Here is a 57,671-nt window from a genome sequence, read left to right as displayed (position 1 = left end):
TCTTTCACAAGGAGAACTTGCAAGTCTTACCCATGTATCAAGATATAGTATCAACCGCTTTGAGAACGGAAAAGCCAACGCCAGCAAGGAAACACAAAATATTATCCTGCGTTGTCTGAATTACTATATCTGCGATAAGCCTTTTTATCTGCTCGTTGATTATCTGTCTGTCCGTTTTCCAACGACTGACGCATTGGAAATTATCCGAAAGGTGCTTGGCATGAAAGCAGATTATTTTATCCATTATGACTATGGATATTATGGCTATAAAGAGCATTACGCCTACGGAGAAATCAAGGTTATGGCTTCTGATGATGAACACATGGGCGTATTTTTGGAATTAAAAGGGGCAGGCTCACGCAATATGGAATATGTTTTACAGGCACAGAACAGGGATTGGTATTCATTCTTGAACCGCTGTCTTGACTGTGGCGGTGTTATCCGACGTTTTGACTTGGCAATCAACGATATGTGCGGTCTGCTGGATATTCCCGTTTTATCTGAAAAATACAAAAATGGCGGTGCGGATTGTCGCTGTAAAAACTATGAAAATGTGCAAGGCGGTAAACTAAGCGGAAAAAACCGCAATTTAGCAAGCACCCTTTATATCGGCTCAAAAGCAAGCACAAAATATTTCTGCCTGTATGAAAAACAAAAGGAACAGGCAACTAAAAAGAAACATACGGATATTATCAACCGTTTTGAAATTCGTCTGCGTGACAAAAAGGCAGTACAGGCAGTTGAGGAACTGTTATTGACGTATAACCCTCATGGGCTGGTGTTTTACCTTATTACTGATTTTGTGCAATTTCCCGACTATCCGCTGTGGGAGATATTCATTTCCCATGATAGTTTACCTTTTGAAATGAACCCCGTACCTGTCAATATGGAACGCACTCTGCAATGGCTGGAAAGACAGGTCATGCCGTCAATCGTGATGATAGAGGAAATCGACAGGCTGACAGGCTCAAACTACATGAAAATGATTGATGAATGTACCCACCTTTCTGAAAAACAGGAAATGCTTGTGGAACAAATGTGTACGGACATAGCAGACGTAATTGAAAGTGAGGGGGTGTTTTATGAGTAATGCACAGGATATTCCCGTATGGGAAAAATACACCCTTACCATTGAAGAAGCGTCAAAGTATTTCCGTATCGGAGAAAACAAGTTAAGACGCTTGGCAGAGGAAAACAAGGACGCTGGCTGGCTCATTATGAATGGCAACCGCATACAGATTAAACGACGACAGTTTGAACAGGTTATTGATAAATTGGACGCAATCTAATGCAAATGAGCCTTGTATGTGTTATGATGAACACAAGTCATATCAAGGCTCTTTCCAACAAGGAAAGGAGCAGACACCATGAAAGAAAAAAGACGGGATAACAAAGGACGTATCCTGCATACTGGAGAGAGCCAACGAACAGACGGAAAATACTTGTATAAATATGTAGACGCATTTGGAAATACAAAATATGTGTATGCTTGGAGATTGACACCCACAGACCCGACACCAAAGGGAAAACGGGAAAAAACCTCACTTCGTGAACTGGAACAGCAGATAAGACGGGATATTGAGGACGGTATCGACAGCACAGGCAAGAAAATGACGCTTTGCCAACTCTACGCCAAACAGAACGAACAGAGGGCAAACGTGAAGAAAAGCACAATGAAACAACGGGAACAGCTCATGCGGTTATTGAAAGAGGACAAGTTGGGTGCTAGGAGCATTGATACGATAAAACCCTCTGACGCTAAGGAATGGGCGTTACGCATGAAAGAGAAAGGCTTTTCCTACAATACTATTAACAACCATAAACGCTCGTTAAAAGCGTCATTCTATATCGCCATACAAGACGATTGTGTAAGGAAGAACCCTTTTGATTTCAAGTTAAGTGAAGTCCTAGAAAATGATACCAAAGAGAAAGTGGCATTGACAGAGGAACAAGAACAAGCCCTACTGTCATTTATTAAGACGGACAACGTGTATCATAAGTATTATGATGATGTGCTGATACTGTTAAAGACTGGACTTCGTATCTCGGAACTGTGCGGACTGACAGTAGCCGATATTGATTTCAAGAATGAAGTTGTGATTATCGACCACCAGTTATTAAAGAGCAAGGAACAGGGCTATTATATTGAAACGCCTAAAACAAAGAACGGAACAAGGCAAGTGCCATTAAGCAGAGAAACAATACAGGCATTTCAACGGGTTATGAAAAAACGCCCAAAGGCAGAACCATTTGTGATAGACGGACGGAGCAATTTTCTGTTTGTCAATCATAAAGGCAAGCCCAAAGTTGCGATTGATTACAATGCCTTATTTGTCCGTATGGTAAAGAAATACAACAAGCAACACAAGGACAATCCCTTGCCACATATCACACCGCATACGCTACGCCATACGTTCTGCACAAGGCTGGCAAGCAAGAACATGAACCCGAAAGATTTACAGTATATCATGGGACATTCAAACATCAGTATCACAATGAACTGGTATGCTCATGCGTCCATAGATACCGCAAAATCAGAGGTTCAGCGTCTAATCGCATAGAAGTATTTACCACGATTTTAACCACGTTTGATAGCGAAAATATAAAAAGATAGACCTAGATATGTGAGGTTTACCACAAAAGCAAAATGCCCGTAGAGCCGATAAAATAAGGCTTTGCGGACATTTGAGAAGATATAAAAAGATAGTCAAAAAGGCATATATAATTTTTCATAATGAATTAATGAAAGAATTACTATTTTTATTTTTATTAGCAATTATATATGCCAACTTGATCCTAGAAAACGAAAAAAGCATATCTCAAATTTTGAGGTACACTTTTATTTGTTCTTTTCTTTGCGTTTATAAGAGCTTGGAATATTCAAGATCTTCCTATATTTAGTAACAGTTCTTCTGGAAATCATATAGCCTTCTTTTTTTAATAAAAGATATAATGTGTAATCACTATAAGGAAATGCCTTTTCCTCTTGGGCAATAAAATCTTTGATTCTACTAATGATCTCATCATTTTTCTCTACCAGATCTTTTTGTTTTAGCAATGCTCTTACTGGATAAACTCTATCGTTATATAAATAATATTTATCTTTTATACAGCGACTTACTGTTGATATATTGGACCCTATATTTTGAGCGATCTCTTTCATAGTGCAAGAAGCGATTTCATCTCCATATAAAAAATGATTCTTTTGTCGTTTTATAATTTCATTCATTATTAACATTATTGTTTTGTTTCGTTTTGTAATATCTTCAATTAAAATATTTGCTTGCTGGAAATATTCTTTTAAAAGATCATCGGAATTGATTTGGCTTGTATAATCTTCAAATATATCTTTGATTGGATCAATTGCGTGTACAATAACTTTTTCATTTTCCACTTTTATTTCAACATCTGGAATGATAGCTTCTTCTAACGATGTATTGGAACCATATTGAGTAGCTGGGAAAGGTGTCTGCTCTTTTATCACATTAACAGCATCCATGATTTCATCAACAGTACATTGATAAATTGTTGCCAAAGATGAATAATCTTTTTCAATTAATTCTTTTGAATGATTTGTGAATATATCCAATGCGAAATATTGCTCATCTTGTTGTAACTGAATCTTTATGCTATCGATAGAGTTTTTCGCAAAAATTCCTATTGGCTCCATTTTTTGAAGTTCATTTAATATTCTAGTGAACTCATTTTGATCTATTTTTAAATGAGAACAATATTCTTCATCCGACATTGTTAAAAAGCCATTGTCATCTAAAGAATCTATAATAAAATAAGCATATTTATCCTCAATATTTAAAGAACTTAATCTATACTGAAAACGCAATTCACTTTGTAACGAGTTATCAATCTTATACCATTCATGTTCTTCATATTCATTCTTGATGTATGCTTTAATCCTTGCTTTTTTGCCAAACAAAACACTTCTCAAACGATATAGTAATTCTGTATTATTCATCTTTAAGATCAGCAATGAATTATCTTTCTCATAATTAAACTGAATTTTTTGTTTTATCGTTGGTATTAGATTCTGTTTTATTGATATATCACTGTTCTTTTCCATGAACTAATTATAACATTTTGACTCCATATATCATATTTAGTATTAAATTATCAAGGATATATATAATAAATATCCACCAGCCTAGCTAGTGGTTTTTCAGTTTCGGGCATAGCCCTGCTCTCAAAGCTGCACTTTACAGCGCTTATGTGGTCTGCGACGAGCATTATCTCTTATTTCCCGTAAACAGGTGCAGGACTGGAAACAAATGGGACTCGAACTCAGTCGTACCACGATGGCGAACTGGGTGATACAGGCATCACGAACATGGTTGAAGCCATTGATCGAACATATGCATGATGAGCTTTTGAAAGAACACTATATCCATGGCGACGAGACCAGAGTACAGGTACTGAAGGAACCGGAAAAGAAAGCGACACCACAGTCCTATATGTGGGTCTATTCCAATATCAGCGGATCCCCACATCCGATAACGCTCTTCGACTACCGGCCAAACAGAAGCAGTGATAATCCAAAGGAATATCTAAAAGGATTCAGCGGTTATCTGATCACCGATGCCTATGCCGGATACAATCATCTGGAAGGAGTGACCAACGTCTACTGCTGGGCCCACGCAAGAAGGAAGTTCGTAGAAGCTCTGCCAAAAGACAGAAAAGGGATCGAAGATTCCCTGAGCTGTAGAGCTATAGAAAAGATCGGAAAACTTTTCGCCATCGAGAAGAAGATCGCAGATATGGACTGTGAAGAAAAGAAACGAATACGACAGAATGAAGCCGTTCCTTTATTGAAGGATTTTTTCACATGGTGTTTTGAAAACAGAGACAAGACACTGAAGAGATCCAAGGTCAATAAAGCCTTTTCCTATGCCCTGGACCACCAGGAAGGATTGTGCCGTTATATCGAGGACGGACATCTTCCGATGATCAATTCACTGGATGAACGAGTGATACGACCATTCACGACGGGAAGAAAGAATTGGCTGTTCAGCGACAGCGTAAAGGGGGCCGAATCTAGCGGCTATGTCTACAGTATCATAGAGACGGCAAAGGCCAACCAGATAGATCCTTATAAATATCTGTGCTTCGTATTCAAGAACATGCCGGGTAGCGACTACATAAGAAACAGAGAAGTCATTGAAAACTTGATGCCATGGAGTAGACAAGCTCAGGAAATATGTAAGTAAAGAAGACCGTGATCACAGCAGCTTTTGTGCAGATCACGATCTTTTTTTATTGATTTTACAACACCCTTTTACTTAGCGCTTACGTTTAATTCTAATGAAAAGGCATTAAAAAAGAGCCTATGCATACAATACAGAAGCTTATTTTTAGTTAAATTTTTCCCTCTTATAATGATGGCACAGATGCAGTAAGCACAATGACGAGTTCAGCGATCGCAATAATGATTACAAATGCTACAAAGGCAATACCAATGACTTTAAGTACCTTCATAATGGCATTAACGACGATCTCAGTATCGCTAACTTTTTTGACGATAATATTTTGGATATCGTTGTTTAAAAGATCATCGGCACTGACATTAAAGGCTTTTGACAAGAGTTTTAATTGTTCGGGATTAGGAGCTGTTTCTTCTAGCTCCCAATTGGAGATTGTCTGTCTTGTAACGCCAATGATATCACCTAGTGCTTCTTGTGATAGATTTGCTTCCTTTCTAAGTCTTAAGATATTTTCACCTAACATAATGTTATCCTTGTCATCACTATAGCTGATCCCCTATTTTAACTTCTAGCGAAGACTTTTGGAATCGTGTCAAAGTTATTTAACATCTTTCAATATATCTTCTAATTCCGGGCTATCTTTCAAAAAAGATGCTTCTTCATCTCCTGATATAGACTTTAGAATGTTCTTTTGTAACTTTTTGCCAAAATCTTCGTCCACCTCTTTTGTTTGTATATGTTGATAAAGTAGCGATTTATTGACATCCCATTTCTTGGTCAAAGATTTGATCATAGGAACAAATGTTTTCAAAAGTTTTGTACGATCTTTAAGGGCCAAATATAACTGAAAATGTGCTAAATATCTGTTATATTCCCACAGATCGAATATTTTTGTTGCTTGTTCATCAACATTTGCGATATATCCAGCATCATCATATCGCTTATCCTTTATAGCGATATCCATTAAACTCAAAAGAGTTTCGTGAACTTCTGTATTTAGCAAGAGCAATTTTTCTTCAACTGTTTTAGCTGCTTTTGATAACTCTCCTTGTTCAATATACATTTTTGCTTGTATCTGTTTTTTATCTACTGGACTTGGATCTGAAATAATATCTAAAAGGGCTTGTGCTTCTGTGTAGTTTTTTCTTTGAATTGCATTAGAAATCAAGTGTGAAAGAGCTTGTTCTTTGATCTGGATATTATCACTTCTAGCTGCACGTTTATATAAAGACATAATCTCTGTTCGATATTCTTCTAAGCGATCGTCTTTTGATGCTTTCAGTATTAAAGCTCCATCCAAAAGCATCGCTACCCCACACACTAATTGATCACAAGTAGGATATTCTTTTAGTTTTGCTATAGCCATGTCATATCCAGCTGTAAAGCCTTCTTTATCGATAGTTTCACTGACTTGATTTAAAAATATTGCTACTTCTTTATCAGTAAGATCATCTTGAAATGATAATAAAGTATTTAGGTCTGTATCTAGTAGTCTAGCAAGCGCTGGCAATAGTGAGATATCTGGATACGAAATTCCTTTTTCCCACTTATTTACAGCTGGTGTGGTAACACCTAAATATTTGGCAACTTGCTCTTGAGTAAAATTAAGAGCAAGGCGGCGTTCTTTAATAATCTTATGCATCTTCATAATACATTTTCCTTTCGTAACGTATATTTCATCATTATTTTAACAATGAAAAAGGTCATTATCTATTGAATGGTTGTTAACTTTCAATGAAGATTATTAACTGCTGATTAATTGGCTGAATCTTATTATGAAGATTGAATACTTAAAAAGGGATATCCGAAGACATCCCTCTAAATGCAATTTTAGCATCTTTAACTTGCTAGCCAATGGGAACAATTGCAACTGTTGCAAAAGTGATTTTGAGACAAATCGTTGCAAAAATCCTCTTGGGAATAATAGTCACGTGGCTAGCACCGATAAATAAAGGCTTTTTGACGACATCCAAGCCGAATACTACTATTCGAACTCGATTTTGTATACTTTTAAATCCATACAACATATACATTATATGGTCATTTACACAATTACTTCCTGTATTATTTTATACTCCAAACCTTTTCCGTATATTTTGTACTCATTTTGGAGTCACTGTGAGTACATATTGAGTTCAAGCTATTCCTAAACACTTAAGATTTTGCTTCACTCAATCGCTAGAATTTGATTCATCAATTGTTTTATTATTTCTAAATTTGTAGAAAACTCAATATGACTTGCATATTTTTATTAAAATTCTGTTTTATCAATCAAATACAAATTTTAACCATTTTATAAACATATATTAAATAAGCAGTAAATTGAAATGCTATATTGTGATATAACATCTTATATTTACTGCTTTTGCATCATCAATTTGTAATTTTTCTTGTTTAAAGTTCTTATTTAATTACTTTTAAAGCTTTATCATGGGCTAGTAAGAATGGTCTTAAATAAGCAACTGTAGAGCACATAGGCATCACATCTTCAGATAGATTAATACCTAAAACATTAATTAAGTAATTTCTTCTTTCAATCATTCTGTTATACATATCTGGATATTCTTTTTTGATTTGATTACGTAAAGATCCATTTGCTAAAAGAATTGTACTTTCAGCAGAAGAACCTGTATAACCAGAAACAGATGGAATAATGTCGATTTGTAATAACATTCCAGATTGTAATACTTCAGTTGAGTTTTCATAAATAGGAGAAGACATCCATTCTTCTTCAGCCGTTAAATGACCTGGACATAATGACCAACCATATTTTTCTCGTGGTAATTCACTTTCAATTAAATCAAATATTTCATGACCTTGTAATCCACATTTAATGTTTTCAAGCCATGCAACATAGGCGTTGAAGTATGGAATTGCTACTCTTTCTAAATAATCTTTTTGACCTTCAGGAAGTTGTGTTTCATTTTCGACAGCAAATCCGCATCTTGAACTTAAGCCACCACGGTATCCTACCGTTAAAGAAATAGGATCACCTAATTTAACAGTATTATCACGTGGAAACATATTTGCTTTAATAAATCTAGGACCACTAGAAGCTATTGTAACAATAGAAGTATGTTGTCCATTTCTAACAAGTTTATCACCTAGTTCTAGTTCATTTATGCCAAGATTTAAATCATTCATGGCATCTAAAATACAATCACTAGCTAATGCTGCACCATATTCATAATGAGCTATTTCATTTGGATTATTTGTACATCTGACGCCATTTTCACCAATAAATATTGAACATTCATTACTTAATAAGTATTCATCGCCAATAATATCAACAATATTTTTAACAATATAATATGGAACATCATATGTGTGTTTGTTATCCTCTAAAATAGAAGTGAAATTTTTCCATCCAACTAAACCAATTCTTTGTCCTTTATCTAAGCCGGCAGAAATAAGTAAATCTTTAAATGATATATCTGTACGATTTGGCTGATTAGGAAGTGAAAATAAAGACACATGTATAGTTTTACTGATTTTTACTCTAGATTTTCCAGCTTTACCTAAATTTTCATTACCTAGAACAATATTTATTTCACCGCTTTTATCTATAATTAATAATGCTTCCTCAAAACGAGTAAAAAATCCAACTAAATATTCAAAATTAGAACCATGCTCAACATCACCATAAATAACTAATTTATCAAGATGAAGTTTACGCATTCTGGTAAGTATTTTTTGTTTTCTTTCTTCTATTGTTTCATCTGTTAAAAATACAGGACTGCCATTACAATCTTTTTTTGGTTCAGAAACTGTTGTTAAAATGATATTTCTCATTTTTCCTCCTCATAAATACACAAAATTTGATAATTTTTTTAAATTGTCAGCAATTATTGATTACAAATATAACTGACCATGCAACTTATGTTTATTTGCTAATTCATATTTGATGATCAGTTATAATTTTTTATTCGAGTATTTTTATCGCATTTTTATAATCAGAAATGATATTATCTGCTTTTTCGCAAGGTATCATTTTATTTTTATTTATTGCTACTACTTTATAAACTCCAGCATTCTTTGCTGCAATAATCCCTGATATAGAATCTTCGAATACTATACATTCATCTTTTTTTAAATTAAGATTTTGAATACATTTCTCATAAATTTCAGGTGAAGGTTTTCCTTTGAAACTATAGTCGTTATAAATAATATTATTCCAATCAAACCATTTATATAATTTTAAATTTTCATAATGAAACCTAATATTATCTAGTCCCGATGCTGTTGCAATAGCACATACATAATTTTTCATTTTTAAATCATCTAAAAATTCTGGCAGGCCGTCAACCAACTTATAATTTTCTTTGTCTGCCTTGCAAAAATCTCTGTATATTTTTTCTTTCTCTAGCTTTAATGTATTGATATTTTCTACATCATCACCTAAAAAATAATGTATACTCTCTTCTATATTTCTTCCATGAATGTAGTTGGAGAATTCTTCATCAGTTGGTTTTCTATGTATTAAATTTTTTAAAAATAATGTCCATGATTTTTCTAAAATTTCTTGATCAAAAATCATAGTACCATTAAAATCAAATATAATTGCTTTTATCATAATATCTTTTAAATTTAAATCAAGCACTCCATTATAAATTCTATCTATCAAATTTCAAATAGTATTTATAAGCTAAACGAATCACTTCTGCCTCTTTACCAAATCGAGGAATTCCGTGGCCAGCCAATGCAAGATCCGGTTCTTCTTTTAATTTATATAATTTTTCAAAGGATTCGCCTAATTTTTTAGAGTTATAAGACAAGTCTCCTTTCCATCCAGTTCTTGTTTCTTCTCCCCATTTTCCATCTGTATAAAACATATCTCCACTAAACATAACATTTTCATTATCAATTCGAACAAAATATAATAATGTTCCATCTGTATGTCCTGGCAAGCATAATATCTCAAATTCTAAGTCACCAATCTGTAATATTTCATCTTTATCAATCAAAATATCAGCTTTACAAGCTGGCATAACATGATTTGTACAAGGACTATATTCTCCTAAATGACCATCTTCTAGCATTTTAGCATCTTCTTTTCCTATTACAATTTTTGCACCACATTTCTGAAAATAATGTGCACATCCAGTATGATCGTCGTGGGCATGAGTTATTAATACATGTGTAATTTTGTTCTCATCAATATTCCAATATTTTAAATTTTTAACAATTACATCTAGTGCTTCTGGGCTTCCTGTATCAACTAACACATAACCATTTGAATGTTTAATAGCGTATGCATTACCTAAATATCCCCAAGGTCCTCCAGAAATCCAATAAATTCTATCATTAATTTTCATATAATCACCTATTTGCCTAAATCTTTCTTATCATCAAAACCAAAAAACCAAGTTAATACAAACGTTACAGTAAATACTAATACTATTCCAATTATAGCAAGCATAAAGTTGTTTCCACCTGCTGGATCCAAGAACTGAGGCAAACTTAAAAGAGAAACATTAATCATTTGGAATACTTTAACTTTAAAGATTCCAAAGAATAATCCGCCTACAGCGCATCCAATAAAAGAAGGGATAATTGGTCTTTTGTATTTTAATGTTAAACCATATGCACAAGGTTCAGAAATACCTGCGGTTGCAATAGAAAATGCAGCAGAACCAGCGATTTGTTTTAAATCTTTATCTTTTGTTTTCAACATAATTACAGTTGATACAGCTAACTGTGAAAAGTTCCATGCAGTAAATCCAAGCCATAAGAATGGATCAAATCCTAAATTTGTCATATTTGATAATGCTACTGGCATAAAAACCCAATGACTTCCTGTCCAAATAAATAATGGCATCAAGAAACAAATTGCAAATACACCCAATACTGCATATTTGTTATAAATTACTAACATTGCATTTGCAATCAATTCTCCGACAATTGAACCAAATGGACCTGTTACAACCAGTGTTAGTGGAGCCATAATTAAAAACGTTGGGAATAAAGATAGCATTCCTAATTTAGTGAAAAATGTCTTACTTACTAGTTTTTCAAGCTTTGACTGAACCCAAACAGTAAACAATACAGGCAATAATGAAGAACTATAAGAGATAGCATGAACAGGTAACCCAAACAAACTAATACTTTCTCCACTATTTACTAAATCTATGAAATTCGGATGAAGCAAAATACCAGCTAGCATTAAACTTAATACCGTATTACATTTGAAATATTTTGATGCACTATATGCAACTAATACAGGCATAAAATAGAAGAACGAATCACCCATTAAATTTAGCAAAATATAAGTTTGACTGTCTGTACTTACAATATTTGTCAAAGTTAAAATAGTTAATATTGCTTTAAATAATCCAGCAACTACCATCCCCATTAAAATTGGACTGATAGTTTGTGAAATTGCATTTAAAATTTGACCACCATAATATTTAATTCCTTTAGGTGTTTTTTCTTTTTTTGTTTCTACTGGTTCTTCTAATTTGGAAAGATCTATACTTGTTCCTTCCAAACATTTTTCTACAGCTTTATAAACTTCATCTATTTCATTTCCTACAACAACTTGAATCTGACCCATTGTTTTCATAACTCGAACTATGCAAGGTATTTTTTCTAGCATTTCCACATTTACTTTCGAGTTATCTTTCACTTTAAATCTCAATCTAGTAAAACAATGCTTAACTTCTTCAATATTTTTACTGCCACCTAAATATGTAATAATATCTTCTGCATTTTTAGAATAATTTGACATTTATTTTTCTCCCTTCACAATTTAAAAATTCATTAATGTCGTATACTTTACAATTTTCAATTAATATGTGCTTTTAGCTAAAGTATTAAATTTGATTCATAAAATAAGTTATCAACAATATCTTTTTTCTGATACCAACCTCCTATAAATATGTGTTAAATGCCATTAAAAGGCGCCTATTTTAATTTCATTTAACAAAAAAAACCTAAAACATAATCAAAAATAATTTGATTTGTGTTCTAGGTTAAGCCCTACTGGTAACAATCCTCTCGTGAACATAATCGATTTATATGTATAATCAAGTATAGTTTTTCTTCAATTGACAATTCCCATTTGAAAAGTTGCAATAAATACTCAGATATTGAATCTACGCAATCTGAAGTATCTGGAAATGATTTTTTCATTGTTATATACAACTCTTTATTTTCACTTTTTATTTCCTCTTTACTTTCAATGCGTCTTAATAAGTATTGAATATGTGAAACAAATCTTGAATAATTCGCTCCATCTTTGTTAATACTTATATTGAATTTATTTTCTATCAGTTTTGTAATTTTATTAATAATCACTTTATTTTCTGCATAGCCATCTATTTCACCTGCTTTTCTAGCTTCTGCATTTATAATGTGTAAACTAATAAAACTAGCCTCTTCTAACGGTAATTTTATATTTAGTTTTTTTTCTATCAAAAATAACGCATATGTGCCTATAGCATATTCCTTTTCATACAAGAATTTTATATCTTGAACAATAGGAAGGGTTATATTTAATTTTTCTTTGCACCTTACTATAGAAAAATTGATATGGTCAGCTAATGTAAAGATAATATTAGGACTAAAGATATAATCCAGTTCATATTCTGCGTATTTTATAATTTCTTCAGAAAGTAACAAAATTTCTTCAGGAATTTCATTTATCATATGAACATAATTTTCATCAATACCATAATATGTCTTTTGAATAACTGCTACATCAATTTCGAAAGGCGGCTTTTTAAACCCTATTCCTTTTCCGAAAGCAACCAATTCATTATTATCATCATCAAGGCATATAGCTACGTTATTATTAATGCATTTGACAACTTTCATCTTTTATCACCTATTTATCATCATTACAACATCTTTTATAGTTACTTCCTCTTTATTTGTAAATTCTATATTCAATCCTTTACTTGTCACAACAACAGGTGTTGTCAAATCGGTATGATGTGTTTCAAAAAAAACTCTATCAATTTTTAATAATGGCTGCCCTATTGTTACTTTATCATTTTGATTAACTAACAATTCAAATCCATTACCATTAAACTCAGCAGTTTCTAATCCAACATGTATCAAGATTTCAATACCATCTTCTGTTTCTATACCTAATGCGTGCTTCGTACTTGCCACTGCAACAATTTTACCTTTACACGGAGAATATATAGTATTTCCATTGTATTTGAATGCAACTCCTTCTCCCATAATTTTATCTGCAAACATTTGATCATTTACATCTTTTAAATCTACACACTTCCCATTAACTGGAGAATATATTTGAAAAAATTTTTTCACTTTGAATATATTTTTTAACATACCATCAACTCCTTATATATACAAAAAACTCTTCGAAACTTCACAAACATGCAATCTAAAACACATGCAGGTAAAGCCTCAAAGAGTAACAATCCTGTATTCGCTTACATTATAATCCTGATAATAAATAATGTCAATCCCGTCTTTAGAATATTTCTATAGTATAAAAATCGGGTGCCGACTTTTATATTCGCTACTTTTACTCTTTATATAAAGGCAAGATTGAATACACACGCTGGAAATGTTTTGTGGTTTAATTATTTATAAAGCCCCTATATATAAAGCATTTTTACGAGATTCAAAGCAGATATAGTTCCTTTAGCACCCGTTTTTTAGACTATAGAGTTAGAATATAGCACCATGAATTTTTAGGGTTAAGCAAGAAAAAAACTTGATTATTTTCGAAACTTTTCATAATTTTTGCAAAGAAAAGAAGTAGCCTATATTTACGACAATTATTCTTCCATAAATTCTGCAATGTTGAATCTTCTCTTATTGAGCATAATATTTCTTCATAATGCTCTAATACAGAAAGTGTCTCTCTTTTTCTACATGTTTTATCAAATGCCAATGATAAATCATTATAGTTTATTGAATCGTTATAACGATCAAATAAAGTCGTTACATCATAAAAATCACGCATACGTGTATTCAACAATCCTCTAGAAAGAATTGTTTGAATTTTTTCTGCAAGTATTGTCTCTAAATTATATGACCAGAGTTGTATTGATTTGTCTTCTAACAACAACGGATATTCATATCTTATTTCTCTAGGTGTAATCACATCACCTGTTGATATATCTATTTTGATTGGCACTATTAAATTTTCTAATTTTGCATCCATATGAATTCTTATTCCTGGATACTCCATATTGTCCATGATATCAGATACATCATTTAAGATAAATTCAATGTGATCATCAAGAGAAATATCTTTAATTTCATTTACAATCCTTGTGGTTTCTTCTTTAGTTAAATCAAAATTACGTATTGTTGTATCAATATCCATAGTCGATCGCATCGATATACCAATCATAGAAGTAACCAAGATTCCACCCTTAACAATGAAATCGTCTTTATATTTAGAATACGTCATTCTTTCAAGAAAACGCTCCATCATATAAACAAAGTTATAGGATCCGATCCATTTTGTTTGGCGACATTTTTAATTCTACCTTTTATTTGTGCTGGAGTTAGATACATTACAATAAAACCTCCATATATTGTCTAATTATCTTTTCAATTCGAAATGCTTTTGCATACACCATTAAACAATTCAGATCTTTATCACTTCTTTGTAAATAAGTTTTAATCGCCATATTAAAATCCTGAATTTCTAAATTACGTCCACTTCTCACTAAATCACAAATTGTTCTTTCCAAATCATACATTGGGATTTCATGACCAAATTGATTTGTGATTGTAGTCTTTCCTAGATCCAAAAGCTCTTTTTTACAGTATAAACCTTGTAACCTGAGTTTGTTAAAGCAGAAGGATTATATCCACTATAAATTGTAATACAATGCACAAAAGGTTCTCGATCAACCAGACCATAATAATATAAGGCATCATCATGAGAAATAACTCCTTTTGGACAACGCTGTGACAAAACATAAGCTTCATCTTCCAACACATCTTTTGAAATATAAATACCTGGGCCAACTTTTTTCCATACAATTCCTTTTTATAAAATTATAAATAGACTGTCTCGATACATTCACATTCTTTAATTTTTTAACATTCAAAACCTCAATTTTTTTTTAGAATCCATTACTCCTTCCACACTCTCACCGTCTTTTACATTCTTGCTAACATTATGCTTTATATTAGTAAGAATGTAAGTCTTAAAAAGCATGAACTAAAGAAATACTTCTCTTAAACTCATGCTTTTTTTATACTTAATATCATTTATTCTTCATAATATTTTTCAGGAATCAGTGCAACTGGAGCAATATCTGGAATATCATCTCCATCTTCATGTAAAGCATAACTTCCATCAACTCTTAGTACAAATACATCTCCTTCTTCAATCTGATGAGGAAGTTTAATATCATCAGCATATACACTATCTAAACATAGGCAAAGACTCTCATCATTAGAATAAAATGAATCCTTTTCTTGAGGAGCGAATATGATTTTATCAGAATCTACTTGTTCAACAATCATTTTCATATCAATATATCCGTCATACTCTATACTACGCATCACATCTTGATTTTGGCTTAATTCCCAATCTTCTTGAGTTATTGTAAATTCTTCATATGGAAATAAACCTTTTGAAAGTATATGTCCACTATCTGCATTTTTATAAGTTACATTAACTGTTGTATCACAATCTTGATTCATCAAAGCACAATTTGTTTGCAAAATGTAGTTGATCCAGAAAGTATGACTCATATTTTCTAAAGCTTCTGCCGCATTATCTGAAAACAAGCCTTCATCATCCACATTAAAAGTTACAGAAGAATAATCTTCACTCCATTCAACTGTATAATTATCCTTTATAGCTTCAAATTCTTGAGCTATTTCCTCCATGATTTTTTGATTATTTTCAATAAGATTTTTGATTTGTGAATCGCTAGCTTCTAGAACCAAACAATCCTCTTCTAATGTAACTTCATTTGCATATGTAGAATCCAAGCTAAACGAATCTGTATCATGTTCTTTTACACTTTCATAAGATTCTTTACCTAGAAAATACTGTGCTTCTATAGGAAGAATATACTTACTTGTTGGTTCTTTTTGACACCCACTTAAAACAAATAATAAGATAGCAAAAATACTAAATAGTCTACGTTTCATAATGATCTCTCCTAGTTTTATTCTAAATGGATTTATCTGTTTTTGCATTAAGAATTTATCTTCTCTTAGTTAATAATTGAATAAATCTAAAATTATTAACTCTATTTTATTTCATTAAGTTGAATTTATTAGATATTAAAATAATTTATTCTCTGTCATAAATTCAATTATATTAATATGTTCAATACCATTTCTCTTTTTCAAAATATAGTCTGTCGTCGCAACATATTTTGGGTAATTGTCTTTAATTTTTTCTAATGGTCTATACTCTCTATCCTCTGTATCTTTACTTAAAGCTATAGTATACGACACTTGGATATAACTGTAGTTCAGCTTTGAGTCTCTCAAAATAAAATCACACTCTAGTTTGCCAATTCTTCCAACGCTTACTGAGTAATTATGACTCTTTGTGTATAGATAAACAATATTCTCTAAACTCGGTCCATAATTAAATTGATTGTCTGTATTTAATGCATAATAAAAACTAAGATCTGATAAATAATATTTCTTTTCTCCCTTTATCATCTTTTTTGATTTCATATCAAATTTTGTACATTCATAAATTATTTTTGCATCTAATAGAGCTTGGATGTATCTAGATACTGTAGCTTTACTTATTGAATTTCCATGTTTTTTTAAATTATCTACTATTCCATTAATACTTATTAGTGATCCGTAATTATTAATAATGAAATTTCTAACTATTTCAAATGCATCTCTATCTCTTATCTTTAATCGTCTTCTTATGTCTTTTTCAAAGATTTCTTTTATAACTCCTAGAGTATAACTCCTTTTATCTTCTAAATCATCAAACTGAACAGCCCTAGGAAAACCACCTTCCAGAATAAAAGAATTCAACTCCTGCAAAGGATTAGTATTTATGGGTTTTCCAAAGAACTTCTTCATATTTTGATATTCTTCAAAATTTAAAGTAAAAATCTCAAATTCAACATATCTCCCTGTTAATTTAGTAGATAATTCACCGCTGAGCAAATAAGAATTTGATCCTGTAATAAAAATTGAATACTCTTCTTCCATTCTAAATCCATTTAAAACTAATTCAAAATTTCTAACATTTTGAACTTCATCGATAAATAAGTATTTTATACCTTCTATGCCTTTGGACTTTTCTTCAATTAACCGCTCAAGTTGGTCAACATCAGTAACTTTTCTATATTCTCTTCTATCTAAATCAAGATAGATAATATTCTCAGCAGAAACTCCTTTTGCAATCAATTCATCTACAATAGTCAGCATCAATGATGATTTTCCACATCGACGAACCCCGGTTAAAACCTTTATTATATCTGTAGCATCATAAAATCCACGAATTCTTTTTAAATAATTTTCTCGTTTATAAAGTTTCATATGAATGTCCTCTGATGACATTATATCACATAAGATAACAAAAAAAGTCATTTAACGTTACCGATTTTATCATTTTTTCGATTTTGGCAACGTTAAACGACTTTTCTTATATACTATTCGAACTCCTTATTTGTATTATCATTTCTCATATATATTATCTAAATGATGGCTATTTTGACTTGTTTCTTCTATATTATCTATATCTTATTTTGCCTATCAAATTTTTTGTTGCAAAAATTGTTGCAACTGTTCATTTGGAATAGTTCCTGATGGCTAGCAGCTTCCATTAGGGTACTAAATAATTCTTTCTTGAAAGTACTGTTTAACCGTAACTTAGTCGAAAACCAGAAAATCAATGTGATTTTATAATGTCATATAACTCTTTTGCATAACGATCAGCCTGGTTAATAGAAAATTCACCGTGATACATAGACGGGAGTATGTGTAAATCACAATTTTTGATCACTTCTCTGATCTTTTTTGCAGAAAATAAGATACGTTTATTTTCCCGCTCTCCAACAAACAGATGAACCTTCGCTGTACACTCACCAAGAGTTTTTTTCATAGAATACATAGAACTTTCTTGTAAGAAAGCAATCATATTTTGCTTTGTGATACCACAAGTGTCTTGATAATAGTCATCGAACAGTTCTGGTTTTATTCGAAGCGAACGAAATTGTAATTTAGAAAACCACTTTTGTTTGATCAGTCCATAACACGTTCCAAATGTTGGTCGTATCAGAGAATAAGTTAGTTTAGACGGAATAACTGATGCGCTTTCTACAATTGCATAACGACAGATGTTTTTTCGCTGAGATAACATTTCAACTAGTATTTGCCCACCAAGAGATAGCCCGCCAATCAATAATACCGAGCCACCAAAATTCCTATCAATGAAAGAAATGATTTCGTCGGCATTGTCTTTAATTGAAGTAAAATCTTTATCGCTGCCTGTGTGTCCGTCTAGTATTGGGATAATTATCTGTAAATCATTTTGAAGTAATTCAGAGATTTCTCGATAATTCCACCACGATAAGCCTCCACCGTGCAGAAGAACAATCACATCTTGGTTTTGTTTTCCATATACCTTATATTGCAAGTCGGCCTCCCTCACATAAATAAATTAATCGCTCCACATTTTAAACTAATTATAGCAAACAACAAAATACCTTTAAAGTTTGTAGCCAAATGGCAATTCTATAAATCCAAATAGCAATCCTATAAAGGTTTACTCACTTTCAATATGATTTTCTGGATTATAAAGCCCATTAGCTACTGTCAATATAAGCGAGAGATTCTCCATTAATTCATCATCAATATCATCTGATGACTCTAGTCTTTTTAATTCATCGAGAACTTCACCAAGCCGATCAAATACAGCTCTATGAACTTTACAATTAGCTTGTACATTGATCGTTCTATCCAATAGTTTACTGGTAATAAAATCTTGTTTAGATAATCCTGTTAAAGACACAGCAATATTTATTTGTTCATCTTCTTCAGGTGATACTCTAAACGCAATTGTTTTTGAGCGAAATCTATTGTGATTGTCTGGATCTGTTCAAGCAATACCATTGACGGTTTCTTTAAGCCAAATTCCTTACCTAATATTATGTGCGACGGTAAGTATCTTTTCTTTAATACTGTAGTAAGCGAAGCAACGATAATAGTTGGAGCGTTGGTATTAAACTCATTATCTTGGACAACCAATACCGGACGCACTCCAGATTGAATCGATCCTTCTCTTTCTCCAAAATCGTAATAGAACAAATCGCCACGTGAAATCTTCTTTTTTATTTCCATTCCTCATTTCAATTTGTCGCTTTTATTTCTTTAGGAAAAAAATTTAGCATAAAACCAAAAATAAATCTACTTCTTTTCAATCCACCTTCACGATCCGCCCCGTATGTTTATAGTACTCGACCCTTACGGTTTGACCCTGTTGCAGCCTGCCATAGTCTTCGCCCGAAATCTCTAATCGAAGAATTTCATCCTCATTATCAGAACCAGTCAGATAATAATGGTGCGAAAAAATTCCCGTATGTGCCAAAGATTCGCTGACTTGTATATCCTTTAATTCAACCGTTTGCGAACCTGACGACAAATCAAGCACCAGATCCTTAGAAAACCAGAGCGCTAAAGCAAAACACACGATAACAACGCCTGCTCCCAGAGCCTTTCTGGAAGCCGACAGCAAAGTCCTGTTTCGCACCACCCGGATGACCAGATAAGCACAAACGATCCATATAACTGATAGATCACAAAATTCATCCAGCAGTACCAGTTCTCCTGTTTTGGGCAGAAGCAGACCAGCGGCTATGACTGCCAATACAAGAACAAAAAAAATGATTTCCTGTTTTTTTAACCTTTTCATATTTAGAATATATTGTTCCCTTCCAACAAATGGATCAAATCATTTCTCCATGAAAATTCTTCAGCATAATCAAGGCAAGTTTTGCCAAAGTTATCTTTTTCACAAATATTTGATCCTCGATCCATCAAATATTGATATACCGGCATGATTGTCTTCGTCGGCAGTTTCACAGCGGTAATCGCATACTGCAGCGGTATCGCGCCATATTTATCTTTTTTATTGATATCCACTCCAGCCGCAATCAGAAGCTGCGTTATTTTTAACATGTACTGAGGCTCAGGTCTTAAAACAGAAAAATAAAATATATGCAGCGCATTTCTTTGATCTTTTGGACTCAGAAAGTTAACATCCGCTCCCTCAGAAATCAAAAAACGAAGGATCTTTATTTTTTCATCTGGATAACGGTCATTGACAACAGACAATTGAAGCAGACTCATCCCTGCATACTTATTGAACAAATTCGGATTTCCAGAATAAAAATCCATAAAGTCAAAGTAAGTTCCATCTCTTACGGCATCAAAAATGTTTGTGATCCTCATAAATCTTCCTCCTCAAATCACTAATCTTGCTCAATAACTTTATCGTCCTTTTTCTTCAGATACCTTTCTGAATCAAAGTGTGCTTCAATGATATTTTTTAGGAATTCAGTTTCTACAACTCTGTCATCCTCGTACAGTACAATTTCCGCCCCTTTTTTCTGGAGCTGGTCAATGAGCTCGTTCATACGCTGCAGTCCATCTATGTTTTCCAGGCTGCATATATCGATTTAGCCATTATTACGTAAGCATTCTCTTATTTCAACGTGTTCGACCAGCTCTTCCTGCTCTTCTTTTGTAAGCCGCCTGTTCAAAGCGGGCATACTATGGCATGTTTTTCTGCAATATCTGATCAGGCGCGGCAATGTTAGGCCTGCAACCGCCAAGGCAAGGACACACGCCACCAGCGATGGAATATTCTCCGGGTGCGACAATATTCCGGCAAAGCCTGCGAGCAACATCAATACCCACGCACACAGAGCCAGGTTTTTCTTAATGAGATATCCTTTTTGGCATTCTGTTTTTCTCAACTGCTTCATTATTTTTCCTTTGACAGCTTCGCAATTTTATCGATCTCAAAGAGGACCGGATTTTGATAATCCGTAGTTTCATCGACAAAACAGCGCACCATGCCTGCCCAGTCAACATCAGGAAGTTCATCGCAAGATAGGATTTGCAACATAACATCATATATTTTTTTGATGCTTCCCGGATATTGTAACTGCGCAGGATAATCCAAGCGAAGCATCTGGATCACCTTCTCACAATGTTGTTTTATCTCTTCCATTGCGCACCTCGTCTAACCACTTCAAAAAAATCTCACTGGAATCGATCCCTGTCTTTGCAGAACAGATACTGTTATATTGATATTTTGTGTCTATTTGACCGGTTTTACAGTCATATATCATTTTTAATTCTGTAGGAACAGGTTTTCCATAGTGGATGCATATTTCTTTTATCTTCTCAAGATCTGATTCCCCTAAATCCAGAAAATCCCATATTGTGTCTGTATCGGTTACTACATTATTGGTCGTTTTGATTTGGCCGCCAATGTTGAAAAATGCATTAAAAGAAATACTGTTTTCTTCAATGGAACCATAGGCATAAACCTTATCGGCCTTGTTATCCGCGAATTCGACACACAATGCAATGATTCGTGACTGTACATCCAGAAAATCATCTTCAAATACTTTGTTCACGTTGTTTTTCTCCTTAGATATTTCTCTAGCTTTTGTTGTATTCTCCTGACAAAAGCATTTCTCTTACTTCCTTATACGCCCCTGGCAGCACCTGAGAGAGTAAACCCGATGCTTCTATACGGAACACGGTTCCGTCTGCATATTCTATTGCCAGTACCATGGATTGAGGATCTGTGATTTCTTCTTCATCCGTTTTGGATTCCCAAGTGAAAACTTTGTACTTATCCAGTCCCTGCAAAATTTGTTGTCCATTACTATAATATCCTGCCTGTGTCTGATACAGATTGTCAAAGAGATACGCATCGGATGTTTGATATCGTCTATCCTGTAACAAATCATAATAGACACATTCTGTACTTGTATTCTTGTTTTCCATGAAAGCGATCGCAATTGCATCACGAGTAAAATCCGATGTACGGCTTTCTATATCGTCTTCAAGAAGATAACTCACATCGATCACTCGGCCCTTGTAATCTGGTTCGTATTCTTTCAGAAGCAAAGGTATATTGAGTGTATTCACATCTTCTTTCGTCACAGAGAAATCTTCAATAAACTGTTCGAGATCAACGCCGCTATACTGTTCTTTTGTAAGATCTGCTGCCTGGATCAGTTCTTCGGGAGTGATCTGCTTCTGTCTTGAGAGATTCTCTTCTCCCTCTTCAGTCACATAGATTCCTGGTCGCTGGTCCAAACTCCAGAGAAAATCCTCCTTGTCAAAGTTTTCTTCCGTAGTGATCTCTATTGCGGTAAGTCCTTCTTTATCCGGTTCTTCTCTATGAAAAGGAATATAAGTATAGGCTATTTCATACTGCGCTTCATCCGTGATGATTGAATAATGCCCTCTCAGTTTTCGCCAGATCGTTTTTCCGTGTTCACTTTTTTCCTGAGAACTTGCATTTCCTTTCCAGCTTTCACATTCGCCTTGAAAAAAATCTATGAAGTCTTCTTCCTGTTCCGCTAAATTTAATGTACTATCCTTGGCATATGGCGAAAATAATTCTGTCAGACCCTCTGCATCTTCCTTTTCTACGCAAGCAATAATTTTTTCTATCATTTCATCAGCCAATTCTTCATCTGAACGAAATTCATTGGATGATCCGCTCCCGAAGAAAGTGCATCCATTCAGGCCACACACTAAAGTGCAACATACCATAAACAATAGAATCTTCCTCATAACATTTTCCCCTTGACTAATTCACTGTCACTTTCCCGCTGCCGGAGATCGCACACTCTGCTTCTTTGGTATAGATATCTTCCCGAAGCTTATCTTCATAATTCGATCTGTCGATCTGCTTCCAATCTTCAGAATTTGCCATCCGTACATAGATCCCGGCCGGCACACCCTGGCAGTTCTCTGTAAGCCAATCCGGCACTGCCTTTAGAAATGCTTCGTACTGTTGAAAACACAAGTCTTCATTCATAAAAATATATGTCGTAGCCGAAACAGTATTCAAAATAGAACCTTCTTTAGGCACATTGCTTGTACCACCCTTTACTTCTGTATAGATCTTTATTCCTTCTAAAGGCAAGTACTCTTTTGCGAATGTAAGAATCTGTTCTTCATACGAAGGCCGTACCAAAATGGATCCGTAATCGTCTTCATACTGGTAACGTCCGTTTTCATAAGTGCGATACACGGTTACAACATCCGATTCATCCCCCTGTTCCGGATAGACTTTCAGATGCTCCTGCTCAAGTGCATCGCCTGGCACATAGGATATGTAATGGAATTTTTGTCCATATTTTCCTTCGATCCAATCCATCATCTGCCCAACAGAGGTGACGACTCCTTTCTGGGTATCCGTCAATTCCTCATAAGCCGTGCCGCCAAGACCTGTCATAGCCATAACTTCTTCTTGTTTTGTTTTGAGCCATGCGCCGTTATCGTAACTGGCCTTCCATTCATCCGGTCCAAAAGTAATGCTCCCCTGCGGAAATGTGGTTTCCCCGACAGCCAGTCCGGTATGACAATTCACGATCCTGGCCTGTACATTCCAGTTTGGATCTTTAGTCTCTAAGATTCCAATCAAAACGTCCGAAGTCGTAATTGTCAACAGCATTCTCGCCTGCAGAACATTATCAATTTTTTCATCGTAATGATATACGAACCGGCTGTGATCCTTATCGGTCTCCACATAGTATCCTGGTTCTTCTTCTGTCATTGTTTCAAGCACATCGTCAATGGAAGCAGCATACATTTCTATAAGTTCTTCTTTTTGCGGCGGCGTAACTCCAAGGATCAGATCGTTTCCATCCCGCTCTACGCTATAACAATAATCACTGAACTCTTCAAAATTATCCTCGATATCAGAATTTGCGAACTCAAATATCGAAGCAGGTATAGTAATTTTTTCTAGCGTTTCCGGCTGATCCCCTTCTACCGCAGGATCTGCAACCGGCATACTTGCACATGCACTGCAGGCAAGTACCGTGGAAACCACCACTGCATCTAATAGATATTTATACAATTTCTTCATGATCACACCTTATAATAATTATACCTGCTTTTTATCGAATATTGAAAGGATCAGGAACAAAAATAGATCCAAAACTGCATTTTTCCATCTAAAAAAAAAGATCCTGCTTTCGCAAGATCAAATGTGTTTATGATAAGCATCATACAGCTCATTTTTAGAACCATTCATTTCCTGGGCTACCCGTTTGATGGCTTCTTTGGTTTTCATTCCTCCATCAATGAGCTTTTGTTTCCGATACCTTTAGCACCTTTATTGACCCATCTTCCAAAACGATTGTTCCATTTCTCGATTTCTAAAACAGCAATAGCATCTGGCCTTTGAGCATAGATAAGTATCTGTTCATCAAAACGAAGGCGAAAATTTCTTCCTGCCGTTTTTAAGAAGGATTTCCAGCTATCAGCATTTTCACTTACTTCGTTAATCGTTTGATAATAAAGATCGGTGATAAATTCATATTTCCTAGCCATTATTTAAAGGCTTTTTGATGATAGCGGGTTTACTCGAACTCAATGGTTCCAGGAGGTTTACTTGTAAGGTCATACATTACACGGTTAACCCCTCGAACCTCATTAATGATTCTTGACATTGTCTTATTTAAGACTTCGTAAGGAATTTCTGCGGCTTCTGCTGTCATGAAGTCGATTGTATTTACAGCTCTTAGCGCAATTGCGTAATCATAAGTTCTTTCATCACCCATGACACCAACTGAACGCATATTTGTAAGTGCCGCAAAATATTGTCCAATGCTTCTATCTAAACCAGCTTTGGCAACTTCTTCACGATAGATCGCATCTGCATCCTGTACGATACGCACTTTTTCAGCTGTTACTTCACCAATGATACGGATACCTAATCCAGGTCCTGGGAAAGGTTGTCTGAATACTAAGTTTTCTGGAATTCCTAATTCAAGACCTGCTTTACGAACCTCATCTTTAAATAGGTCGCGTAATGGCTCGATAATTTCTTTAAAATCTACATGATCAGGAAGACCTCCAACATTATGATGAGACTTGATCACAGCACTTTCTCCACCTAGACCACTCTCTACAACATCTGGATAAATCGTTCCCTGAACAAGGAAATCAACAGCTCCAATTTTCTTAGCTTCTTCTTCAAAGACACGGATAAATTCTTCACCGATGATCTTACGTTTAGCTTCCGGTTCTTCTACACCAGCAAGTTTTTTATAATATCTTTCCTGTGCGTTTACACGAATGAAGTTTAGCTCATATGGTCCTTCTGGTCCAAATACAGCTTCTACTTCATCGCCTTCATCTTTTCTCAATAAACCATGATCTACAAACACACAAGTCAACTGGTTACCAATTGCTTTGGATAAAAGTACAGCCGCAACAGAGGAATCAACTCCACCGCTAAGTGCGCATAATACTTTACCATCTCCAACTTTTTCGCGAATTGCTTTTATTTGTTCATCCACGAATGAATCCATTCTCCAATCACCAGAACATCCACAAACACCACGAACAAAGTTATACAACATTTTTGTTCCTTCATTTGTATGCAATACTTCTGGATGGAATTGGATCGCATACAATCCAGCTTCTGTATTTTCACAAGAAGCACAAGGACAATTGTTTGTATGAGATGTAATTTCAAAACCAGGTGCAACTTTAGAAATATAGTCAAAATGAGACATCCAACAAATTGTCTTTTCAGATACACCTTCAAAAATTCTAGATTCTTTTTTATCAACGATTACTTCCGTTTTTCCATATTCGCGAGCATCTGCTTTTTCAACAGTACCGCCTAGAACATGCATCATTAACTGTGCTCCATAGCACAAACCTAATACCGGAATTCCTAATTCAAACAATTCTTTTGAATATGTTGGAGCTCCTTCTTCATAACAGCTGTTAGGTCCACCTGTTAAGATGATTCCTTTCGGATTCATGGCCTTGATTTTTTCAAGGTCGGTTTTATAAGAATAAATCTCGCAATAAACATTGCACTCGCGAACACGTCGTGCAACTAACTGATTATACTGCCCACCAAAATCAAGAACGATTACCAATTCTTTTTTCATGTTAGTCCTCCTAAAAGCACCTTAATTATAAAATAGCTTGTCTTTATTTACAACGAAAACCACTATAGTATTTACGCTCTTTCTAAATAATCAATTACTTCACTCAAATCATTTCGACTCTCTTGAATATACTGCTTCATTTCTTCATCTGGAGCGATTTGATCTTGAATAAAGATTGATTTCATTCCAGCCTTGTAAGCAGCTGTAATTCCATGCTTGCTATCTTCTAGAACTAAACATTCTTCAGGTTTATATCCCATTCTTTTGGCAGTAGCTAAAAAGATATCTGGTGCCGGTTTAGAAGGAAAGCCTTCTTTTCCACTCACAATTTGTTTTGGATGCAACTCAAATCCAGCATAATTGATAAACTTTAAGATATCTTCTTTTGCTGAACTGGATGCAATCGCATAATCCATTGGCTTCTTTTCTAAATATTGAATCAATTCATATAGACCTGGCATATTGGCATCACCTGGATTTTTAAAAAATTCAAAGAAAAAATTCACACGTGTTTTCTGACAATATGACATTACATCACTAATTCCAGGATATGTATTTTCAAATTCTATGATTTCCCTGGAATCACACCCGATCATTCTCTCAATCACGCTATCTGGACAATGTATATCCGCCTTATCTAAAGCTTGTCTAAACTGTTTTTTAAACATGATTTCTGTATTAAACATCAAACCATCCATATCAAAAATAACCGCTTTGATCATAGTCATCCTCCCTTATCTTTTCGCATGATTATTATAATCTAGATACTGTTTTTGTTTCTATATTAAATTATCTAAATTCAAAAAAAGTTGATGACAAGATATGCATATAAAATGTATATCCTATCACCAACAATGTTTTAATAAAATACTTTATGATACAGCGTTTATTCTTCTTCCTTATTCAATAGATTAAACTTATCAAATAAATAGAACAACAAAGACATTAACATTGCTGTAATACACGCAAGTACCATACCTGTTAATGAAGTTGTACCAACCTGAACAACAACACCACTCAATCCTGTTACAAACACAACAGAAGTTAAGATCAAGTTAACGCTCTTACCATAATCAACACTTTTATCAACCAAAATTCTTAATCCACTTGTTCCAATCATTCCATATAACAAGAAACTGATTCCACCAATTACAGGATTTGGAATCGTCTGGATCAAAGCTGCAAGAGGACCAATAAATGAACAAATGATAGAAAGAATAGCTGCACCTGCAATTACCTGTACAGAATAAACACCCGTAATTGCCATAACACCAATGTTTTCACCATAAGTCGTTGTAGGAACAGAACCAATGAAACCAGATAACATCGTTGAGAAGTTGTCCGCAAACAAAGAACGATGAAGACCTGGATCTTTGATCAAATCACGACCAACAACTTCACCTGTAACAATCTGATGCCCAATATGCTCTGATGCGATAACTAAGATAACCGGCAAGATCATCAAGATCGCATTGATATCAAATTTAGGGAATGCGAAGTTAGGAAGCGCAAAGAAACTAGCCTCCATAACTGGTGTAAAATCGATCATTCCACAAAATACAGCAGCGACATAACCACAGATAACCGCAATCAAAATAGGAATAACGCTCAAGAACTTCTTGAAACATACACTGCCAATGATCGCAACACCTAAAGTTACTCCAAACACAATTACATTGTTTGGATCTACAACTTCATCCAACAATCCAGCTGTACTTGCTGCACTGCTTGAAAGCTCCAAACCAATCAAGGCAACAACTGGCCCCATAGCAGCCGGTGGAAGAACAACGTCGATCCACTTTGTACCAAATTTCTTGATCAAAACGGCTAACAAGCATCCACAGAAACCAACTACGACAAAGCCACCAAGAGCATATTCATACCCAAACTGTGCAATTACGATATTTGCCGGAGCAATAAAGGCAAAACTACTTCCTAAATAAGCAGGAGCCTTTCCTTTCGTAATTAAAATAAACAACAAAGTTCCGATACCGTTCATCAACAAAACGATAGCTGGATTAATTCCAAACAAGAATGGAACCAATACAGAAGCCCCAAACATCGCAAACATATGCTGGATACTTAAAGGCAACATCAACTTAAAAGGAACTTTTTCTTCGACTTGTATAATTCTTTTAGCCATAATCTTCTCCTTTTCTATAAAACCCATTTATTTATACCATAATATTTGATTTTAGGGTATAATGAATTGGTATGAGTGCCCGTAGCTCAATTGGATAGAGTACTTGATTCCGATTCAAGCGGTTGCAGGTTCAAGTCCTGTCGGGTGCGCCAGTATGGCCTCTTAGTGAAATGGATATCACGAGATCCTCCTAAGATTTAATTGTAGGTTCGATTCCTACAGAGGCCGCCATATAAAAATAAGCTGTTAAACAAAGATTGTTTATCAGCTTTTTTTATCTTTCATTGATAGATATGAATGACAGCAATCAAACCAATTCATTTTTAGCCAATTAGCAAATGATATAATAGAAAAATTAAAGGTGAAATATATCAAAACCTAGACGAGCATTCAACCAAAATCGAGTCGTAATTCTATCGTTAACTGTCGTATAAAAGTTAAACTTTATTTTTTTAAAAAAGCCGCATCTATGAAAGATATTTAGCATCTCTATAATTATAGATTTCAAAATGATAGCTTCTAAACCTTTTTACATCATCTAATAAATCTTTCATTCTATCTTTTAAAACAATATAATCCCAGAAAAATATAAATACTTTTCGTCATAGTTTTCATAATCGATCTTCATCAAAACTGAAAATATTTGATATATTTCAGTTGTTGCAACCACGGCAAGGCAAGTTCTGGTAGTTTTTTAAGCGTATCATAGGATATAATAAATGTATCAGATAAATACAAAACATGACCTATTCAAATAAAACCGATGAAATGTAATACTTCCGTAATATTCATTATGATATTTTAAAATTAACATAAAAAGGTGTGCGATCATGATGAAACATAGATTTCGATATTACTCCAAAAATAGAAAACTAATTATTAAATTTACATATATTTTAGGTTCTTCTTTATTAGTGATCCTATTTTCTCTATTTATGCAAAATCATCTATTTGAAACCAAAAAGATGCAAAACGAAAATCTATATGGTTCGTGGCATGGAGCTGTGTACGATGGTAACGAATCTGAGATATCAAAACTTTTTGACAATAGAATGATCTCTCAGATCGGATTTACTTATGCTCTTGGAGATGTACAGTTTAATAATGTCCATCAAGGATCTATTGGATATGTTGATGATACTTTTCTTGAGTTATCCAACATTGATCTTATGAAAGGATCTATGCCAAATGATAAAGACGAAATTGCCATTGAAAAAATGAAATTAGATCAAATGGGATTAGATTATACATTGGATCAAACCATTTCTATTCAACTAATCCACAATGATAAGACCATTTCAAAAGAATATAAACTTTGCGGTATCATAAATAATTATTCAGCTACATGGCTTTCCCGCGGAAGACTTTTAAGCTTCTTTATTATCGAAGATAAAATGATAGACCCCATTGAAGAATCTGTTTTCTTTACAGTAGATAATGATTATCTGGAAACCCTCAATGATATAAGTCAAAAGCTGATCCAAAATCTAGTGATCAACACAAACGTTGAATTTACATATGATCCGCTTTCTTCCCAGAATTTGCCTTATACACTCCTCTTTGGATTTGCAATCATCTATACTCTTTTATTATTGTTATACACCTTTCAACAATGGACACGCGCTCATGGTCGTGAGATACAAACATTAAAAGCTCTAGGAGCAAGTATGTCATCTTTTCTTCAAGACTTTATAGAATCAATAGGAAGAGCTTTACGGATCCCTCTTGTTTTGAGCATCCTATGTGTCTTTATTTTCTCTATTCCTATACTCATCTTTATTTTGGGATTGACGATATATCTGCTAAGTTTAAGCATGATATTGATCAGTTTCTATATCACTATTTCAAAAGTTCCTGTCAACATCAATTCTTTTACAGAAGATACTACAATCATCAAGAAGACCTTTAAAATAAAATATAAAACACTGACCCCTTTTAGACTTATGATCCGTTCATTTCGTTTTCATTTAAAACAAGAATTATTACAGATAATTATTTGTGTTGCGATGATGATCACAGCCTATACATCCTTGACCCATACCATTCAAAATAGCTATCATTTAAAACAAATTGAAAAGAAACCCGATATTTCAATAACGATCAACCCAAAACATTACTATACGATTGAAACCAAACAGGCCATACATACTTTTAATTATTATCCTGATATCTCAGAAGAAAAACTGAATCAGTATATCCAGAACAACGCGATCACGTCTTATCGAACTTATTATATCGACACAAGATATTATGCCAAGTGGAACAATATCGAGCAATCGCCTGCATGGGATGACAAATTTACCAAAACGCTACCTCTTGCCAGCTGGGTTAGAGAAGATTGGAATAATATAAAAAGGCTATTTCCAAATGTATATAGTTCTACCAATACTCAATACTATGATTTTTTATCAAGCCATATTGATAAGGGAGAATGGAATCAAAAAGACTTTGAACAAGGTGATACAGTGTATATATATTTACCTGCATATACAGGTGAATATATAGAAGAAAAAGCTGTTCCTGACTATAGTTCTGATCCGCAAACATTCTATGATCCTGATCTTGTTTATCAAGATCAAACCCTGAAAGTTGGAGATACAATTACATTACAAGCTAAAGATCAAAAACCAAAAACATGCAAAGTAGGAGGTATCATCTCTCAGTATTACGACATGAGCGAAACAGGAATCCCCAATAATCTATATCAGATTTTTGTATCATCTGCTTTTTATGATGGACATTATCCTACCAGCAACATCGATTTGTATCTTCCTCAAGATGAAACAAGTGAAAATCTAGAATCGCATTTTTCCAGTTTAGCCGTCAAAGACGGATTTCATTTCTATAATTTAGCTCAAGAAAAAAGAAGAGAAAAAGAAATCGTACAAAATGATTTGGTCTTATTTACCGTATTGCTTCTAGGAATCCTATGTATATTGACCTTCAGCCAAGTTTTGTTTATTTCACAAAAACGCAAAGAGTTGAAATATCAGTATAAAGTTTTTTATCAGCTAGGTATTCCCACATCTATTTTTAATCAGATGCAAATTATAGAAATGTGCATCAAGATCCCTATGATACTGATTATGGCTTTTGGATCTTTTGCATGCATACAATACGTATCTTACTTGCCTGAACAACGCTTGATGTATCCATTTTCATCCCGTTTTTCACAAGAATACTGGTCATGGCCTATTTTCGTGATCATGAACATCAGTTTTGTCTTGATGGTAATGCTATGCTCATTCTTGATATACAATAGGCAACAAAACAAAAGGAGTAAAGTTTATGAAACCCATCATCATACTCGATCAAGTCAATAAAACTTATCACAATATTACATCACCAAACCATGCCTTACAAAATTGCACTTTGTCCATTATGCCTAAAACATTTACTTGCATCGTAGGAAAAAGCGGATGCGGGAAATCCACTCTGTTGAACAGTATCGGCGGACTCATTGAAGTTGATTCTGGCACCATTATTGTCCAAGGAAGAAACTTAACTTCAATGAAAGAAAAAGAATTAGCCGCCTTTCGAAGACAAAGCATCGGTTTTATCTTCCAGTTCTTTAATCTGCTTCAAGAACAAACTATTATCGAAAATCTCATGATTCCTTTTGACTTGAATCATGAAAGAGTTGATAAAGCTTTTTTCGAAGAAGTTATAAACGATCTGGAATTAACAAATCTAGTCAATAAATTCCCCCATGAGTTATCTGGCGGCGAACAACAAAGGGTTTCCATTGCCCGAGCACTTATTCGTAAACCTGCCATTATTTTGGCTGATGAACCTACTGGAAACCTGGATCGTGAAAACACAAAACAAGTAATCAAATTGATTCGACACTGTCAAAAACGTTTTGATCAAACGATTTTGATGGTAACTCACGATATTGAATTGGCCAAAGGAGCTGATGCCTTGATCTATATGGAAGATGGCCGCATTACTCACTATGAAAAAAACGACTTAAATCTTTCCTATGACAACAAGGATAAGGAGATGATCTCATGCGCATCTTACTAGTAGAAGATGATAAAGTTCTAGCCAACACACTTGCGGAAATATTAGAAAAGAAAGGATATGAAACCACGATCTGTTATAACTATATGCAGGCCTATCATGAAATCGAACATGCTTTTGATTGTTTTTTGCTGGATCAAATACTGCCTGATGGAAATGGCTTAGATCTCTGTCGTTTGATTCGTGAAAAAAGTGCATCGCCAATCTTGATCATCTCCAGTGATACCGCTGAATTCAGCATCTTAAAAGGTTTTGCTTTAGAAGCAGATGACTATATTGAAAAACCTTTTCGCTTAAATGTATTTTTAGCTAAGATAGAATCCGTGCTTCGACGATCTGGTAAACTCGACAAAGAAATAACCATAGGTGATTTTCGATTGTCCACAGAACTAAAAATACTATCTGCACCGAACCAGGATATTTCTTTGACTGTGACAGAAAGTGCTATTTTAGAAACCATTTTTCGCTTTTTTCCACACATCGCATCCAGGCAACAAATCACACGCAATATTTTTGATAGAACCAATAAGATCACATCGGCACAAACTTTAAATGTCCGACTTTCGGAACTCAGAAAAAAACTAGGGATCCACTCCTCTCATTTAGAAGCTATCCCTAATAGCGGATTAAGGTGGAAAGAATGAAACGAATCGGAATATGCTTGATCATCTTATGTTGTCTATCATCTATCTTTTCTTTTCTATTATGGGTAGATCATTATCAAGACACCCTAATCGTGTTGGTTGATAGTGAAGATCCAATCGATATCGTATTCGATGGATTTGATAAAACCAATGTCAATAAAGCCAAAGATGACTTGTTAGAAAAAGGATATGGTAAAGGATTGCGCCATTTTATCTATGATCAAACTTTAACAAACCCCTATACTCTTGGAATGATCATTTCATTTATCATATCCATCATGACCCTCATTGTATTTTTCTCTTATTACAGACATAGAGAAAAGAAAAGAGAAGATGAAGTCCTCAACGCTTTAAAAGATGGTCAGGTAATCGAAGATAATGTCATCTTAGAAACCATGGAAACCATACGTAACAATTATCAGTCAAAACTTAAAGATATGGCATTAGACCATGATAGCCAAAATCAAGAATTGGAAAACTTAGCTCATCAAATGAAATCAACATTATCTACTATTTTACTGCATGTAGATCAGATCTCGGATAAAGAAAATGTGCATCATAAAGAACTCATCATCAATCAAATAGATCGTTGCAACGAAACATTGAACCGATTCTTAAAAGGGTATGATGTTCGTTCTAATTTGACAAATTATCATTATGAAATCAAAAATGTTGCCGATTGTATTCAAACTGCTATCCAACACGTAAACACCATGACTACACATAAGAAATTGAGCATCGAAAGTCATTTAGTAAACTGTACGATGGCACTAGATAGTTTTTGGATCCAAGAAGCCATTGAAACCGTTCTGATGAATGCCATTGAATCTGCTGACCCAAATTCAACGATCTACGTAAACATGGAAAAGCATTCTAACGAATTACAAATTTCCATAATAAATGAAGGCGATTGTCCAAAAGATATTCATGCCATGTTTACAAGATACAACTCTTCCCGCCAAAATCAAGAACACTATGGTATTGGTTTACACATGGTCCAAACTGTTTGTAAAAACCATATGGGAAACATTTTAGCTTCATATCAAAACAATAAAATGAGTATCCAGATCATTTTACCCCTTCACCAATTAGAAAGCATTCAATATTGAAAAAGAAGATTGAGCACCTTCAAATTCCTATCATAAATATACTTATATAAAAACAGTGAAAACTATATTTTTTCAAAGAATCTTGTTATGAAATTTAATTACTGTAATCTTTCTGTAACACACCATACTTTAAAATATAAATAAGAATAAAATAGAATGGAGGTGAAGACATGAAAAAAATTAGAAATGTCATGGTTGCTATTATAACTTGCTCTGTACTTATTCCTGTTCTACCTGTTTTTGGTCAGGAATCAACAAGCAATCAAGTCATGCAACAAGAAATCACACCTAAGCACTTAATGAAATGGCAAGGAAGTGGTACATATCATTGTGGTAACTCATATGTGACAATTTTAGCTACAGTAACAAGAACCCCGAGTGGGACAACTTCAACAAAAGTAGAAGTTACTTCTGGAAACGGATATATTGTTTCATATAGTTTAAGTTGGGACACTTTTCGTGTATCAGGTTATGCATATGCTAATGCAAGTGGTCAATTTTATTATAATATTGCGTTATCCCCTGTAACCTAATTATAAAGACTATCTAAATAAAGCGAACCTTAAAGTTTTGGACAAACTAAGAAGGTTCGCTTAATATTATCAACTTTTTTATAAGGAAATTTATAGTTTTTTGTTTATTTTGATTTCCTCATTTACCAGCATTAATCTTTTAATAACCAATCTATCGCATTAACGACTTCAATTCCATCATAATTTCCTTGTGTAAACTTATCCAATGTCAAAACTATTTTCTTATAATTATCTTTAATGGATCTCAACGGAGCCAGTTCTCTTTCAAATGTTGTCTGATCAACCATACTTGCTGTTACTTGATAATAGATGATTTCATTATTTTTTTGTACAACAAAATCAATCTCGGATGATTCTGTTTTTCCTATATTAACTCTGTAACCTCTGCGAAGCAATTCAAAATAAATTGTATTTTCTAAAGAAAAACCTAAATCATACGTTTCTTTTGGCAACATATGATCTCTTAACGCAAGGTCAACAATATACCATTTATTTAGTGTTTTTAGAATCTTTTTGCCTGAAATATCAAAACGTTCTACTGGATAAAAGATAAAAGATTCTCGTAAAGCTTCCATATAATCATCCACCGTTGATGAGGATACTTTTCTTCCCGTTGAGGTTAGGTATCCGGTTACATTCTTAACAGAAATTATACTGCCTATAGCACTTGCCAAATATTTCGCAATAGATTTTAAAAGAACGATATTAGTAATCTTTCTTTTATTTGAATCAAGATGTTTTCTATTTTCTCGCTCTTCTATATCCTTTATGATAACCGTATTATATATTCCTTCCAAATACATATTTATTTGTTCAACATCCAATGGCATGTTCATTAAATAAGGAAAGCCTCCGTATTTTAAATATTGGTTGAAAACTTCTTCTTTGTCCCCTCCTTTTTCTTCATAAACCTCTTTAAAAGATAGGGGAAGCACAGATATTTCAACATAACGTCCCGACAAAAGTGTCGATAAATCGGACGAAAGCATATATGCATTCGACCCTGTAATATAAACATCCACATTTTCCTTAATATATAAACTATCCACTGTCTTCTCAAAACCAGAGACTTTTTGAATCTCATCTAAAAATATATACATTTTTTTACCTGGAAGAATTTTGCTTTCTACGTATTCATATAAAGATCTGTAATCTAATAAAGCTTCAAATTTCAAATCCTCAAAATTAATTGAGATAATTTGTTCATCCATCACTCCATTATCTCTTAAATAATCTTGAAACTGCATCAACAGTGTTGACTTACCGCATCTTCTGATTCCGGTTATAACCTTAATAATATCATGATCCTTCCACAAGATAAGTTTATCTAAATAATTTTTACGTATCACCATAACTACTCACCTCATCTAAAATATATCAAAACCTAGACAAGTATTCAACAAAAATCCCGATTTCGGGATTTTCATCTGATTTTTCAGAATTTGTCCCGATTTCGGGATTTTTAATTTTTGAAAATACATTAGCCTGGATTCATCTTTGTTTCTCTTTTTTCTGTTCTTTTGTGGAATATTTAATTGCTGTAATACGCCTTGTAACTATTAGAACTAGCTCTGCACTTGTTTTCTTTCTATCTGTTTTTGATTAAGAATTAACAAGGAATCACACTTAAGCACTTAATGAAGTGGTACCTATCATTGTGGTAACTCATTGGTCAAAAAAACCTATCTAAGCATCAAAATGTGTTTAGATAGGTTCTTTATTTATTCAGCGTTGCTGGCAACAACTTTAACACGTGACCATAAATCGGCAATGATTGCACGAGTATTTTCATCATATTTAAATACTTCGTCATTATCATTTCCAGAGCGAGGAATATAAGCATTGATTCCTTCATAATCTCCGCCTTCGCCACTTAATTCATCCATAACTTCTTTATTTGGAGAAGTATATCCTACATAACTTGAATTATCCATTGAAGCCTCATATGTACATACATAATCAATAAATGCATATGCTAATTCAGGATTCTCGGCATTTTTTGGAATTACCATTGCATCTGACCAAATATTCGTACCAGTTTCAGGCATATAGAATCCCATATCTTCATTTTCTGACATTACATAAGCAGCATCCCCAGAATAAATCAAACCAAGAGCTTTTCTTCCCTGTGCCATATTATCAATAATTTCATCCGTTACGATTTCAGGTTCCATTGTTTCAACAGCTTGAACTAACCATTCATAAGCTTCTTGTAACTCCTGTTCATTTGTCGTATTCATAGAATACCCCAATGCTTTTAAAGCCATCATGAAAGAATCACGTTCAGAATCATATAGATAGATATCCCCTTTATACTTTGTGTCTAAAAAGATATTGTATCCTTCTTTTTCAAGATCTTCTTCACTCACTTTATTCTTATCATATACTATTCCTACAGTCCCCCAAAAATAAGGAATAGAATACTCATTTTCAGGGTCATAATCTAATCCCATTACATCTTCAGAAAGTAAATCCAGATTATTCAATTTTTCTTTATCAAGCGGCTGTAGTAAATCTTCCTTTATCAATCTTTCAATCATATAATCACTAGGGACCAAAACATCAAAAGATTCTCCATTGGCAACCTTGATATACATTTGTTCATTTGACTCAAAATAATCTACATTTACTGTTGCCCCTGTTTGATCTTCAAAATCGGAAATAAGGTTTTCTCCCATATATTCACCCCAATTATAGAGATGAAGTTCCTGACCCTCAAATTCACGTTCTTGTGTGTTTGAACCGCATCCGGCAAGTGTCAATGCTAATGCACCGATCAATGTACTAGTTAATAATTTTTTCATGTTTCTTTTCCTTTCTCTCCCTAATTATAGGTATAACATTGATAATCACCAGGACTATCGTTATCAATACTACAACAAGTGTAGATATTGCATTAATACTTGGATTTATGCGCTTGCTCATAGTATAGACCATGATACTTAGATTCTTAACGCCTCCTCCGGTTACAAAATACGAAATGATAAAATCATCAAATGACATCGTAAAGGCAATCAAAGCTCCCGAAAAGATGCCCGGCATAATTTGCGGTACCAAAACCTTGGTCAATGCCTGCCATGGGGTAGCACCAAGGTCCATCGCTGCATCTGCTAAATTTGGATCTAAAGAGCGAATTTTAGGCATTATGCTTAAAATAACATATGGTGTACAAAAAGCAATATGTGCCAATAACATCGTCATAAATCCTCGCTCTATATGAAATGTAATGAACAATAACATAAATCCAATTGCAGTAACAATTTCCGGATTCATAATTGGAAAATCATTTAACTGTAAAACAAAGCTCTTTAAAAATTTTCGACTTTTTGATAATCCGATTGCGCTTATAGTACCTAATAAAGTAGCAACAAGCGTCGCAATTAAAGCTATAGTTATTGTGGTATAAAGCGATTCCATCATATCTCGGTTTTTGAACATATGTTCATACCATGTCAAACTAAAGCCTTCAAAATTTGTTAATGATCTTCCCGAATTAAACGAAAATACGATCATATATAAAATTGGTATATAGAAAAACAATAAGGAAAGAATCATCAGCGCTTTACCAAAAATACGTTTTTCTTTTTTCATGACGACTTCCTCCCACCGCTATTATGCTCATCAACACGACGAATCAAATACATGCAAAGCATCATAATAACAGCCATGATCATAGAAATTGCAGAACCAAAATTCCATTCACCTACTGTAATAAACTGATTTTCTATCACATTACCAATCAAGAAGAACTGTCCTCCTCCCAATAACTTAGGAATGAAGAAAGAACTGACTGCCGGTAAGAATACCAAGGCAATTCCACTGATAACACCGGATAAAGACAGAGGGAAAACCACGCGCAAGAATGTCTGAACCTTATTGGCACCTAGATCTGCACTAGCTTCCAGTAAGGAATGATCCATTTTACATAGCGAGGTATTAATTTGCAATATCATAAAAGGAATAAAGTTATAAACCATTCCTAACAACACTGCCCCCTCAGTATACAGCAAGTCTGTACCTTGTAATCCAAACAAAGTTTGAATGATACCACCTTCGGATAACAATCCGATCCAAGAATACGTACGTACCAACATATTGATCCATGTCGGTAATGTCACTGCCAATACTAATGTATTTCGAACTCGATCAGGACTGCGAGCAATAAAATAAGCTATTGGATACCCTAATAATACACAAATTATGGTCGTTTTAAAGGCTATTACCAAAGAACGCCATAAAATCATCAAAAAATCATGGTCGGTAAAAAAACGAATGTAGTTATTTAAAGTGAACGTAAAATTTACAATCTCATTACCTTGTGTTGTCAAAGAGTAAAATAAAATCAAAAGCATCGGTAATAAGATCATTAATACAACCCATACTACATACGGAAATGCTAGCTGACTAAATTTTTTCATTAGAATTCCATCTTCTCCATTACATGAATATCCTCAGGGAAGAAAGATAATCCGACCTCTTTACCTTCCTCTACATAATCAGTTGTATGGATCTTAAATTCTCGTCCTGTTGTCCAGAATGTAACCTTATAGATACCTTCTGTTATTTTTTCTGGATCGAAATCATAATCTACACTTAAATCTACACCTTCATCTTCATTATTCAATTTCCATCCTTGTGCATTTGCCCAAGTTTTTAAATCAGTATCTAAAGCATGAGATTCCATAATTTCATCTTTAGATTTGAAGAAGTTAAAAGCACTAACCGCTTCATTTGCTTTTTTATTTTCAACAACTCTTTGATCTACCACCCAGATTTTACGAATGATTTGAAGTCCTGAATTAGTTGAAAACTTAACATTATATTCACCTATTTCTTCTTTTAAATCTGTTTCTACCTTGATTGATAAATATTCATCTGTTTCCGGATTCCATGCTTGCGCATCTGCTCGGGCTACAATTTCTTTATCATCGATGTCTTTCATATCTTCCAAATCTAGATAAAAATCATTTGCACTGATTGCTTCTTTTCTATCATCACTCAAAATATTCTGATTATTTCTTACATGCATGTTAACCGTAACATGAGTGCCCGGAACCGTTTCGACCATAACTTCATAGTGAACCCCTTTAAAAAGTACACTTTCAACAGTTCCTGTCATTTTCCCTTGATCTACAGGTACAATATCAATGTCTTCTGGTCGAATTACCACATCTACAGGCTCATTTTCTTTAAAACCTACATCTACACAATCAAAAGTAATATCATCAAAACACACTTTCTTGTCTTCTAACATTCGTCCTGAAACAATATTGCTTTCTCCTATAAAGTTTGCTACATAACGATTGACAGGTTCATTATAAATATCCTGCGGAGTTCCAGCTTGTTGTATTTCGCCATCTTTCATAACAACAATTTTATCCGACATTGTTAATGCTTCCTCTTGATCATGTGTAACATAAATAAAAGTAATTCCTACTTCCTGTTGGATACGTTTTAGTTCATACTGCATTTCTTTACGTAGTTTAAGATCCAACGCTCCCAATGGTTCATCCAGCAACAATACTGAAGGCTCGTTTACCAAAGCTCTAGCTATCGCAACACGTTGCTGCTGACCTCCCGAGAGAACCGTTACATTTTTCTTTTCATATCCCTCTAAATTAATTAATTTCAACATCTTCATTACTTTTTGTTCAATAATGTCTTTATTCATTTTTTTTATTTTTAACCCGAATGCAATATTATCATATACATTCATATGAGGAAATAATGCGTATTTTTGGAAAACTGTATTCAATTCTCTTTTATGAGGAGGTAGCTTTAAGATATCTTGTCCGTCAAAAATTACATGTCCTTCTGTTGGTTCGATAAAACCACCTAATATTCTTAATAAAGTCGTTTTTCCACAACCACTAGGTCCTAACAATGTAACAAATTCATTTTCATAAATATCCAGATCGATTCCCTTTAAAACGATCTGTCCATCAAAATCTTTAACGATATTCTTAAACTGAATAATTTTCTTTTTTTCCATCTCCATAATCGTGTCCCTTTCTAACGTCTAAAATCTTGGTGGTGTTGAAACCCATAATACCTTAGCTGGTGTATTGGATGGATTGTACAAATAGTGTGAATTCCTTCCTGAAATATAGAATGTTTCCTTAGCTTTGACCTTATAGCGCTTTTTGCCCATAACAAGTTCGATCTTTCCTTTTAAGACATAGCCAAACTCTTCGCCTTCATGGCTTTTTATCGTTCGCGATTTCTTTAGCGGATTTATCGTCAACAAAATGGGTTCCATCGCATTTTTTTGTGCATTGGGAATGATCCATTCGATCGTATGATCTTCGCCTTCATCAATAAAGAAATCTCCTTGATGAAACACGATCTGTTCTTCCGGTTCTGCAGCAAAAAATTCCGATAGATTTGTGCCTAAAGCCTCTAGGATATCTTCCAAAGTTGAAATACTTGGGCTCGTTAGATCTCTTTCTAACTGTGATAAAAAACCTTTGGTCAATTCAGACCTTGACGCCAATTCTTCCAGTGTTAGATCATTGGCAATTCTCAATGCTTTTATCTTTGCTCCTATCTGCACGGCATCCCCTCCCTCATTTGTTTACTTTTACTAAACTTTAAATTTATTTAAGAAAACACAAGACAATTATACATAAAACGCATCAAGATGCAATACACAATTATAAAAACATTAAAAAATTTTACACTTAGCGCCATATATGTTATATTTTTGAACGTGTAAAGGAGAGAATAAACATGATAAAATCGATTCTTCAAGGTATGGTTGTCGGCATCGCAAATATCATTCCTGGTGTCAGCGGTGGAACCATGATGGTCGCAATGGGTTTATATGATAAATTAATTCATTCCATCACTCACATTAAATCTGAATTGAAAGAAAGCTTAAAGCTTTTATTCCCTATCTTTTTAGGAGCTGGATTAGCAATCGTAATTCTTTCAAGATTGTTTGAATATCTATTAGAAGTACATCCAATTCCAACAAATTTTGCCTTTTGTGGTTTAATTGCCGGAAGCCTGCCTTTCATACTAAAGAAAGTAAAAGGATCCAATCCTACAAAAGCTTCCAATATGATTCCTTTGATCATATTCTTCGCAATCGTTGTATTAATGGCAGTAATGGGAGAAGCTAAAGGTGTCGCATCGACGATTGATCTTAACTTCATTGAAATTGTAAAACTATTAGTTGTTGGTATCATTGCAGCTGCAACCATGGTCATCCCTGGTGTCAGTGGAAGCATGATGTTAATGTTGTTAGGTTATTATGAAACGATCTTAGCTTATATCAACCGCACTGTAGATGCTTTGACATCGTTCAATATAGGCGATTTAATAAGTTGTATTCTAGTGCTGCTGCCTTTTGGTATTGGAGTGATCCTAGGTATCTTCTTAATTGCCAAATTAATTGAGTGGATCTTCTCTAAATGGGAAACACAAGCTTATTACGCTATTATCGGATTGATCGTTGCAAGTCCGATCGCTATTCTATTAAAAACAAATTGGGCTAGTTTCTCTTTAATTACAATTCTTATTAGTATTGTAACATTTGTATTAGGTTGGGTCGTTGCAAGTAAACTTGGTGGAGAGTAAATTCTCCACTTTTTTTATTAAGATTTGATTTGTGATTTCTATGCATAAAAAAACAGGAACATCATCTTCCTGCTTTCTGTATCCATTCTTTTGTCTTCATTAAATCTTTAGGGAAGTTTTTAAAATCTTTTAACTTCCATGTCCAATTCAATTCATCTTCCTCATTAGGTTTATTTAATCTTGCCTCTTCTTTATAACCACATATATCCCATATAGGCAGAATACATATATCAGCTGCAGAATCTAAGGCAAAGTGACAAATCATATCATTGAAATTACGTTCTGTATAACCTTGTTTTTTCAAAAAACGCCTCAAGCTTATACGATGATTATTATCATATCCATAATAAGCCTGATTGATGGTTTCATGATTTTGCGTACTTGTATACAGCACCGAATCTTTTCTTACGCTCTTTTTAAGTTCCTTTACTTTCATCCTGTCTAAAAGTACATCGACATTTGTCATTCCAAGTTCAAAATCATCACATATCTTCTCCAATCCTTCAACAATTAAATGAAAACCTGGAAATTCATGTTTGATCATGATCAATAATGAGTGAATCAAATCTTTGAATTCTTCATAATCTACCATTTCATCAATTTTTAAATAATCATTGATAATCGTATAATAATCGATCTTGGCTACATCAAAACACCGACTAAGCCAACGAATTCGTTTTTTCCAAAAACTAAAGCCATCAATCAATTGCCTTTTAAAATCATGTATTGGCATATGATATGTACAATTGTTGAGCGCCTTAGGATTACCGTTTTCATCTAAAAGAAAATCAAAACGATTGGTCCATACATCCGCACTGTCATAATTCACAAATGCTACATCCGAGATTAGAGTAATTTCTCTGGCATGTGCATACATTACGATGTCATCAAATTGTTTATAAAATATAAACTGTAGAAACTTGGTATAGAAAAGTTCATCTTCATATTCAGAGAGATCCACTTCTTTATATAATGGATAATTGCGGTATTCTTCATCCCATTCAATCCAAGGCCTTTCACTATTCAATGATCTAAACAGCTGATAAATTGCCCAATCTTCCAACCAGAAAGCTGTCTTTTCAAAATATTCAAAGTCTTCTTTAAATGAGTCATAGTTTTTCTTAAATGCTTTAAAAGCTCGTCTAAAGTATTCATTCTTAAATACTCTAACCGTTTCATAGTCCACTCTATCTTTAAATTTATTACAATTCGTTATCGAGCTTTGCGTCAATAATCCCATCTCACAAAGTCTATCTAAATTAATATAAACTGGATCACCGGCAAAACTAGAGAGCGCATGGTAGGGAGAATGAGATCTTCCTTTTGCCTGTAAAGGCAATATCTGCCAAACATGATAACCTGAATCCGCAATACAATCGATCATTCTTACCGTTTTTTGTCCTAAATCTCCTATCCCCTGATTCGCTGGAACTGAAAACATAGGGCATAACACACCCGCGCATCTTTCCATATTTTTTAACCCTTTATGTAACCCCTTTCACTTTACTTGGATTTTAGCACATATGGACCTATTTGGGTATATAAAATTAAAAAATATACGATTTATTCTATAACATATATAGTACTTCTTTATTAAATATCAAAGATATTTAAACTAATTCAAGCCATTATTTTTATAACCTAGATGTCATTGAAACATCAATTAAATTTTCATTAAAAAAAGATCCCTAAGGATCTTTTAATTATTTCATCATGTCTTCGATTAAATCATATGTTTTAACTGGATCTTCACTCTTAGTGATAGAACGTCCTACAACAATATAGTCGCATCCTTGTTCATTAGCATAATCTGGTGTCGCAACACGTTTTTGATCATCTTTTGAATCAGATGCCAAACGAATACCCGGAGTGACTGTTAAGAAATCATCTCCACATGCTTCATGGATTGCCTTTGCCTCATGAACAGAACATACAACACCATCTAAACCAGCTGCTTTAGCATTCTTAGCGTATTTGATAACACTATCCATTACTTCGCCTGGAATTCCCAATTCCTCATTCATCATTTCTTTAGATGTAGATGTTAACTGGGTTACCCCAATGCACAATGGACGTTTGTTTCCATTTGCACCAATTTCAAGACCTTCAACAGCTGCTTTCATCATCGCAATTCCACCAGCACAATGAACATTCACGATATCAACTCCTAAATTTGCAAGGTTTTTCATTCCACCTTTTACTGTATTTGGAATATCATGCAATTTTAGATCCAAGAAAATATGATGTCCCATTGCCTTTACAGTCTGAATGATATCCAACCCGCAGGCATATGTTAATTCCATACCGATTTTTACATAAATTGGCTTGTCAAATTTATTTAAGAAGTTCACTACTTCTTCTTTGCTGGAAAAATCCAGCGCTACGATTGTACGTGACATTATTTAAAACTCCTTCCTACAGCTTCACTAACACTATTATATCCATATTTCTTTAATACTTTTGGTAAATCTTCAATAATTTTAGGGCAAACATATGGATCCACAAAATTCTGAGCTCCAACTTCGACTGCACTAGCTCCTGCATTCAAGAATTCAAGTACATCTTCAGCACTAGTGATACCACCAACACCAATGATTGGAATATTAACAGCCTGTGCTACTTGATAAACCATACGAATCGCAACTGGTTTAATGGCTGGTCCAGAAAGTCCTCCTGTAATATTGGCAAGTAATGGTTTTCCTGTTTTTAGGTCAATACGCATTCCCATCAAAGTGTTGATCAAGACCAAACCATCCGCTCCAGCTTCTTCTACTGCCTTGGCAATCTCAACAATATCTGTAACATTTGGTGAAAGTTTTACATATACCGGTTTCTTAGCTGCAGCTTTGGCAAGCTTTGTCACGTGAGCTGCAAGTTCCGGTTTTGTACCTAAGCCAATACCCCCATGTTTAACATTTGGACAGGAAATATTTAACTCATAAGCTTTGATCACTTCACTATCATTTAAAGCTTCAATAACTTTAACATAGTCTTCTTCTGTAGCTCCGGCTACATTGGCAATAATTTCAGTATCAAATTGTGCTAAAAATGGCAATTCTTTCTCTTTGATTACTTCAACACCTTTATTCTGTAATCCAATTGCATTTAACATACCGCTTGGTGTTTCGGCAATTCGTGGTGTTGGATTTCCAAAGCGCTCCTGTGGTGTTGCACTTTTTATCGCAATTCCACCTAAAAGGCTAAGATCATATAATTCTGCATATTCACGACCAAACCCAAAACATCCACTGGCAGGAATGATAGGATTTTTTAAATTTAAACCAGGTAATTTAACTGAAATATCCATCATAGTGCCACCTTTCCAACTTCAAAGACAGGACCATCTTTACATACACGTAAAGAATTTCCTTCTTTATCTTTTACTACACATCCCATACATGCACCTAAACCACAGGCCATACGCGCTTCTAAAGAAATATATCCTTTTGTATATGTAGCATCCAATGCCTTCAACATCATCAATGGTCCACAGGCACTGATGAAATCCGTATCGATATTTTTTGCCTGGATCGCATCAAGAACTGTACCTTTGGTACCAACGCTTCCATCCATTGTCGCGATCTCTACATTACATCCAAGCTGTTCAAATTCTTCTTTATAGAAAACAGATTCTTCGTCATTAAAACCAAGTACAACATCTACTTTTGATCCTTTTAGACGATATTGTTTGGCTGTTTCATATAGAGGCGGTACACCTACACCACCTCCAACTAGAAGAATTTTATCCTGATCTTCAATCGGGAAACCATTTCCCAATGGTCCAAATATATCTAATAGATCATTAGATGTCAGCTCTGTCATTTTTTCAGTACCCTGCCCTAAGATCTTATAAATAATGATAAGGCTCTCATCTTTTATTTCACAAATTGAAATTGGTCTACGAAGATAAAATCCTGGAACACTAATTTCAATAAATTGACCAGGTCTTGCCTTTTTGGCAAGATTGGTCTTTATTTCCATACGCCAAATATCTTTGGCGATTTCTGTATTCGATAAAATAACTGCGTTTTCCTGCATATTATTATTTCCCCATTTCATTCATACTGATCGCAGAGAAGCTCAGGGATTCAAGCACCTTGATCAGGGCGTTGGCCGTATCCAGGCTCGTCATGCAGGAGATGTTGTTCTCCGCCGATACCCTTCGGATCAAGAAGCCGTCCGCTCTGGTATTCTCCTTGCTGGACATAGTGTTGATCACGAAGTTCACCCTTCCGTTGCGGATGATGTCCACCACGTTGTTCTTCTCGCCCTCTTCGATCTTGCTGGCTCTATGTACATACAGTCCTTCCTTCTCGAACAGGTCCGCCGTCCCTTTAGTCGCATAGATGCCGTAGCCGATGTTCGCAAAGCGTTTTGCCAGCTGCAGCGCCTCCTGCTTGTCCTCGTTGGCGATCGTCATCAGCACGTTGCCGTGCATCGGGATCTGGATGCCGCTGGCCACCAGTGCCTTGTACAGCGCCTTCTCCAGGTTCACATCGCTTCCCAGTGCCTCCCCGGTCGACTTCATCTCCGGTCCCAGCACCGTATCCACGCTTCGCAGCTTCGCAAACGAGAATACCGGCGCCTTCACGAACACACGGCCCTTCTCTTCCGGATGATATCCCGGTGTCAGCCCCTGCTTGCGTATTGAATTGCCCAGGATCGCCTGTGTGGCGATATAGCTCATCGGTACCCCTGTGATCTTGGACAGGAACGGTACCGTTCGGCTCGATCTTGGATTGACCTCCAGCACATACACGTTCTCATCCCTGTCCACGATGAACTGGATATTGTACAGACCGACAAAGTGGAATCCCTTCCCGATCCTTGTTCCATAGTCGATGATCGTTTCCTTGGTCTTCTGGCTGATCGTCTGTGTCGGATACACCGAGATCGAATCCCCGGAATGCACCCCGGCCCTCTCGATATGTTCCATCACGCCCGGGATGTACACATCCTCGCCGTCCGCGATCGCATCGATTTCCAGCTCCTTGCCCACGATGTACTTGTCCACCAGGATCGGTGCATCATGGCTGATCTCCTGGACCGCCGTGGCCATGTAGATCTTCAGCTCGTCGTCGCTGTGCACGATCTCCATCGCACGTCCGCCTAAAACATAGCTTGGTCGAACCAAAACCGGATAGCCGATCTTCTGCGCGATGACAAGGGCCTCTTCCACGGTCGTTGCCGTCTCTCCCTGTGGCTGCGGGATGTCCAGCTTCTTGAGCATCGCTTCAAACTCGTGTCGGTCCTCGGCACGGTCGATATCTTCCAGGCTCGTTCCCAGGATCTTCACCCCGTGTCTTACCAGGGAGTCGGCCAGGTTGATCGCCGTCTGTCCCCCGAACTGCACGATCACGCCCAGCGGTCTTTCCAGCTCGATGACATGCATCACGTCCTCGGTCGTCAGCGGTTCGAAGTACAGCTTGTCGCTGATCGAGAAATCCGTCGACACCGTTTCCGGGTTGTTGTTGATGATGATGGCCTCATAGCCCGCATGGCGCAGCGTTTCTACGCAGTGCACCGTCGCATAGTCGAACTCCACGCCCTGTCCGATACGGATCGGTCCCGATCCGAGCACGATGATCTTCTGGCGGTCGCTGACGATCGATTCGTTTTCCTGCTCGTAGCTGGAATACAGGTATGGTGTGGCGCTGGTGAATTCTCCGGCGCATGTGTCGACCATCTTGTAGACCGGCATTATGCCGTTCTCCTTACGCATCTGGTACAGGTCGTATTCGCTCATCTGCCAGTTTCTGGCGATATAGGAATCCGAGAAGCCGTTCTTCTTGAGCTGGCGAAGGATCTGGACATCTTTTGGATGGTCCGTCATCTCCTTTTCCAGGTCGATGATCTTCTGGATATGGTACAGAAAGAATGGATCCATGCCCGTGATCTTCTGGATCGTTTCAGAACCGTAGCCGTTGCGCAGCCACTGGGCAATCACGAAGATCCTCTCGTCGTCGCACTTCTTCATCTTGTCTTCCAGTTCTTCCCTGTCCATCTGGGCGATCGATCCCTTGTACAGGTGGTCTACCTTCATCTCTAAAGAACGGATCCCCTTCAAAAAGGATTCCTCAAAGGTGCGTCCGATGGACATGACCTCTCCGGTCGCCTTCATCTGTGTGCCAAGATGACGATCCGCTGCCGGGAACTTGTCAAATGGGAAGCGGGCGAACTTGCTCACGACATAGTCGATGGCCGGTTCGAAGCAGGCATAGCTGCTCTGTGTCACCGGGTTCAGGATCTCGTCCAGCGTCAGGCCGACGGCCAGCTTCGCCGAGATCTTGGCGATCGGATATCCCGTGGCCTTGCTGGCCAGGGCGCTCGATCTCGATACACGCGGATTGACCTCGATGACATAGTATCTGAAGCTCTTTGGATCCAGCGCCAGCTGCACGTTGCAGCCGCCGCAGATCTTCAGGGCACGTATGATCTTCAACGATGCGCTTCTCAGCATCTGGTTCTCGCGGTCGGTCAGTGTCTGCACAGGGGCCACGACGATGCTGTCGCCGGTATGGATCCCCACCGGATCCACGTTCTCCATGCTGCAGACGACGATCGCATTGTCGTTGGCATCGCGGATCACTTCGTATTCGATCTCCTTGTAGCCGGCGATGCTCTGTTCGATCAGGCACTGATGCACCGGCGAGATCTTCAGCCCGGCCTCGCAGATGCTGCGAAGCTCTTCCTCATTGTCCGCAAAGCCTCCGCCGGTACCGCCAAGGGTGTAGGCAGGGCGCACGACCACCGGATAACCTAGCTTCTGACAGTATTCCACCGCTTCCTCTACGGTGTGCACGATCCGGCTGTGTGGGACCGGTTCCCCGATCTGCTGCATCAGCTCGCGGAACAGCTCCCTGTCCTCGGCACGGTTGATGGCCAGAAGGTCCGTTCCCAGGATCTCCACTCCGTATTCGTCCAGGATGCCGTCCTCATGCAGCTCCACGACCAGGTTCAGCCCGGTCTGTCCTCCAAGGGAGCCCAGGATCGCATCCGGTCTTTCCTTGTAGATGACACGCTTGGCAAAGTCCAGGTTGATCGGTTCGATATAGACACGGTCGGCAATCGTCGTATCCGTCATGATCGTCGCCGGATTGGAGTTGATCAGGATGACCTCGTAGCCTTCCTCACGCAAAGACTGGCAGGCCTGGCTTCCGGCATAGTCGAATTCCGCTGCCTGTCCGATCACGATCGGTCCCGATCCGATCACCAGGATCTTGTGTATATCTGTTCGCTTAGGCATTTTTATCCATCCTTTCTATTATGCTTCTTTTTTCCAAACTTCTTTTCCTTTCACGAAAGTCTGTTTGATCTGGCAGGCAACTTTCCATCCATCAAATGGTGTGTTTTTCCCCATAGATTCAAATTTAGAAGCATCAATTGTATATTCATGATTCATATCAACCAAGATGATATCGGCATCATTTCCTTCTTTGATTTCTCCAATACCATCCAGTTTAAAACGTTTAGCTGGTGCTTTTGACATCCAGTTAACTAACTGTTGTAAGCTCCATCGTTTTTGATTTACTACAAATTCTGTATATAGAAGTGCAAAGCTTGTTTCCAAAGAGACGATACCAAAAGGTGCCTTATCCATTGGCTGATTCTTTTCCTGAGCAGTATGAGGAGCATGATCATTGGCAATGATATCAAGACTTCCATTTTCCAATCCCTCAATCAAAGACATTCTATCTTCATGACTGCGTAGAGGCGGATTCATCTTCCAATTTGGGCCCTGAACATCTTTATCTTCCAACAATAAATGATGTGCTGTAACTTCACCGCTGACATTTAATCCATCATTTTTAGCTTTCTTCAACGCCTCTACACTTTCCTTTGCGGAAATATGGCAGGCATGATAAGCATTTTTGCATTCTTTAACAATTTCAAGATCACGAATCAATTGAGCACTTTCGCAGGCACTTGGAATTCCCAACCAGCCTTTTGCCTTAGTGATTTCACTTTCATGAACACAGGCACCCGGTTTGCGATAGCTCATATCTTCTGTATGAGCGACGATCATAACATCTTCCTGATTTGCCTTTGTCATGGCTTCTTTCATGATTTCATCATTGGATACACCTACGCCATCATCGCTAAACCAGTGAATCCCAAGCGCTTTTAAAGCATGCATATCCACTACTTCTTTACCCGCTTCTTTTTTAGTGATGCAGGCATAAGGATATGTATTTACAACAGATTGATCATGGATCAATTCTAAATAATTTTTTACATCTTCAACATTGTCTGGAAAAGGAATTACATTTGGCATACATAAAACTGTTGTAAATCCTCCAGCTGCAGCAGCCTTGGTTCCTGTTTTAATTGTTTCTTTTTGCGCATGACCAGGTTCTCTTAGATGCACATGCACATCCACTAAACCAGGAAGTACTGTAAGACCTGAAGCATCGATCGTTTCATGGTCTCCTTCAATATTCTCTGCAATCTTGACGATTTTTCCTTCATCAATCAAGATATCAACTTTTTTTAATGTATCTTCTACCAATACATTTCCATTCTTAATTACTAACATGTCTCCTCCTAAAATGGTTCATATCCAAAAGCACGTTTGATAACAGCTTTTCGAACCAATACACCATTAGACATTTGTTTAAAAATTCGACTTTTCTTAGCCTCAACAAGATGATCGGCAATCTCAACACCGCGATTTACTGGTGCGGGATGCATGATGATCGCATTTTCTTTCATCATCTGATAACGTCTGTCATTTAATCCGTATTTTTCTAGATATTCTTCATCACTCATATTTGCCAAAGAAGCTCCGCGCTCTCTTTGAATTCTTAACATCATAACAACATCCGCCCATTTACAAGCTTCATCAAAATCCATAGTAGGATATCCTTCTCTTTGCCACTCTTCAGGACCTGCAAAGAAAACATTTGCGCCTAATTTTTCTAAAGCCTGTTTATTTGATGCGGCAACTCTTGAATGCTGAATATCTCCTGCGATCACTACATTTAATCCTTTGAAATCTTTAAATTCATCATACATTGTCAACAAATCTAACAAGCACTGTGTTGGATGGTTTCCAGCTCCATCTCCAGCATTTAAAATTGGAATATTAATGTTTTCCAGTTCTTTAAAATATTCATCTTTTGGATGACGAATCACGACTGCATCATATCCAATTGCCTCAAAAGTTTTTACCGTATCATATAGAGATTCTCCCTTTGTTACACTTGAAGTTGATGCATTAAAATCCGCAACTTTACAGCCTAACTGATACTCTGCGCTCTCAAATGAGAAGTGAGTTCTTGTCGATGCCTCAAAAAAAAGATTAGCAACTAAAGCATTATGCTTTGGCAATTGCCAATCTTTATGAGAACTATTAAAACTTTTAGCATCACCAAGAATACTAAGAATCTGTTCAGCTGATAAATCTTGCATGGATAATAACGAATTTTTATTCATAAAATATCCTCCTGCCTAAAAAAAAATGAATCTAAAATTCATTTTTTCTCGTTTTTCTTATCGCAAATATTGTAACATATATCGTCCATTTTTCAACTGTTTTATTAGGAGCAAAGTGCTCATATAACGCATTAATAATTTTGACATTTTTACATAATAATTCCCTTTTTCACATGAATTCACACACTTCATACATCATCTTTTTATTTTTTATTTGTACTATATAGTCGAGCCAAGGATAGAGGCTCACTTCATAATCAAATTCCCTTTCTTAAAACTTTCTAGCAAAACCCTTTAGGTAATTTCCCTTACTTAAAGGGCTTTTGCCTGTTCTAGGCTCTTATTAAAAAAAATCTCTGCCATTACCGCAGAGATCTTTATAAGTTATAAAAGTTATCGTCAAAGCGATAGGTTTCCATCGCTCTTTTGGTTCTTAAATAAAACTGTGTTCCCGTAGAAACAACCAAGATACCAAGAGCCAATACTCCTGCAATGCTTAATGTTTCCAAGCCCTTTACCAAAGCTTCCTGAACATTTCCTTGAATCACTTCTAACATCGTATAATACATGCCACCTCCAGGAACCAAAGGTATCAAAGCACATACAATAAAAGTTGTGACAGGCGTCTTACATAAGCGGGCAAAAATTTCACCAAATATCGCAAGTCCTAAAGCTCCCAGAAAGTTTGCGACTAATTCACTCATACCTAGATACAGTGAATATTTATATAAAATGCCCCCAATGGCGCCTGTTAATCCCGCAAGAATCAACTTCTTGCCTCTAATATTGAATAGAATTCCAAAACCGATGCTGGCTAAAAAAGCAGAGATACCAGCTTTAATAATCACTTCAATCATATTTCAGCTCCTACAACAATATACTCAACATAAAACCAGCCCCAATCGCAATAGCTAATGCCGTTAAGAAAGCTTCTGTTCCTCTAGAAAGTCCAGATAAATAATCTCCGGCAACCGTATCTCGAATCGCATTGGTAATAGCTAATCCTGGTACCAATAACATGATACTGGAAATGATTACGATATTATAATCAATGCCTTGGTATAAATATGCGCTTGCGATCGAGCAGCAAACCGCTATCGCTGAGGCAATCGCATTTGTAAAGAAATTATTAACACGAAACTTTTCAAACAACGTAGTCACACAACGAATCAAGATTCCTATTAAGAAAGCAGCAATGCTATCGGCAATATTACCATCAAAGAAGATCGCAAATCCGGCTGCACCTACTCCGGCAAACAACAAGGTGATCCAAAAAGAATATCTTTCTTTTCTTTCGATTCGATCAATTTCTTTTTCTAATTCATCCACCGAAATCGGATCCTGGCTTACTCTACGTGACAGTGAATTGATCATATCAATAAGATTTAAATCTACACTTTTAGAACGTACACGCCCAATACGCGTGCTTGTTTTGCCATCAACCGTTATGGATAACATGATTCCTGTTCCAGTCACGAAACTATCCGCAATTTGTACATCCGGATAGGATTGACACAAACGAATCATCGTTTCTTCGACACGATAAATTTCAGCGCCACTCTCAATCAACATTTTGCCGGCTCTTACGACAACATTTAACAACTTTTCAACATTCATACTATTTAGTATATGCATAACACTCCATAAATCAAAACAAAAATAAAAAATTGTTCACGAAAAGAAAACAGAGAACTTATGCTCCCTGTTTTACTACTTCTACAAGCTTTGTAACTAGATCTTCATTGACTATATCATAGTCCATTTCATGCTCATCTGTTAAATATGCATAGCTAACACCATTATTTGCGGTAGTTGGATCACTTAAATATGACTTGCATGAAGAATGTACTTGATTAATCCCAGTATATTCCATCAATTCGATTGCATTTGTCGCATTTACTCCACTACCTGGCAACAATTCGATTTTGTCACCATATTTTTCTTGAAGATCTTTCAATAAATCTTTTCCTTCAAAAGCCTTTGCCTTTTGTCCACTTGTCAAGATACGATCTGCCCCAAGACGAATCAAAGTTTCAATAGCTTCGTATGCATCAGGACAAACATCAAATGCTCTATGGAACACTGCTTCTTTATGATAAGAATGAACAAGCTCGATCATCTGTGCTGTCTTATCTTCTTTGATCGTACCATCTTCATTCAAAAAGCCAAATGAGATTCCATCAGCTCCATTGTCCAACAAAAGTTTTGCATCTTCCATTATGATCATTTCGTCATCTTCATCATAACAAAAACCTGCCGCCCTGGGACGAACCATACAAATCACTTTCAGATTCGTCTCTTCTTTTACTTTTCTTAAAGAAGAAACACTTGGTGTCAAACCACCTACACTTAAGGCACTGTTCAATTCAACACGATCTGCTTTTCCTTTATATGCCGCAATACAGTCTTGATAGCTGCCTGCACAAACTTCTACAATTCTTTTCATATTATTCACCTGATCCTAAATACAATAAGCTTAATGCATAAATCTTAGTGTTTGTCATAAGATCTTTTCGATCCATCCATTCATCTGGATTATGCCCAATTCCTTTTTGCCCCGGAAAACTTGGTCCAAAAGGTACGATATTTGGCATTAATTTCGCATATGTTCCTCCCGTAGTTGTGACCGGAGTTCCATCAAATCCTGTGATTTTTTCATATGCTTTTTGTAATGAGCTGCATAAGAAACCTGTCTTTTCAAAACGTACTGGATCATAATTCTTAGCACATTCTGCTTTCAAGTTCTCAGAGAGTTTTGATTTTACTTTATCCATGATTTCTTCAATAGTTATAGAAGCTGGATAACTTAATACAAATTCAAAGCCTAGATCTTCATCACAATCAATCAAACTTTTCCCTCTAAGCTGCATCGCACCAAATTCTTCATCTACGATATTTAAACCAAGTTTATTAGCATGATCATCACTTGTCAATAAATACTCGTTGACAAAATGATTAAATTCCTTTTGATGTTTGATATCGGCATAAACACGTATTGCCGCACGACCTCTTTCGGCATAGACAACAGGATATTTACAATCCGGTGTCCATCCCATGATTGGAGGTTTTTTCTTTGTAAGATAATACTCAAGATCTTCAAACCCTGATTCTTCATCTGTTCCAAATAAGATCCATACAGGATGTTTTAATTTGATATTTAATTCCTTAAGAACATATAAGGCAAATAGGCAAGATAAAACTGGTCCCTTATTGTCAAGAATACCGCGCCCAAAGATCCTTCCATTTACTTCTTCAGCGCCAAATGGTTCATGTTTCCAACCATCCCCAACAGGAACTACATCAAGATGCCCAATAATTCCAATATAGTCTTCACCTTGCCCATATTTGGCAATTCCCATTCTTCCATCTACATTCTCTGTTTCAAAGCCAAGTTCCTCGCATAGTTTTAAGGTCGCTTCCAAGGCATCATTTACCCCTTTACCAAAAGGCATTCCAGGTTGTGCTTCACTCTTCACGGAATCTATGCGAACAATTGACTTGATTGCATCGATCATTTGCTCTTCAATTTCATCAATTTTCTTTAAAATTTCTGTTTCCATAATCATTGCCTTTATTTACGAACCAGCGGAGCTGTTCGCGTTGCCATATAATTATCCATCCATTCTTTAGAAGCGACTTCAAAATACTGTTTATGATTTTCATCAAATTTTACAAGATATACAGTTGGTTCTTCATTTTCAGTCGCAACCGCAAAAGAGAATCCTTCAATATTTGTTGTTACGCCCCATTCTCCTTTATTGTTCATGGCAATTAACGACATATCTCCAGCTTTTCCTCTTCTTTTTTTAAGTTCTTTATCAAATGTATTGACCGCAATATCACATGCTTCCTGAGGTGTCTTTCCTTCTTTCATCAAACGAACGATTTCATATGAAACGCACCCTTTCATGACATCTTCTCCTAGTCCAGTAGCACTTGCTCCACCTACTTCGCTATCTACATAGAACCCAGAACCAGAAACAGGAGAATCACCAACTCGACCTGCATGTTTCATAAATAGTCCACTTGTACTTGTGGCAGCCGTCATATGACCTTTATCATCAAGACAAACCATTCCAACTGTATCATGACCAGAATATGGTTTTAATTCTGTATTTTCAGTTGTTTCTTTAACACGGTTATGATAATGAATCTTAGCGCGTTCTGTTAACATGTTCTTTCTTTCAAAACCATGACGATGAGCATATTTTTCAGCTCCAGCCCCAACTAAAAAGTTGTTAACTGGTTCCTTAGATAACATACGTGCAATGCTGACAGGATTGGCATAGTCTTTAATAGCACCTACACAACCTACATCCAATGTATCTCCATCCATGAAAGCCGCATCCAATTCAACTTCCATTTCTTCATTAGGCAATCCCCCATACCCAACGCTTTTATAAAACTCAAAATCTTCGACAGCACGAATTGCTGTTTCGATAGAATCACCAGCATCAGCTGATTTTTTCAACATATCTGCCGCTTCACTGATTCCTTCTAAAGCCATTCTCCATGTTGCGATAATTCCGTACATATTATATATTCTCCTTTATTGACCTTTCTTTACTCTCTTTTAAAAAATCGCTGACTAATCAGCGACTCATGATTAATTATTTTTGAATTTCTTCATTGCGACGATTGCTTTTTTAAGCACTTTTTCTGCATCCATCATTCCATAGTCTGCAGCATCGATGACCATAACTGGAGTCTTGTCGCCATAACGTCTGTTGATATCATCATACAAGAACTTTGTCTGTGGACCGATCAAAATGCAGTCTAATTTGTTTTCTTCGATGATAGAAGAGATTTTTTTGTATGAGAAAGCTTTACATTCAAAAGGTAAATTATGTTTGTCTGCTACCTCTTGCATACGCTGTGCCATCATACTTGTTGACATACCATTGTCACAAAATAAATAAATACGTTTCATATCCGGGCCTCCTAACTATTTTTCTAAAGATTGAAACTTTTTAAAAATTATGATTTGCTGTTCTGCCATTTGTTTACACGTTTCACAAGCCATCAGCTGGTCTTCTGCATGCATCAATAGCATTGTTGGATTTACTGGTTCGCCTCCAGCTTCTTTTTGAATCAAAGAAGCATGGGCTTCATGACCTTTTAGGAACATTTCTTCCGCATCTTCTATTAGTTTTTCAGCTTTTTCAAAATCGAATTCCTGAGCTGCTTTCATAGCTTCCATATACATGGATTTAGCAGCACCTACGCTAGCAATTATCTGAAAGCTTACTAGCTCCATCCCTTCCATAGTTGCTCCTCCTTCTCTTATCCTCGTTAATATTATAGTATAAAACTATCAAGTGTTCTATCAACCGTTTTTCCTAGTCATTAGGAAAAATTTCATCCAGTTCAAGATCATCATAAGGGAAGCATGGGCGCATGATTTGTCTAAAAATAAGACCTTCACTTTTTTGATATGTTGGTCCTTGTGTCAAGGACATAACACAATAATCACCATATTTATTATAGTCATCAGAGATATATCCTTCTTTGACCACAATCACATCATAATCTTTAACATCCAACCCTGAACATTCAAACTGATCTAGATCAACATATTGGATCGCGTCATATTCAACAACAACACATACAGGTGCATCATTAAATTTTACCGTAATAGCTGTTCCGATATCTTCTCGTTTGGCATAAGCTTTGTCTGCCAATCCTTTGGCAATGATCTTGCCCTTAACATGTACCTTTTTACACATTTCATCAAGATCAGCCCCTAAATCAAATTCTACTTCATCATTAACTTGTTTATTATAAAGATATTTATAGGCTGCTTTATCCACGATACCTGCCACTAAATAAGACTTATTATTAAAATCATCCAACGCTAGAATTTGTCTTAAAACATATGTATTAAACCCATCA

The 57,671-nt window shown here is 35.7% G+C and carries 60 protein-coding genes and 2 tRNA genes (2 of these 62 cut by a window edge); 12 read left to right on the top strand and 50 right to left on the bottom strand.

Features of this window, described 5'->3' with window-relative positions; all coding sequences use genetic code 11:
• From PND65_RS02205 to PND65_RS02195, 3 genes are all read left to right on the top strand, one after another.
• Window positions 1-1,090: the 3' portion of an XRE family transcriptional regulator gene (locus PND65_RS02205; protein ID WP_010727154.1), read on the top strand. It extends 53 nt beyond the left edge of the window; only the last 1,090 of its 1,143 coding nucleotides appear in the window; the start codon falls outside the window, past its left edge; its stop codon occupies window positions 1,088-1,090.
• The gene (locus PND65_RS02200; RefSeq protein WP_002341493.1) at window positions 1,083-1,289 is read left to right on the top strand and encodes an excisionase; all 207 of its coding nucleotides are present in this window, start codon (window positions 1,083-1,085) and stop codon (window positions 1,287-1,289) included. Before PND65_RS02205 ends, PND65_RS02200 begins: the two co-directional genes overlap by 8 nt.
• Window positions 1,290-1,367: 78 nt before the next feature.
• Entirely contained in the window at window positions 1,368-2,561 is a 1,194-nt protein-coding gene (locus PND65_RS02195) for a site-specific integrase (protein ID WP_010727153.1), read from the top strand.
• Window positions 2,562-2,839: 278 nt separating this feature from the next.
• Here the strand turns inward: PND65_RS02195 and PND65_RS02190 are convergent, their stop codons facing one another.
• Window positions 2,840-4,078: an RNA polymerase factor sigma-54 gene (locus PND65_RS02190; protein WP_015536467.1), complete on the bottom strand. Its 1,239-nt coding sequence runs from the start codon at window positions 4,076-4,078 to the stop codon at window positions 2,840-2,842.
• Window positions 4,079-4,265: 187 nt separating this feature from the next.
• Between PND65_RS02190 and tnpC the strand changes: the two genes are divergently transcribed.
• Window positions 4,266-5,219 (top strand): IS66 family transposase, encoded by a 954-nt coding sequence (gene tnpC, locus PND65_RS02185; RefSeq protein WP_271990496.1) that lies wholly within the window; start codon window positions 4,266-4,268, stop codon window positions 5,217-5,219.
• Window positions 5,220-5,382: 163 nt separating this feature from the next.
• On the opposite strand, the gene PND65_RS02180 is transcribed toward tnpC, so the two are convergent.
• The 28 genes from PND65_RS02180 to uraA all read right to left on the bottom strand — a co-directional run bounded on the left by PND65_RS02180 (window position 5,383) and on the right by uraA (window position 28,454).
• Window positions 5,383-5,736, bottom strand: a complete 354-nt coding sequence (locus PND65_RS02180) for a helix-turn-helix transcriptional regulator (RefSeq protein ID WP_087159073.1) — start codon at window positions 5,734-5,736, stop codon at window positions 5,383-5,385.
• 75 nt (window positions 5,737-5,811) lie between these two features.
• A complete protein-coding gene (locus PND65_RS02175; RefSeq protein WP_204714935.1) occupies window positions 5,812-6,861 on the bottom strand; it encodes a helix-turn-helix transcriptional regulator in 1,050 nt (349 codons plus the stop codon).
• Between the two features lie 755 nt (window positions 6,862-7,616).
• On the bottom strand, window positions 7,617-9,005 hold the full coding sequence (locus PND65_RS02170) for a M24 family metallopeptidase (protein ID WP_271990493.1): 1,389 nt from the start codon (window positions 9,003-9,005) through the stop codon (window positions 7,617-7,619).
• Between the two features lie 130 nt (window positions 9,006-9,135).
• Window positions 9,136-9,786, bottom strand: a complete 651-nt coding sequence (locus tag PND65_RS02165; protein WP_271990491.1) for an HAD family hydrolase — start codon at window positions 9,784-9,786, stop codon at window positions 9,136-9,138.
• Between the two features lie 40 nt (window positions 9,787-9,826).
• Window positions 9,827-10,528: an MBL fold metallo-hydrolase gene (locus tag PND65_RS02160; RefSeq protein WP_271990489.1), complete on the bottom strand. Its 702-nt coding sequence runs from the start codon at window positions 10,526-10,528 to the stop codon at window positions 9,827-9,829.
• 8 nt (window positions 10,529-10,536) lie between these two features.
• Window positions 10,537-11,940 carry a PTS transporter subunit EIIC gene (locus PND65_RS02155; RefSeq protein ID WP_271990487.1) on the bottom strand — a complete coding sequence of 468 codons (1,404 nt, stop codon included), beginning with the start codon at window positions 11,938-11,940 and terminating at the stop codon, window positions 10,537-10,539.
• 251 nt (window positions 11,941-12,191) lie between these two features.
• Window positions 12,192-13,028: a PRD domain-containing protein gene (locus tag PND65_RS02150; RefSeq protein ID WP_008727864.1), complete on the bottom strand. Its 837-nt coding sequence runs from the start codon at window positions 13,026-13,028 to the stop codon at window positions 12,192-12,194.
• Window positions 13,029-13,034: 6 nt separating this feature from the next.
• Window positions 13,035-13,511: a PTS sugar transporter subunit IIA gene (locus PND65_RS02145; protein WP_271990485.1), complete on the bottom strand. Its 477-nt coding sequence runs from the start codon at window positions 13,509-13,511 to the stop codon at window positions 13,035-13,037.
• A gap of 337 nt (window positions 13,512-13,848) precedes the next feature.
• Complete coding sequence (locus PND65_RS02140) at window positions 13,849-14,607, bottom strand: nucleotidyl transferase AbiEii/AbiGii toxin family protein (RefSeq protein WP_271990483.1); 759 nt, start codon at window positions 14,605-14,607, stop codon at window positions 13,849-13,851.
• A gap of 106 nt (window positions 14,608-14,713) precedes the next feature.
• A complete protein-coding gene (locus PND65_RS02135; RefSeq protein WP_271990481.1) occupies window positions 14,714-14,953 on the bottom strand; it encodes a hypothetical protein in 240 nt (79 codons plus the stop codon).
• Window positions 14,944-15,144, bottom strand: a complete 201-nt coding sequence (locus PND65_RS02130) for a hypothetical protein (protein ID WP_271992961.1) — start codon at window positions 15,142-15,144, stop codon at window positions 14,944-14,946. Before PND65_RS02130 ends, PND65_RS02135 begins: the two co-directional genes overlap by 10 nt.
• 275 nt (window positions 15,145-15,419) lie before the next feature.
• Window positions 15,420-16,313 (bottom strand): hypothetical protein, encoded by an 894-nt coding sequence (locus PND65_RS02125; RefSeq protein WP_271990477.1) that lies wholly within the window; start codon window positions 16,311-16,313, stop codon window positions 15,420-15,422.
• Window positions 16,314-16,448: 135 nt separating this feature from the next.
• Window positions 16,449-17,681, bottom strand: coding sequence for an ATP-binding protein (locus tag PND65_RS02120; RefSeq protein WP_271990475.1), 1,233 nt, complete (start codon window positions 17,679-17,681; stop codon window positions 16,449-16,451).
• Between the two features lie 352 nt (window positions 17,682-18,033).
• The gene (locus tag PND65_RS02115) at window positions 18,034-18,780 is read right to left on the bottom strand and encodes an alpha/beta fold hydrolase (protein WP_087319312.1); all 747 of its coding nucleotides are present in this window, start codon (window positions 18,778-18,780) and stop codon (window positions 18,034-18,036) included.
• A gap of 129 nt (window positions 18,781-18,909) precedes the next feature.
• On the bottom strand, window positions 18,910-19,155 hold the full coding sequence (locus PND65_RS02110; RefSeq protein ID WP_271990473.1) for a hypothetical protein: 246 nt from the start codon (window positions 19,153-19,155) through the stop codon (window positions 18,910-18,912).
• Between the two features lie 8 nt (window positions 19,156-19,163).
• Window positions 19,164-19,484, bottom strand: a complete 321-nt coding sequence (locus PND65_RS02105; RefSeq protein ID WP_271990471.1) for a type II toxin-antitoxin system PemK/MazF family toxin — start codon at window positions 19,482-19,484, stop codon at window positions 19,164-19,166.
• A gap of 76 nt (window positions 19,485-19,560) precedes the next feature.
• On the bottom strand, window positions 19,561-20,055 hold the full coding sequence (locus PND65_RS02100) for a hypothetical protein (RefSeq protein ID WP_022790692.1): 495 nt from the start codon (window positions 20,053-20,055) through the stop codon (window positions 19,561-19,563).
• Between the two features lie 2 nt (window positions 20,056-20,057).
• Window positions 20,058-20,594, bottom strand: a complete 537-nt coding sequence (locus PND65_RS02095; protein ID WP_087159053.1) for an ankyrin repeat domain-containing protein — start codon at window positions 20,592-20,594, stop codon at window positions 20,058-20,060.
• A 20-nt stretch (window positions 20,595-20,614) separates the two neighbouring features.
• Window positions 20,615-20,779 (bottom strand): hypothetical protein, encoded by a 165-nt coding sequence (locus PND65_RS02090; RefSeq protein WP_271990469.1) that lies wholly within the window; start codon window positions 20,777-20,779, stop codon window positions 20,615-20,617.
• A gap of 42 nt (window positions 20,780-20,821) precedes the next feature.
• The gene (locus PND65_RS02085) at window positions 20,822-21,130 is read right to left on the bottom strand and encodes a hypothetical protein (RefSeq protein WP_271990466.1); all 309 of its coding nucleotides are present in this window, start codon (window positions 21,128-21,130) and stop codon (window positions 20,822-20,824) included.
• Complete coding sequence (locus PND65_RS02080) at window positions 21,130-21,378, bottom strand: hypothetical protein (protein WP_271990464.1); 249 nt, start codon at window positions 21,376-21,378, stop codon at window positions 21,130-21,132. Before PND65_RS02080 ends, PND65_RS02085 begins: the two co-directional genes overlap by 1 nt.
• Window positions 21,353-21,790, bottom strand: coding sequence for a hypothetical protein (locus PND65_RS02075; protein ID WP_035403743.1), 438 nt, complete (start codon window positions 21,788-21,790; stop codon window positions 21,353-21,355). Before PND65_RS02075 ends, PND65_RS02080 begins: the two co-directional genes overlap by 26 nt.
• Window positions 21,791-21,815: 25 nt before the next feature.
• Window positions 21,816-22,964: a DUF5104 domain-containing protein gene (locus tag PND65_RS02070; RefSeq protein ID WP_271990460.1), complete on the bottom strand. Its 1,149-nt coding sequence runs from the start codon at window positions 22,962-22,964 to the stop codon at window positions 21,816-21,818.
• A gap of 16 nt (window positions 22,965-22,980) precedes the next feature.
• Window positions 22,981-23,988, bottom strand: coding sequence for a hypothetical protein (locus tag PND65_RS02065; protein ID WP_271993430.1), 1,008 nt, complete (start codon window positions 23,986-23,988; stop codon window positions 22,981-22,983).
• A gap of 482 nt (window positions 23,989-24,470) precedes the next feature.
• Window positions 24,471-24,734, bottom strand: a complete 264-nt coding sequence (locus PND65_RS02060) for a hypothetical protein (RefSeq protein WP_271990455.1) — start codon at window positions 24,732-24,734, stop codon at window positions 24,471-24,473.
• A gap of 29 nt (window positions 24,735-24,763) precedes the next feature.
• Window positions 24,764-26,311 (bottom strand): glutamine-hydrolyzing GMP synthase, encoded by a 1,548-nt coding sequence (gene guaA / locus PND65_RS02055; RefSeq protein ID WP_271990453.1) that lies wholly within the window; start codon window positions 26,309-26,311, stop codon window positions 24,764-24,766.
• Between the two features lie 71 nt (window positions 26,312-26,382).
• Window positions 26,383-27,033, bottom strand: a complete 651-nt coding sequence (locus tag PND65_RS02050) for an HAD family hydrolase (protein WP_271990451.1) — start codon at window positions 27,031-27,033, stop codon at window positions 26,383-26,385.
• 164 nt (window positions 27,034-27,197) lie between these two features.
• Complete coding sequence (uraA, locus tag PND65_RS02045) at window positions 27,198-28,454, bottom strand: uracil permease (RefSeq protein ID WP_271990448.1); 1,257 nt, start codon at window positions 28,452-28,454, stop codon at window positions 27,198-27,200.
• 75 nt (window positions 28,455-28,529) lie between these two features.
• Between uraA and PND65_RS02040 the strand changes: the two genes are divergently transcribed.
• The 7 genes from PND65_RS02040 to PND65_RS02010 all read left to right on the top strand — a co-directional run bounded on the left by PND65_RS02040 (window position 28,530) and on the right by PND65_RS02010 (window position 34,763).
• Window positions 28,530-28,606 (top strand) — tRNA-Arg (locus PND65_RS02040).
• 4 nt (window positions 28,607-28,610) lie between these two features.
• Window positions 28,611-28,685 (top strand) — tRNA-Arg (locus tag PND65_RS02035).
• Between the two features lie 602 nt (window positions 28,686-29,287).
• Entirely contained in the window at window positions 29,288-31,777 is a 2,490-nt protein-coding gene (locus tag PND65_RS02030) for an ABC transporter permease family protein (protein ID WP_271990445.1), read from the top strand.
• Window positions 31,743-32,480: an ABC transporter ATP-binding protein gene (locus PND65_RS02025; protein WP_271990442.1), complete on the top strand. Its 738-nt coding sequence runs from the start codon at window positions 31,743-31,745 to the stop codon at window positions 32,478-32,480. Before PND65_RS02030 ends, PND65_RS02025 begins: the two co-directional genes overlap by 35 nt.
• Entirely contained in the window at window positions 32,465-33,121 is a 657-nt protein-coding gene (locus PND65_RS02020; protein WP_271994366.1) for a response regulator transcription factor, read from the top strand. Before PND65_RS02025 ends, PND65_RS02020 begins: the two co-directional genes overlap by 16 nt.
• Complete coding sequence (locus PND65_RS02015; protein WP_204712865.1) at window positions 33,118-34,230, top strand: sensor histidine kinase; 1,113 nt, start codon at window positions 33,118-33,120, stop codon at window positions 34,228-34,230. The genes PND65_RS02020 and PND65_RS02015 overlap by 4 nt, the downstream gene beginning before the upstream one ends.
• Before the next feature lie 170 nt (window positions 34,231-34,400).
• Entirely contained in the window at window positions 34,401-34,763 is a 363-nt protein-coding gene (locus PND65_RS02010; RefSeq protein WP_204713308.1) for a hypothetical protein, read from the top strand.
• Between the two features lie 131 nt (window positions 34,764-34,894).
• Here the strand turns inward: PND65_RS02010 and PND65_RS02005 are convergent, their stop codons facing one another.
• The 6 genes from PND65_RS02005 to PND65_RS01980 form a co-directional block, all read right to left on the bottom strand.
• Window positions 34,895-36,115 (bottom strand): ATP-binding protein, encoded by a 1,221-nt coding sequence (locus PND65_RS02005; protein WP_204713309.1) that lies wholly within the window; start codon window positions 36,113-36,115, stop codon window positions 34,895-34,897.
• A gap of 369 nt (window positions 36,116-36,484) precedes the next feature.
• Window positions 36,485-37,567: an extracellular solute-binding protein gene (locus PND65_RS02000; RefSeq protein ID WP_271990437.1), complete on the bottom strand. Its 1,083-nt coding sequence runs from the start codon at window positions 37,565-37,567 to the stop codon at window positions 36,485-36,487.
• Window positions 37,548-38,354 carry an ABC transporter permease gene (locus tag PND65_RS01995; protein WP_015536475.1) on the bottom strand — a complete coding sequence of 269 codons (807 nt, stop codon included), beginning with the start codon at window positions 38,352-38,354 and terminating at the stop codon, window positions 37,548-37,550. The genes PND65_RS02000 and PND65_RS01995 overlap by 20 nt, the downstream gene beginning before the upstream one ends.
• The gene (locus tag PND65_RS01990; RefSeq protein WP_015536476.1) at window positions 38,351-39,181 is read right to left on the bottom strand and encodes an ABC transporter permease; all 831 of its coding nucleotides are present in this window, start codon (window positions 39,179-39,181) and stop codon (window positions 38,351-38,353) included. Before PND65_RS01990 ends, PND65_RS01995 begins: the two co-directional genes overlap by 4 nt.
• Window positions 39,181-40,761, bottom strand: a complete 1,581-nt coding sequence (locus PND65_RS01985) for an ABC transporter ATP-binding protein (protein ID WP_418753242.1) — start codon at window positions 40,759-40,761, stop codon at window positions 39,181-39,183. Before PND65_RS01985 ends, PND65_RS01990 begins: the two co-directional genes overlap by 1 nt.
• Before the next feature lie 21 nt (window positions 40,762-40,782).
• On the bottom strand, window positions 40,783-41,316 hold the full coding sequence (locus tag PND65_RS01980) for a helix-turn-helix domain-containing protein (RefSeq protein ID WP_022356655.1): 534 nt from the start codon (window positions 41,314-41,316) through the stop codon (window positions 40,783-40,785).
• 176 nt (window positions 41,317-41,492) lie between these two features.
• Between PND65_RS01980 and PND65_RS01975 the strand changes: the two genes are divergently transcribed.
• Window positions 41,493-42,344 carry a DUF368 domain-containing protein gene (locus tag PND65_RS01975; RefSeq protein ID WP_015536478.1) on the top strand — a complete coding sequence of 284 codons (852 nt, stop codon included), beginning with the start codon at window positions 41,493-41,495 and terminating at the stop codon, window positions 42,342-42,344.
• A 61-nt stretch (window positions 42,345-42,405) separates the two neighbouring features.
• Here PND65_RS01975 and PND65_RS01970 read toward each other — a convergent pair whose 3' ends face one another.
• The 15 genes from PND65_RS01970 to PND65_RS01900 all read right to left on the bottom strand — a co-directional run.
• Window positions 42,406-43,785 (bottom strand): 4-alpha-glucanotransferase, encoded by a 1,380-nt coding sequence (locus PND65_RS01970; protein WP_271994364.1) that lies wholly within the window; start codon window positions 43,783-43,785, stop codon window positions 42,406-42,408.
• 262 nt (window positions 43,786-44,047) lie between these two features.
• Window positions 44,048-44,743, bottom strand: a complete 696-nt coding sequence (gene pyrF / locus PND65_RS01965) for an orotidine-5'-phosphate decarboxylase (RefSeq protein WP_015536480.1) — start codon at window positions 44,741-44,743, stop codon at window positions 44,048-44,050.
• The gene (locus tag PND65_RS01960; RefSeq protein ID WP_015536481.1) at window positions 44,743-45,651 is read right to left on the bottom strand and encodes a dihydroorotate dehydrogenase; all 909 of its coding nucleotides are present in this window, start codon (window positions 45,649-45,651) and stop codon (window positions 44,743-44,745) included. The genes pyrF and PND65_RS01960 overlap by 1 nt, the downstream gene beginning before the upstream one ends.
• Window positions 45,651-46,382: a dihydroorotate dehydrogenase electron transfer subunit gene (locus tag PND65_RS01955; RefSeq protein WP_271990433.1), complete on the bottom strand. Its 732-nt coding sequence runs from the start codon at window positions 46,380-46,382 to the stop codon at window positions 45,651-45,653. Before PND65_RS01955 ends, PND65_RS01960 begins: the two co-directional genes overlap by 1 nt.
• Before the next feature lie 4 nt (window positions 46,383-46,386).
• Window positions 46,387-49,590: a carbamoyl-phosphate synthase large subunit gene (gene carB, locus PND65_RS01950; RefSeq protein WP_271990431.1), complete on the bottom strand. Its 3,204-nt coding sequence runs from the start codon at window positions 49,588-49,590 to the stop codon at window positions 46,387-46,389.
• A gap of 18 nt (window positions 49,591-49,608) precedes the next feature.
• Window positions 49,609-50,880 (bottom strand): dihydroorotase, encoded by a 1,272-nt coding sequence (locus tag PND65_RS01945; RefSeq protein WP_271990428.1) that lies wholly within the window; start codon window positions 50,878-50,880, stop codon window positions 49,609-49,611.
• 8 nt (window positions 50,881-50,888) lie between these two features.
• Window positions 50,889-51,779: an aspartate carbamoyltransferase catalytic subunit gene (locus PND65_RS01940; protein WP_087319756.1), complete on the bottom strand. Its 891-nt coding sequence runs from the start codon at window positions 51,777-51,779 to the stop codon at window positions 50,889-50,891.
• 377 nt (window positions 51,780-52,156) lie between these two features.
• Window positions 52,157-52,636, bottom strand: coding sequence for a threonine/serine exporter family protein (locus tag PND65_RS01935; protein WP_015535170.1), 480 nt, complete (start codon window positions 52,634-52,636; stop codon window positions 52,157-52,159).
• Between the two features lie 10 nt (window positions 52,637-52,646).
• On the bottom strand, window positions 52,647-53,414 hold the full coding sequence (locus PND65_RS01930; RefSeq protein ID WP_271990427.1) for a threonine/serine exporter family protein: 768 nt from the start codon (window positions 53,412-53,414) through the stop codon (window positions 52,647-52,649).
• A 58-nt stretch (window positions 53,415-53,472) separates the two neighbouring features.
• Window positions 53,473-54,225 (bottom strand): copper homeostasis protein CutC, encoded by a 753-nt coding sequence (locus tag PND65_RS01925; protein ID WP_015535168.1) that lies wholly within the window; start codon window positions 54,223-54,225, stop codon window positions 53,473-53,475.
• Between the two features lies 1 nt (window position 54,226).
• On the bottom strand, window positions 54,227-55,339 hold the full coding sequence (locus PND65_RS01920) for a Sapep family Mn(2+)-dependent dipeptidase (protein ID WP_195376282.1): 1,113 nt from the start codon (window positions 55,337-55,339) through the stop codon (window positions 54,227-54,229).
• Window positions 55,340-55,350: 11 nt separating this feature from the next.
• Window positions 55,351-56,313, bottom strand: a complete 963-nt coding sequence (locus PND65_RS01915; RefSeq protein WP_015535166.1) for a N(4)-(beta-N-acetylglucosaminyl)-L-asparaginase — start codon at window positions 56,311-56,313, stop codon at window positions 55,351-55,353.
• Window positions 56,314-56,385: 72 nt separating this feature from the next.
• On the bottom strand, window positions 56,386-56,709 hold the full coding sequence (locus tag PND65_RS01910; protein WP_015535165.1) for a PTS sugar transporter subunit IIB: 324 nt from the start codon (window positions 56,707-56,709) through the stop codon (window positions 56,386-56,388).
• Window positions 56,710-56,724: 15 nt separating this feature from the next.
• On the bottom strand, window positions 56,725-57,045 hold the full coding sequence (locus tag PND65_RS01905) for a PTS lactose/cellobiose transporter subunit IIA (RefSeq protein ID WP_015535164.1): 321 nt from the start codon (window positions 57,043-57,045) through the stop codon (window positions 56,725-56,727).
• Window positions 57,046-57,118: 73 nt separating this feature from the next.
• Window positions 57,119-57,671 carry the 3' end of a M81 family metallopeptidase gene (locus PND65_RS01900; RefSeq protein ID WP_204713305.1) on the bottom strand. The gene runs 920 nt beyond the window's last position, so the window shows 553 of its 1,473 coding nt (coding positions 921-1,473); its start codon lies off the right edge, out of view; the stop codon is at window positions 57,119-57,121.

Source organism: Faecalitalea cylindroides (assembly GCF_028321995.1).
In the GTDB taxonomy this organism is placed as follows: domain Bacteria; phylum Bacillota_I; class Bacilli_A; order Erysipelotrichales; family Erysipelotrichaceae; genus Faecalitalea; species Faecalitalea cylindroides.
This window is presented reverse-complemented; position numbering and strand designations above follow the sequence as displayed.

What these genes read in the sequence shown, in the direction of transcription:
- PND65_RS02020 (WP_271994366.1), top strand. Translation starts at nt 32,465, where the DNA reads ATGCGCATCTTACTAGTAGAAGATGATAAAGTTCTAGCCAACACACTT.
- PND65_RS02160 (WP_271990489.1), bottom strand. Translation starts at nt 10,528, where the DNA reads ATGAAAATTAATGATAGAATTTATTGGATTTCTGGAGGACCTTGGGGA.
- PND65_RS01990 (WP_015536476.1), bottom strand. Translation starts at nt 39,181, where the DNA reads ATGAAAAAATTTAGTCAGCTAGCATTTCCGTATGTAGTATGGGTTGTA.
- PND65_RS02180 (WP_087159073.1), bottom strand. Translation starts at nt 5,736, where the DNA reads ATGTTAGGTGAAAATATCTTAAGACTTAGAAAGGAAGCAAATCTATCA.
- PND65_RS02120 (WP_271990475.1), bottom strand. Translation starts at nt 17,681, where the DNA reads ATGAAACTTTATAAACGAGAAAATTATTTAAAAAGAATTCGTGGATTT.
- PND65_RS01945 (WP_271990428.1), bottom strand. Translation starts at nt 50,880, where the DNA reads ATGTTAGTAATTAAGAATGGAAATGTATTGGTAGAAGATACATTAAAA.
- PND65_RS01955 (WP_271990433.1), bottom strand. Translation starts at nt 46,382, where the DNA reads ATGCAGGAAAACGCAGTTATTTTATCGAATACAGAAATCGCCAAAGAT.
- PND65_RS02140 (WP_271990483.1), bottom strand. Translation starts at nt 14,607, where the DNA reads ATGACGTATTCTAAATATAAAGACGATTTCATTGTTAAGGGTGGAATC.
- PND65_RS02170 (WP_271990493.1), bottom strand. Translation starts at nt 9,005, where the DNA reads ATGAGAAATATCATTTTAACAACAGTTTCTGAACCAAAAAAAGATTGT.
- PND65_RS02070 (WP_271990460.1), bottom strand. Translation starts at nt 22,964, where the DNA reads ATGAGGAAGATTCTATTGTTTATGGTATGTTGCACTTTAGTGTGTGGC.
- PND65_RS02015 (WP_204712865.1), top strand. Translation starts at nt 33,118, where the DNA reads ATGAAACGAATCGGAATATGCTTGATCATCTTATGTTGTCTATCATCT.
- PND65_RS02025 (WP_271990442.1), top strand. Translation starts at nt 31,743, where the DNA reads ATGAAACCCATCATCATACTCGATCAAGTCAATAAAACTTATCACAAT.
- PND65_RS02050 (WP_271990451.1), bottom strand. Translation starts at nt 27,033, where the DNA reads ATGATCAAAGCGGTTATTTTTGATATGGATGGTTTGATGTTTAATACA.
- PND65_RS02105 (WP_271990471.1), bottom strand. Translation starts at nt 19,484, where the DNA reads ATGGAAATAAAAAAGAAGATTTCACGTGGCGATTTGTTCTATTACGAT.
- PND65_RS01935 (WP_015535170.1), bottom strand. Translation starts at nt 52,636, where the DNA reads ATGATTGAAGTGATTATTAAAGCTGGTATCTCTGCTTTTTTAGCCAGC.
- uraA (WP_271990448.1), bottom strand. Translation starts at nt 28,454, where the DNA reads ATGGCTAAAAGAATTATACAAGTCGAAGAAAAAGTTCCTTTTAAGTTG.
- PND65_RS01975 (WP_015536478.1), top strand. Translation starts at nt 41,493, where the DNA reads ATGATAAAATCGATTCTTCAAGGTATGGTTGTCGGCATCGCAAATATC.
- PND65_RS02190 (WP_015536467.1), bottom strand. Translation starts at nt 4,078, where the DNA reads ATGGAAAAGAACAGTGATATATCAATAAAACAGAATCTAATACCAACG.
- PND65_RS01960 (WP_015536481.1), bottom strand. Translation starts at nt 45,651, where the DNA reads ATGGATATTTCAGTTAAATTACCTGGTTTAAATTTAAAAAATCCTATC.
- PND65_RS02060 (WP_271990455.1), bottom strand. Translation starts at nt 24,734, where the DNA reads ATGGCTAGGAAATATGAATTTATCACCGATCTTTATTATCAAACGATT.
- PND65_RS02145 (WP_271990485.1), bottom strand. Translation starts at nt 13,511, where the DNA reads ATGTTAAAAAATATATTCAAAGTGAAAAAATTTTTTCAAATATATTCT.
- PND65_RS02095 (WP_087159053.1), bottom strand. Translation starts at nt 20,594, where the DNA reads ATGAGGATCACAAACATTTTTGATGCCGTAAGAGATGGAACTTACTTT.
- PND65_RS02090 (WP_271990469.1), bottom strand. Translation starts at nt 20,779, where the DNA reads ATGAACGAGCTCATTGACCAGCTCCAGAAAAAAGGGGCGGAAATTGTA.
- PND65_RS02065 (WP_271993430.1), bottom strand. Translation starts at nt 23,988, where the DNA reads ATGTATGCTGCTTCCATTGACGATGTGCTTGAAACAATGACAGAAGAA.
- PND65_RS01940 (WP_087319756.1), bottom strand. Translation starts at nt 51,779, where the DNA reads ATGAATAAAAATTCGTTATTATCCATGCAAGATTTATCAGCTGAACAG.
- PND65_RS02165 (WP_271990491.1), bottom strand. Translation starts at nt 9,786, where the DNA reads ATGATAAAAGCAATTATATTTGATTTTAATGGTACTATGATTTTTGAT.
- PND65_RS02085 (WP_271990466.1), bottom strand. Translation starts at nt 21,130, where the DNA reads ATGAAGCAGTTGAGAAAAACAGAATGCCAAAAAGGATATCTCATTAAG.
- PND65_RS01995 (WP_015536475.1), bottom strand. Translation starts at nt 38,354, where the DNA reads ATGAAAAAAGAAAAACGTATTTTTGGTAAAGCGCTGATGATTCTTTCC.
- PND65_RS02125 (WP_271990477.1), bottom strand. Translation starts at nt 16,313, where the DNA reads ATGAAACGTAGACTATTTAGTATTTTTGCTATCTTATTATTTGTTTTA.
- PND65_RS01905 (WP_015535164.1), bottom strand. Translation starts at nt 57,045, where the DNA reads ATGGAAGGGATGGAGCTAGTAAGCTTTCAGATAATTGCTAGCGTAGGT.
- pyrF (WP_015536480.1), bottom strand. Translation starts at nt 44,743, where the DNA reads ATGTCACGTACAATCGTAGCGCTGGATTTTTCCAGCAAAGAAGAAGTA.
- guaA (WP_271990453.1), bottom strand. Translation starts at nt 26,311, where the DNA reads ATGAAAAAAGAATTGGTAATCGTTCTTGATTTTGGTGGGCAGTATAAT.
- carB (WP_271990431.1), bottom strand. Translation starts at nt 49,590, where the DNA reads ATGCCTAAGCGAACAGATATACACAAGATCCTGGTGATCGGATCGGGA.
- PND65_RS02175 (WP_204714935.1), bottom strand. Translation starts at nt 6,861, where the DNA reads ATGAAGATGCATAAGATTATTAAAGAACGCCGCCTTGCTCTTAATTTT.
- PND65_RS02100 (WP_022790692.1), bottom strand. Translation starts at nt 20,055, where the DNA reads ATGAAAAGGTTAAAAAAACAGGAAATCATTTTTTTTGTTCTTGTATTG.
- PND65_RS02030 (WP_271990445.1), top strand. Translation starts at nt 29,288, where the DNA reads ATGAAACATAGATTTCGATATTACTCCAAAAATAGAAAACTAATTATT.
- PND65_RS02150 (WP_008727864.1), bottom strand. Translation starts at nt 13,028, where the DNA reads ATGAAAGTTGTCAAATGCATTAATAATAACGTAGCTATATGCCTTGAT.
- PND65_RS02200 (WP_002341493.1), top strand. Translation starts at nt 1,083, where the DNA reads ATGAGTAATGCACAGGATATTCCCGTATGGGAAAAATACACCCTTACC.
- PND65_RS01925 (WP_015535168.1), bottom strand. Translation starts at nt 54,225, where the DNA reads ATGAAAAGAATTGTAGAAGTTTGTGCAGGCAGCTATCAAGACTGTATT.
- PND65_RS02010 (WP_204713308.1), top strand. Translation starts at nt 34,401, where the DNA reads ATGAAAAAAATTAGAAATGTCATGGTTGCTATTATAACTTGCTCTGTA.
- PND65_RS01910 (WP_015535165.1), bottom strand. Translation starts at nt 56,709, where the DNA reads ATGAAACGTATTTATTTATTTTGTGACAATGGTATGTCAACAAGTATG.
- PND65_RS02155 (WP_271990487.1), bottom strand. Translation starts at nt 11,940, where the DNA reads ATGTCAAATTATTCTAAAAATGCAGAAGATATTATTACATATTTAGGT.
- PND65_RS02005 (WP_204713309.1), bottom strand. Translation starts at nt 36,115, where the DNA reads ATGGTGATACGTAAAAATTATTTAGATAAACTTATCTTGTGGAAGGAT.
- PND65_RS02080 (WP_271990464.1), bottom strand. Translation starts at nt 21,378, where the DNA reads ATGGAAGAGATAAAACAACATTGTGAGAAGGTGATCCAGATGCTTCGC.
- PND65_RS01930 (WP_271990427.1), bottom strand. Translation starts at nt 53,414, where the DNA reads ATGCATATACTAAATAGTATGAATGTTGAAAAGTTGTTAAATGTTGTC.
- PND65_RS01985 (WP_418753242.1), bottom strand. Translation starts at nt 40,761, where the DNA reads ATGGAGATGGAAAAAAAGAAAATTATTCAGTTTAAGAATATCGTTAAA.
- PND65_RS01970 (WP_271994364.1), bottom strand. Translation starts at nt 43,785, where the DNA reads ATGTTTTCAGTTCCAGCGAATCAGGGGATAGGAGATTTAGGACAAAAA.
- PND65_RS01915 (WP_015535166.1), bottom strand. Translation starts at nt 56,313, where the DNA reads ATGTACGGAATTATCGCAACATGGAGAATGGCTTTAGAAGGAATCAGT.
- PND65_RS02000 (WP_271990437.1), bottom strand. Translation starts at nt 37,567, where the DNA reads ATGAAAAAATTATTAACTAGTACATTGATCGGTGCATTAGCATTGACA.
- PND65_RS01920 (WP_195376282.1), bottom strand. Translation starts at nt 55,339, where the DNA reads ATGGAAACAGAAATTTTAAAGAAAATTGATGAAATTGAAGAGCAAATG.
- PND65_RS02195 (WP_010727153.1), top strand. Translation starts at nt 1,368, where the DNA reads ATGAAAGAAAAAAGACGGGATAACAAAGGACGTATCCTGCATACTGGA.